General features: G+C 71.9%; 33 protein-coding genes and 1 pseudogene. 21 read left to right on the forward strand and 13 right to left on the reverse strand.

From position 1 onward, the window contains the following. Positions 1–349 precede the first annotated feature (349 nt). From E1286_RS21545 to E1286_RS21570, 6 genes are all read left to right on the forward strand, one after another. Entirely contained in the window at positions 350–1,315 is a 966-nt protein-coding gene (locus tag E1286_RS21545; RefSeq protein ID WP_132615248.1) for a DNA-processing protein DprA, read from the forward strand. 2 nt (positions 1,316–1,317) lie between these two features. Beyond that, positions 1,318–2,049 carry a hypothetical protein gene (locus tag E1286_RS21550; protein ID WP_132615249.1) on the forward strand — a complete coding sequence of 244 codons (732 nt, stop codon included), beginning with the start codon at positions 1,318–1,320 and terminating at the stop codon, positions 2,047–2,049. A gap of 368 nt (positions 2,050–2,417) precedes the next feature. After that, a complete protein-coding gene (locus E1286_RS21555) occupies positions 2,418–3,569 on the forward strand; it encodes a lipase/acyltransferase domain-containing protein (protein ID WP_132615250.1) in 1,152 nt (383 codons plus the stop codon). A 77-nt stretch (positions 3,570–3,646) separates the two neighbouring features. Further along, the gene (locus E1286_RS21560) at positions 3,647–4,423 is read left to right on the forward strand and encodes a glycerophosphodiester phosphodiesterase (RefSeq protein ID WP_132615251.1); all 777 of its coding nucleotides are present in this window, start codon (positions 3,647–3,649) and stop codon (positions 4,421–4,423) included. A 72-nt stretch (positions 4,424–4,495) separates the two neighbouring features. Continuing rightward, a complete protein-coding gene (locus E1286_RS21565) occupies positions 4,496–5,068 on the forward strand; it encodes a TetR/AcrR family transcriptional regulator (RefSeq protein WP_165969835.1) in 573 nt (190 codons plus the stop codon). Positions 5,069–5,397: 329 nt separating this feature from the next. Next, positions 5,398–7,002 (forward strand): ABC-F family ATP-binding cassette domain-containing protein, encoded by a 1,605-nt coding sequence (locus E1286_RS21570; protein ID WP_132615253.1) that lies wholly within the window; start codon positions 5,398–5,400, stop codon positions 7,000–7,002. A 4-nt stretch (positions 7,003–7,006) separates the two neighbouring features. On the opposite strand, the gene E1286_RS21575 is transcribed toward E1286_RS21570, so the two are convergent. The 6 genes from E1286_RS21575 to E1286_RS21600 form a co-directional block, all read right to left on the reverse strand. After that, entirely contained in the window at positions 7,007–7,750 is a 744-nt protein-coding gene (locus E1286_RS21575; protein WP_246075025.1) for a methyltransferase domain-containing protein, read from the reverse strand. A gap of 42 nt (positions 7,751–7,792) precedes the next feature. Further along, complete coding sequence (locus E1286_RS21580) at positions 7,793–9,583, reverse strand: APC family permease (RefSeq protein WP_132615255.1); 1,791 nt, start codon at positions 9,581–9,583, stop codon at positions 7,793–7,795. 146 nt (positions 9,584–9,729) lie between these two features. After that, positions 9,730–10,398: a response regulator gene (locus E1286_RS21585; RefSeq protein WP_111182827.1), complete on the reverse strand. Its 669-nt coding sequence runs from the start codon at positions 10,396–10,398 to the stop codon at positions 9,730–9,732. After that, positions 10,395–12,938 (reverse strand): DUF4118 domain-containing protein, encoded by a 2,544-nt coding sequence (locus E1286_RS21590; protein WP_132615256.1) that lies wholly within the window; start codon positions 12,936–12,938, stop codon positions 10,395–10,397. Before E1286_RS21590 ends, E1286_RS21585 begins: the two co-directional genes overlap by 4 nt. 187 nt (positions 12,939–13,125) lie before the next feature. Beyond that, positions 13,126–15,036: an APC family permease gene (locus tag E1286_RS21595; RefSeq protein ID WP_132615257.1), complete on the reverse strand. Its 1,911-nt coding sequence runs from the start codon at positions 15,034–15,036 to the stop codon at positions 13,126–13,128. Positions 15,037–15,173: 137 nt separating this feature from the next. Then, positions 15,174–15,434 (reverse strand): SAV_915 family protein, encoded by a 261-nt coding sequence (locus tag E1286_RS21600; protein ID WP_132615258.1) that lies wholly within the window; start codon positions 15,432–15,434, stop codon positions 15,174–15,176. A 322-nt stretch (positions 15,435–15,756) separates the two neighbouring features. Between E1286_RS21600 and E1286_RS21605 the strand changes: the two genes are divergently transcribed. The 3 genes from E1286_RS21605 (at position 15,757) to E1286_RS21615 (ending at position 18,019) form a co-directional block, all read left to right on the forward strand. After that, positions 15,757–16,236 (forward strand): hypothetical protein, encoded by a 480-nt coding sequence (locus tag E1286_RS21605; RefSeq protein WP_223190198.1) that lies wholly within the window; start codon positions 15,757–15,759, stop codon positions 16,234–16,236. Positions 16,237–16,303: 67 nt separating this feature from the next. Then, positions 16,304–16,777: a pyridoxamine 5'-phosphate oxidase family protein gene (locus E1286_RS21610; protein WP_132615259.1), complete on the forward strand. Its 474-nt coding sequence runs from the start codon at positions 16,304–16,306 to the stop codon at positions 16,775–16,777. A gap of 78 nt (positions 16,778–16,855) precedes the next feature. Beyond that, positions 16,856–18,019: an MFS transporter gene (locus E1286_RS21615; RefSeq protein WP_132615260.1), complete on the forward strand. Its 1,164-nt coding sequence runs from the start codon at positions 16,856–16,858 to the stop codon at positions 18,017–18,019. A 132-nt stretch (positions 18,020–18,151) separates the two neighbouring features. Here E1286_RS21615 and E1286_RS21620 read toward each other — a convergent pair whose 3' ends face one another. Continuing rightward, positions 18,152–18,679, reverse strand: coding sequence for a DoxX family membrane protein (locus E1286_RS21620; RefSeq protein WP_132615261.1), 528 nt, complete (start codon positions 18,677–18,679; stop codon positions 18,152–18,154). Positions 18,680–18,849: 170 nt separating this feature from the next. Between E1286_RS21620 and E1286_RS21625 the strand changes: the two genes are divergently transcribed. Beyond that, a complete protein-coding gene (locus E1286_RS21625; protein WP_246075026.1) occupies positions 18,850–19,527 on the forward strand; it encodes a helix-turn-helix domain-containing protein in 678 nt (225 codons plus the stop codon). A 51-nt stretch (positions 19,528–19,578) separates the two neighbouring features. On the opposite strand, the gene E1286_RS21630 is transcribed toward E1286_RS21625, so the two are convergent. Both E1286_RS21630 and E1286_RS21635 read right to left on the reverse strand, forming a co-directional pair. Further along, positions 19,579–20,382, reverse strand: coding sequence for a hypothetical protein (locus E1286_RS21630; protein WP_132615262.1), 804 nt, complete (start codon positions 20,380–20,382; stop codon positions 19,579–19,581). Between the two features lie 53 nt (positions 20,383–20,435). Next, positions 20,436–20,885 carry a pyridoxamine 5'-phosphate oxidase family protein gene (locus E1286_RS21635; protein ID WP_132615263.1) on the reverse strand — a complete coding sequence of 150 codons (450 nt, stop codon included), beginning with the start codon at positions 20,883–20,885 and terminating at the stop codon, positions 20,436–20,438. Between the two features lie 386 nt (positions 20,886–21,271). On the opposite strand from E1286_RS21635, the gene E1286_RS21640 reads away from it, so the two are divergent. Then, entirely contained in the window at positions 21,272–22,000 is a 729-nt protein-coding gene (locus E1286_RS21640) for a nitroreductase family protein (RefSeq protein WP_132615264.1), read from the forward strand. Positions 22,001–22,051: 51 nt separating this feature from the next. On the opposite strand, the gene E1286_RS21645 is transcribed toward E1286_RS21640, so the two are convergent. Next, positions 22,052–23,929 carry a calcineurin-like phosphoesterase C-terminal domain-containing protein gene (locus E1286_RS21645; protein ID WP_132615265.1) on the reverse strand — a complete coding sequence of 626 codons (1,878 nt, stop codon included), beginning with the start codon at positions 23,927–23,929 and terminating at the stop codon, positions 22,052–22,054. A gap of 262 nt (positions 23,930–24,191) precedes the next feature. Here E1286_RS21645 and E1286_RS21650 point away from each other — a divergent pair, with 262 nt between their 5' ends. Further along, entirely contained in the window at positions 24,192–25,526 is a 1,335-nt protein-coding gene (locus tag E1286_RS21650; protein WP_132615266.1) for a hypothetical protein, read from the forward strand. Between the two features lies 1 nt (position 25,527). On the opposite strand, the gene E1286_RS21655 is transcribed toward E1286_RS21650, so the two are convergent. Continuing rightward, positions 25,528–26,154, reverse strand: a complete 627-nt coding sequence (locus tag E1286_RS21655; RefSeq protein ID WP_246075027.1) for a FadR/GntR family transcriptional regulator — start codon at positions 26,152–26,154, stop codon at positions 25,528–25,530. A 100-nt stretch (positions 26,155–26,254) separates the two neighbouring features. On the opposite strand from E1286_RS21655, the gene E1286_RS21660 reads away from it, so the two are divergent. The 8 genes from E1286_RS21660 to E1286_RS51760 all read left to right on the forward strand — a co-directional run bounded on the left by E1286_RS21660 (position 26,255) and on the right by E1286_RS51760 (position 37,580). Continuing rightward, complete coding sequence (locus E1286_RS21660) at positions 26,255–27,598, forward strand: SLC13 family permease (protein WP_132615267.1); 1,344 nt, start codon at positions 26,255–26,257, stop codon at positions 27,596–27,598. Next, on the forward strand, positions 27,595–28,761 hold the full coding sequence (locus E1286_RS21665; RefSeq protein ID WP_132615268.1) for a CaiB/BaiF CoA transferase family protein: 1,167 nt from the start codon (positions 27,595–27,597) through the stop codon (positions 28,759–28,761). Before E1286_RS21660 ends, E1286_RS21665 begins: the two co-directional genes overlap by 4 nt. After that, positions 28,746–30,245, forward strand: a complete 1,500-nt coding sequence (locus E1286_RS21670) for a carboxyl transferase domain-containing protein (RefSeq protein WP_132615269.1) — start codon at positions 28,746–28,748, stop codon at positions 30,243–30,245. Before E1286_RS21665 ends, E1286_RS21670 begins: the two co-directional genes overlap by 16 nt. A 977-nt stretch (positions 30,246–31,222) precedes the next feature. Further along, entirely contained in the window at positions 31,223–32,962 is a 1,740-nt protein-coding gene (locus E1286_RS21675) for an ABC transporter family substrate-binding protein (protein WP_132615270.1), read from the forward strand. Positions 32,963–33,060: 98 nt separating this feature from the next. Beyond that, the gene (locus tag E1286_RS21680) at positions 33,061–34,569 is read left to right on the forward strand and encodes an ABC transporter permease (RefSeq protein ID WP_132615271.1); all 1,509 of its coding nucleotides are present in this window, start codon (positions 33,061–33,063) and stop codon (positions 34,567–34,569) included. Positions 34,570–34,582: 13 nt separating this feature from the next. Beyond that, the gene (locus E1286_RS21685; RefSeq protein ID WP_132615272.1) at positions 34,583–35,551 is read left to right on the forward strand and encodes an ABC transporter permease; all 969 of its coding nucleotides are present in this window, start codon (positions 34,583–34,585) and stop codon (positions 35,549–35,551) included. Then, positions 35,551–36,582 (forward strand): ABC transporter ATP-binding protein, encoded by a 1,032-nt coding sequence (locus E1286_RS51755; RefSeq protein WP_132615273.1) that lies wholly within the window; start codon positions 35,551–35,553, stop codon positions 36,580–36,582. The genes E1286_RS21685 and E1286_RS51755 overlap by 1 nt, the downstream gene beginning before the upstream one ends. After that, positions 36,582–37,580 (forward strand): ABC transporter ATP-binding protein, encoded by a 999-nt coding sequence (locus E1286_RS51760; RefSeq protein WP_132615274.1) that lies wholly within the window; start codon positions 36,582–36,584, stop codon positions 37,578–37,580. Before E1286_RS51755 ends, E1286_RS51760 begins: the two co-directional genes overlap by 1 nt. A gap of 27 nt (positions 37,581–37,607) precedes the next feature. On the opposite strand, the pseudogene E1286_RS21700 reads toward E1286_RS51760, so the two are convergent. Further along, a pseudogene (locus E1286_RS21700) lies at positions 37,608–38,668 on the reverse strand (alkene reductase). Between the two features lie 177 nt (positions 38,669–38,845). Beyond that, positions 38,846–39,088: a hypothetical protein gene (locus E1286_RS49315; RefSeq protein ID WP_223190208.1), complete on the reverse strand. Its 243-nt coding sequence runs from the start codon at positions 39,086–39,088 to the stop codon at positions 38,846–38,848. Positions 39,089–39,343: 255 nt separating this feature from the next. Between E1286_RS49315 and E1286_RS21710 the strand changes: the two genes are divergently transcribed. Next, the coding region (locus E1286_RS21710; RefSeq protein ID WP_132615275.1) for a P1 family peptidase at positions 39,344–40,575 on the forward strand (1,232 nt) is incomplete at its 3' end.

Raw genomic sequence — 40,575 nt, forward strand, 5'->3', positions numbered from 1 at the left:
GGGCCAGTACGGGGTTCGGACCCGTTTCGATGAGGTGGAGGAGGGACCAGCCGAAGCGCGCGGCCGGCGCCTTCGTCTCCTCCCCCGGTCACCGGCGGGGAGATCGCCCTGAGCCGGGTGTCGCACGAGGCGATCTCGGCTTCTTCGGCGTCCTCGGCGGGGAGCGGTCCTTCGGCGACGAACGCCCGCACTTGTGGTCTCATACCGTCCGTGATCGCCGGGCTGTCAAAGTCCGAAGCGGCATGACGACCACGGCGTGCCGTCCGGCCGATCCCGGCACGATGGGCGGATCGTCGCCGAGTTCGTCAGTGGCGGCGCGTACGTTCGGAGCGAACCGGAGGTGGTGAGCATGACCACGACCGACGAGCGAGCCGCCGTCCTCGCCCTCACCAGGGCCACCCGCGACCGGCCCTGGTTCCACACCGCGCGGGTCGTCCTCGACGCCGGCGGCGCTCTTGCGCTGCTGCGGGGCGGCGGCACGAGCCGCGACGCCGCCGACCGGGCGCACGCCGCCGCACTCGCCGCCCGAATCCAGCCGGCCGATCTCGCCTGGGGGCGTGAGCTCATCGCCGCCATGCTCGCCGCCGGCGTGCGGCTCGTCACCGTGCTCGACGACGCCTACCCCGGCAACCTGGCCTGGGCTTACGACCGCCGGCCGTTCCTGTGGTTCCGTGGCGAGCTGCGGCGCGAGGACCAACGGGCGGTCGCCGTGGTCGGCGAGCGCGACGTGGCGGGGGCGGCCGAGGCCGCGCGGGCGCTGGCCGAGGCGGGGCTGACGGTCGTGGCGCCGCTGCGCACCCGCCTCGACGCCGCCGTCCACGAGGCCGCGCTCGCCGCGGGCGGCCGTACGCTCGCGGTGCTCGACGGCGGCATCGCCGAGCCGTCCACGGCAGGAGCGCACGGCGCTCTGGCCGCGCTGATCGCCGACATGGGCGCGGTGATATCGCCGTTCTGGCCCGACGCCGTCCCTGCCTCCCGCACAGTGACCCGCGGGCCGGCCGACACCCCGGGCGGGCCGGCCGACCCGCTCCGCGTTCTCGGCGACGCCTCGGGCGGGCCCGCCGCCGTACACGCGGTGACCTGCGGGTTGGCCGACTCGCTCTACGTTGCCGACGGTGACCCTGACGGGGTCGCCGCGGCTCACGTGGCGCGGGCGCTGGCGACCGGCAAGCAGGTGTTCACGCCCGGGCGGGTGCCGGAGTGGGCCGCGGCGATGGGGGCGCGGGGAGGCATGACTGCCGTCGAGGACACTGACGACCTGGCCAAGCGGGCGGTCACTCTCGTAGATGTGCCTCCTCCTGCTCACAACCGCTGATCATGGGTGACGCCGAGGCGCTCACCCGAGAGTTCCTGCCGCTGTACGTCCGGGTGCCGGCGGCGCGGCCGGGCATGTGCACGATCTGCCGCACCGGCGCGGCCGACCCGCCGCACGAGACCTGCGCCGGCTGCCGGCGCGCCGCGCACGGCCTGTACGCCTCCACCGAGCACGTCGTGCCGATCTCGCTGACGGCACGCGACACCCAGCTGTACGACGTCCTCGTCCGCGAGCGCGATCCGTCCGGCGCCGGTGGCCGGCGCAGCCGGGCGGGGTTCCTGGCCGCCACAGTCGCGCGCTTCCTCCGCGCGCACGCCGCCTGCCTCGAAGAGCGCGCCGGCGGCCCGTTCACCGTGGTCGCCACGATCCCCGACACCCGCGCCGAGCGGCCGATCGAGGCGTTCGACCTGATGCAGCGGGTGGTTGGCCAGGTGGGCGCGCTCGTCCCCCGGTACCGGCCGCTGCTGCTGGAGCCCGTCGCCCGTGCCGCCTTCCGGGTGCGCGGCCGGGTGGACGACGAGCGGGTGCTGCTGGTGGACGACCTGTTCGGATCGGGGGTGCGCGTGCGGGGCGCCGCGTCGGCGTTGTACGGCAGAGGCGCGGCGACGGTGGTTGCGCTGGTGGTCGCCCGTTTCGTCGACATCAACGACCCGCACGGCGCCCGGATCTGGCGGGAGGCGCACGACCGGCCGTTCGGCTTCGACCGCTGCTGCCTGTGTGATCCTGGAGATTGACGCGCCCCGGCCGCCGGGGGCGTGCGGCCGAGGCGCGACGTTTTGGCGCTCCAGGTGGCCCCCACTGGAGCGATGCCCAGATTAGAGGCTTTCGTCCGGTTTGTATAGATTTTTGGTGACATTTCGCCGGGAGCTGCGACACGCCGGGTAGTTGACCGGGCCTGAGGGGGTTTCTCATGCCTGCACAGAGCCGGATCCGGCGCACGCTCGCGGCGCTGCTGCCGTTCCCACTGGCCGTGACGCTGTCCCCGACACCACCGTCCCCGGCACAGGCGCAATCACAGGCGCAATCACAGGCACAATCACAGGCACAGGTGCAGTCGCCGGCGCCGCCCCCGAGCCCATCGGGGCAACCCCGCACCCCGGTCGTGCTCTTTCCGGCCTTCCACCTGACCAAGCTGCGGGTGACCGTACGCGACCAGACGGCGTTCCCGAGGTGCCCGCGGTCGGGCACCTTCGAGGACTGGTACCGCAACGACCGGCCGAGCGCCGTCTTCAGCCAGGTCTGCCAGGACCGGCTCATGACGCTGCGCTACGACGCCGGATCGTCGCTGCCCATGCGGGGCCGCTTCTCCGAGCAGGAAGGCGTCGACGTCCGGATCATGGCGTACGGTCGCACCGCGAGCGCGCCGTTCTACGAGCCGATGTACCGCCGGCTGGAGGCCGCCGGATACCTCCGCGACAAGGACATCCGGGTCGCCGGCTACGACTCCAGGCTCACCCCCGACATGGGCGGGTTCCTGCGGCGCACCCGCAAGCTCATCGAGGACACCTACCGCGAGAACGGCGACCGCCCGGTGCATCTGGTCGGCCACTCCAACGGCCCGCTGTACGCGCAGTACCTGCTCACCCATTCCAAGCCGGCGTGGCGCGAGAAGTACATCCACGGCTTCACCCCGATCGCCGGCAACTTCCCCGGCCAGGGCCTGCTCTACCCGGTGCTGTTCACCGGCCTGAACATCCAGGACTTCGGCTACCCCACGACGAGGCGGAACGCCGTCAGCAGCGCGCGGATGTACCAGAGCGCGCCCTCGACGTACATGAGCGCCGCCGACCCGGCGATCTTCGGCGACCGCGAGGTGGTCGTCCGCGACGCCTCGGCGGGCCGCGCCTACACCCCGCGCGACCACCGCCGCCTGCTCGCCGACGCGAACCTGCCGGCCGCCCGGCAGATCGCCGCCCACTACGTCGGCTTCGTGAAGTTCGCCGGCAAGGAGGCGTTCCCGGGCGTGGACGTGTACGCCGAGAAGGGCTCCGGCCTGCCGACGCCCGTCGGGGCGCGGCTGCGCGACCTGACCACCGGCCAGGTCGTCGGCAAGGGCGCGTTCGTCACCCGCGACGGCGACGGCAACCAGGAGGACGTCACCAACGACGCCGTCCAGGTCTGGCGCGCGATGCCCTGCCACCGCTTCTCGCTCACCGACAACCCGGGCGTCGACCACTTCTCGCTTCCCTCCGACCGTGCGGTCCTCGACCGCCTGGTCACCCATCTGTCCCGGCCGCGCAGCCAGTGCCCGTGACGCGAACCAATTGATCACCATCGGGAGTCCGCCTACGCTGATCACGCATCGTCGCCTGATCAGGACGGGGTCCCGCGATGACCGTCAAGCTGCTTCTCGTGTCGGTGACCACGGCGGTCGCCATCGCGCCGGCCGGTACGACCGCCCGGCTGGCCGCCTGTCCCCTGGTCTTCGGGCACGGCGGCTATCCCACCGGCGCGAACCCCTGGACCAGGGACCAGATCCGCCAGCCCAACCATCCGCGCGGCGTGAACGACCAGCAGGCGTGGGGCGCCGACGGGGTGGAGGGCGACGTCCAGCTGACCAGGGAGGGCACCAAGGCGGTGATGTGGCACAACACCACGACCAACGGCCTGACGGGGGTGAACCGCGCGATCACCGACCTGTGGTGGGCCGCCGGGTCCGACAACCTGCGGGACCGGAGCGTCGCGCGGGGCCCGTACCAGGGTGAAGGGGTCTACACGCTGCGGCAGTGGCTCGACCACGTGCGCTCGCGCGGGCTGGTCGCCCTGCTGGAGATCAAGCCGGAGGCCAAGAACGTCCTGTCGGACTCGGCGCACGCGGCGAGCGGCTGGCGGGAGATCTCCGACCCGATCAAGGAACGCCAGGGCGCGCAGCGGATCCTGCTCTACTCCAAGGACACGTGGATCCAGGGCGAGCTCGCCAAGCGCCACCCGGGGCTGCTGAAGGGATCGGCCGCCCGCTGGACCGACAGCGTGGCCTGGGAGGAGCCGCCTCCGTCGTGGACCGGCAACACGGCCCAGTGGCAGTCCGTGCTCGGCCAGACCCCGGCGAGCGTCATGACGAACTACACGAAGGACTACCGCGCCTGGCTGTCCGGCAGGTGCGCGTAGGGGTCGCCTCCCCGTACGCGCCAGGTAGTCTCATCAAGTAAGACGTCCGGTCATATTGAACGGGGAGGCGACGTGCCCAAGGCGTCCAAGCGTGAGGACCTGCTCGCGTCCGCGCTGGAGGTGTTCCACACCCGCGGGTTCCACGGGACCGGCATCCAGGAGATCGCCGACGCGGCCGGGGCCCCGAAAGGCTCCTTCTACAACCATTTCGCCAGCAAGGAGGAGGCCGCCGTCGAGGCGCTGCGGCGCTACGGCGCCGGGCGGCGCTTCGACATCCTCGGCGACACCTCCCTGCCGCCGCTCGACCGGATCCGCCGGCACTTCGAGTTCCTGCGCGACGAGAACGTCGAGCGCGGATTCACGCGCGGCTGCCTGGTGGGCAACTTCGCCACCGGCGTGGCCGACCACAGCGAGGCGATCCGCGCCGCGGTGCTCGAAGGGCTCCGCACCTGGTCGGAGGCGATCGCCGCGGCGCTGGCGGAGGCCCGCCGCGACGGCTCCGTACGCCCCGGCCTCGACCCGGACGAGACCGCCCGGTTCCTGCTGAACGCGTGGGAGGGCACCCTGATCGAGGCGCGCGCCGGCAGGTCGCAGGCCGCCTTCGACACGTTCTTCACCATGGCCTTCGACGTGGTGCTGCGCTGACGCCCGTCACGTCCCCGGCCTTCAACGTCCGGCCCGGCATCGTGCCGATGATCGAGCGCATGCTGTCGGGGCAGGCCCGCTTCCGGGCGGCCCTGGAGACAGCCTGACTCCAGGGGTGCTAAAGTATCGGGGCAATTTGTGACCTGAGTTCCAGGGAGACCAGACGTGGCAGGTGACGACGACATCTCCGGGTGATACCGGAGCCTGACCGGCCGTCGGCGAGCGCATCGGAGCGCCGCCGCCCGAGGCCGTGTCGTCGTCGTTCTCATGCCTGTCCACCCGCCGGGCGCCCGCGGCGCGCCCGCGCTTTTCCGTACGAGGTCTCTCCCATGTCCGACGCGTCCATCGTCTGCTCCGCCCTGTCCTTCTCCTGGCCCGACGACACCCCCGTCTTCGGCGACCTGTCCTTCACCGCCGGCCCCGGCCGTACCGGGCTCGTCGCCCCCAACGGCACGGGCAAGAGCACGCTGCTCCGGCTGATCGCCGGCGAGCTCACCCCCACCGGCGGGAGCGTCACCGTCGGCGGCGTGCTCGGCTACCTGCCGCAGACCCTGCCGCTCACCGGCGATCTGACCGTGGCCGAGGTGCTCGGGATCGCCCCCGTGATCGCCGCGCTGGACGCCATCGAGTCCGGCGACGCGAGCGAGGAGCACTTCGCCGTGATCGGCAACGACTGGGACATCGAGGAGCGCACCAAGGCCCAGCTCGACCGGCTCGGTCTCGGCGACGTGGCGTTCGAGCGCCGCCTCGGCACGCTGAGCGGCGGCCAGGTCGTCTCACTCGGGCTGGCCGCGCAGCTGCTCAAGCGGCCCGACGTGCTGCTGCTCGACGAGCCCACCAACAACCTCGACCTCGACGCGCGCCGCAGACTCTACGCCGTGCTCGGCGACTGGAACGGCTGCCTGCTGCTGGTCAGCCACGACCGGGAGCTGCTCGACCGCATGGACCGCATCGCCGAGCTGCACCAGGGCGAGCTGCGCTGGTACGGCGGCAACTTCACCGCGTACGAGGAGGCCGTGCGCGCCGAGCAGGAGGCCGCCGAGCGCAACGTGCGCAGCGCCGAGCAGGAGCTCAAGCGCGAGAAGCGGGAGATGCAGCAGGCCCGCGAGCGCGCCGAGCGCCGGGCCGGCAACGCGGCCCGCAACCTCAAGAACGCCGGGCTGGCCCGGATCGTCGCCGGGGGCCTGAAGCGCAGCGCCCAGGAGTCGGCGGGCCGGGCCGGGCAGATGCACGCCTCCCGGGTGGGCGACGCGCAGGCGCGCCTCGACGAGGCCGGGCGCGCGCTGCGCGACGACCAGAAGCTCGTGCTGGAGCTGCCCGGCACCGGCGTCCCGGCCGGGCGCACGCTCTTCGACGGCGAGGGCCTGCGGGCGCGCGGCCTGTTCGCCGAGCCGGGCCTCGACCTGACGATCCGCGGCCCCGAGCGGATCGCGCTGACCGGGCCCAACGGCGCCGGCAAGTCCACCCTGCTGCGCCTGGTCAGCGGCGACCTGGAGCCGGAGGGCGGCCTGGTCAGGCGGGCCGAGGGCCGCGTGGCGTACCTGTCGCAACGGCTCGACCTGCTCGACCCCGACCGCACGGTGGCGGAGAACTTCGCCGCGTTCGCCCCCGGGATGCTCCAGGCCGACCGGATGAACCTGCTCGCCCGTTTCCTGTTCCGCGGCTCGCGCGCCCACCTGCCGGTGGGGGTGCTGTCCGGCGGCGAGCTGCTGCGGGCCACGCTCGCCTGCGTCCTGTGCGCCGAGCCCGCCCCGCAGCTCCTGCTGCTGGACGAGCCCACGAACAATCTCGACCTGGTCAGCGTCGGCCAGTTGGAGAGCGCGCTCGGCGCGTACCGGGGGGCGTTCGTGGTGGTCAGCCACGACGAGCGGTTCCTGACCGAGATCGGGGTGGAGCGCCGGCTGCGGCTGGCGGAAGGCCGCCTGGTGCCCTGACCGCTCAGGGGCGGCGGGCCGCGGCCACGAACATCGGCAGGGCCAGGAACGCGCGGCCGGTGCGGGCGCGTTCGCGCTGCTCGGCGGTCCACGCGGCCTCCTGCTCGGGGGAGATCGCGCCGGCCGCGCGGGCGCCGGCCGCGAGGCCGGTGAGCATGGGCAGCACCACCCCGCCGGTGAGCACTCCGGTGTGCGCCTCCACCGTGACGTTCGTGAACCCCGTGTCGAGCAGCAGGTTGCGGAAGCGGCGGGCGGCCCACGGGTTGGTGACGGCGTCCGCGCGGGCGTGCACGATCGCCCGGGTGAGCGCCGGGTCGGCGGAGTCGACGATGAAACCGTCCCAGTCCTGGCCGAGCAGGACGATCCGGCCGTCGGGGGCGAGCACTCGCCGGGCCTCCTCCAGGGGCTCGGCGGGGTCGGGCAGTTCATGGAACACCTTGTCGGCGCGGTAGCCGGCGACCTCCCCGTCGGCGAGCGGCAGGGCGCGGGCGTCGCCGATCCGCAGGTCGCTCTCCGGGCCGCGGCTCCGGGCGAGGGCGATCATCTCGGCGCTGACGTCCACGCCGATCGCGCGGGCGCCGCGTGCGGCCAGCTCGCCGACCGCGCGGCCCGCGCCGCAGCCGACGTCCACGACGGCCGCGCCGTCCGGAAGGGCGAGCAGGTCGTACGAACGGGCGCGCAGCGCGGTGGCCTCGGGCGTGGCGTCGACGTCGTCGAGCAGCCGGGCAAGTGATTCTTTCGCGGACATACGAGCCAGCATGCGACCTCATGTCGACATGAGGTCAAGCCGTCAGACCCGGAACCGCATCCGGCACACCACCGCGTCGGCGCCCCGGCGCAGCGCCCTGGCCAGCACGGCGCCGCGGTGGTTCTGCAACATCCGCTGCCAGGCGTGCTCCGGCTCGACCTCCGCGATGAGCACGAACACGTGCGGTTCCGGCACCCCGCGCAGGTAGGTGAGCAGCGGCCGGTCCAGCCGCCGGTGGGCGTCGAAGAGCCGTACGAGCTCCACGCCGGGATCCCAGCGGTCCCAGTCCTCGGCGAACGCGCGCGCCTGCCGTTCGTCGCCCGCGTGGGTCACGTTGACGGCCACCACCCGGTCCCCCAGCGACAGCGCGGCGGACAGGGCCTCGCGGGTCAGCCGGGTGACCGTCTGCACGGGCACCACCACCAGGGAGCGGCGCGGCTTGGGCGGCATGGGTGTCCTGCCGATCTCGAGCCGCCGGCCGATGCGCGCGTACTGGCGGTTGACCCACTCCATGGCCGCCACCAGCAGCGGCAGAGCCACCGCGATCAGCCAGCCGCCCTCGCCGAACTTCGTCACCGTCACCACGATCGCGGCCATGAACGTGAGCAGCGCGCCGATGCCGTTCAGCACCGCCCGCCACCGCCAGCCGGCGGGCCGGTCCGTCAGCCAGTGCCGGACCATGCCCGCCTGCGACAGGGTGAAGCCGACGAACACCCCGATCGCGAAGAGCGGCACCAGCAGGTTCATCTCGCCCCTCGACACGACGAGCAGCAGGCCGCTGGTGACGGCGAGGAACGCGATGCCGTAGCGATGCACCTGCCGGTCGGCGCGCAGCGCGAACAGGTGCGGCAGGTTGTTGTCGCGGGCCAGCAGCCGGGCCAGCACCGGCAGGCCGCCGAAGGAGGTGTTGGCGGCCAGCCCCAGCAGCACCACGGTGGCGAACTGGACCAGGTAGAACAGCGGCCCGTCGCCCAGCGAGGCCAGCGTGACCTGGGCGAGCACGGTCACCCCGTCGGCCGGGGCGATGGCGAACTTCTCGATCAGCGCGGCGATGCCCAGCAGCATGACGGCCAGCAGCGCGCCCAGCGCCACCTCGGCCCGCTGCGCCCGCCGGACGCGGGGCCGTTTGAACGACGGCACCGCGTTGGCGATCGCCTCCACGCCGGTCAGCGCGGCGCAGCCGTTCGCGAAGGCCTTGAGCAGCAGCAGGACGCCGACCGTCTGCAGACCTGCCACCTGGTGGCCGACGCTGACGGCGGGTTCGGAGCGGAACAGCCCGGCCACGACGACGAGCAGGATCGCGGCCACGTAGACGACGGTGGGCCCGATGAACGCGCGGGCGCTGTGCGCGATGCCCTTGAGGTTGACGCCCGTCACGAGCGCCAGCACGCCCAGGCAGAGCCACACGGTGTACGGCAGCAGCTCCGGGAAGGCGGAGGTGAGCGCCGCGACCCCGGCGGCCACGGAGACGGCGACGTTGAGGACGTAGTCGATGACGAGCGAGGCGCCCGCGACCAGCCCCGCCCGCCTGCCCAGGTGCTTCGTGGCCACGCCGTACGCGCCGCCGCCTTCGGGGAAGGCGGCGACGACCTGCCGGTACGACACGGTCAGCACCACGAGCAGGCCGGCGATGGCCAGGGTGACCGGGATGGTGAAGCCGAGCCCGGCGCCGCCGGCGAGGGCCAGCACGAGCACGATCGCCTCGGGTCCGTACGCCACGGAGGCCATGGCGTCCAGCGAGAGCGCGGCGAGCCCGCCCGCGACCGAGAGCCTGTGGCGTTCGCCGGTATCAGGGGGTTCCTCGGCCGCGGCGGGGGTTTTCACGATGGTCATGTCCGCATACTCCTGAAGAGAATTTCCGCCCTCATCGTGACGTGCCACAACCACCGAAAACTGGCTTTATATGAATCCCTGACGGATAAAGCGGAAATTACTACGCGAAATATACGGCTCCGCGATTCCATCAACGTTTTTCCTGGTCAAGGCCGGAAACGGTAACCCATGCCCGGTTCGGTGATCAAGTGGACGGGGTGGGCGGGGTCGCGTTCGAGTTTGCGGCGCAGCTGCGCCATGTACTGGCGCAGGTAATGGGTCTCCTTGACGAACTTGGCGCCCCACACCTCGGTGAGGATCTGACGCTGGCTGATCAGCTTGCCGGGGTGGCGCAGCAGCAGCTCCAGGATGTGCCACTCGGTCGGCGTCAGTCGTACGTCGCCGCTGATCGTCTTGTCGGTCAGGTCGACGACATGGTCCCCGATCTTGATGTTCGCCAGCTCGGCCTCGTGGATGGACACGCGCCGCGTCACGGCCCGCACCCTGGCCAGCAGCTCGTCGATGCCGAACGGCTTGGTGACGTAGTCGTCGGCGCCGGCGTCCAGGGCCTCGATCTTGTCCTGGTTCCCGGCCCGGCCGGACAGCACGATGATCGGGACGCTGGTCCAGCCGCGCAGGCCGTGGATGACGTCCACCCCGTCCAGGTCGGGCAGCCCCAGATCGAGGATGACCAGGTCGGGTGTGTGGTCGACGGCGGCACGCAGCGCCGCGGCGCCGTCGGCGGCCACGGTCACCTCGTAGTGGCGTGCGGCCAGGTTGATGCGAAGTGCGCGCAGGATCTGGGGTTCGTCGTCCACGACGAGGATGCGGGTCACCGCGTCACCCCGCGCGGGGCGGTGGGCAGTGTCAGGATCATGGTGAGACCTCCCCCTGGTGTGTCTTCCGGGACGAGCGTGCCGCCCATGGCTTCGGTGAGCCCGCGCGAGAGCGCGAGCCCCAGGCCGACTCCCGAGTGGTTGTCGCGGTCGCCGAGCCGCTGGAACGGCTGGAAGACCCGGTCGTGGGCCTCGGGCGGGATGCCGGGGCCGCGGTCGACGACGCGGATCTCCACTTGTTCGCCGTGGCGGCTGGCGGTGAGGAGCACCGGCCGGTCGGGCGGGCTGTAGCGGACGGCGTTCGCCATGAGGTTGACCAGGACGCGTTCGAGCAGGGCCGGGTCGGCGGCGATCTCGGGGAGTTCGACGGAGATGTCGCCCTCGACGCGGTCGCGCAGCGGCCCGAGGTCGTCCACGGCGCGCGGGACGATCTCCTCCAGGGCGATCGGCTGCGGGGTCACGCCGAGCACGCCGGCCTGCAGGCGGCTCATGTCGAGCAGGTTCGCCACCAACCGGTCCAGCTTGTCCAGCGACTCCGCCGCGGTGTCCAGCAGCTCGGCGCGGTCATGGTCGCTCCAGTCGACGCCGGTGGCGGCCAGGCTCTCGACGGCGGCCTTGGCGGAGGCGAGCGGCGTGCGCAGGTCGTGGCTGACGGCGGCGAGCAGCGCGGTACGCATCTTGTCGGCCTCCGCGAGCGGCTGGGCGCGGGCCGCCTCCTGCTGCAGGCGTTCCTGGCGCAGGGCGACGGCGGCCTCGGCGGCGAACGCCTCCAGCACCGCGCGGTCGGCGGCGTCCAGCAGCCGGCCGCGGGCGGCGAGCACGAGGGTGTCGTCGATCTGCACGTCGGTGTCGGACTGGGCCGGGCACGTGGACGGCGTGCCGCCGGAGGTGGCGACGATGCGCCAGGCGTCGGGATCCGACTGGTCGTCGGCGGCGCGGGCGGCCTCGGGCCGGCGTTCGAGCAGGGTGACCGAGGTCAGCCCGAACGTCTCGCGCGTCCGTTCCAGCAGGGACGCCAGGGCGGCCTCGCCGCGCAGCACGTGCCCGGCCAGTGTGGACAGCAGCTCGGCGTCGGCTCCGGCGCGGGCGGCCTCCCGGGTGCGGCGGGCGGCGATGTCCACGATCGTGCTCACCGCGGCGGCGACGAGGACGAACACGATCAGCGCGAACAGGTTCTCCGGATCGTTGATCGTGAACCGGCCGACCGGCGGGGTGAAGAACCAGTTCAGCAACATCGACCCGCCGATGGCGGCGGTGATCGCCGGCCACATCCCGCCCGCCAGCGCGACGCCGACCGTCAGGCAGAGGAAGAACAGGATCTCGCTCGGCAGCGACACCACCTCGCGGAACTGCGCCAGCACGGCGGTCAGCAGCGGCATCCCGGCCACCGCCAGCACCCAGCCGGCCACCCGGCGCTTGCGGGTCAGCGCGGCGCGGGTACGGGCCGGGCGCCGCCGTCCCATCCTGACCTCCTCGTGGGTGATCATGTGGACGTCGATCGAGCCGGAACGGGCGATGGTCTCGACTCCGACGCCGCGCGAGAAGAGCTGCGCGAACCGGCCCCGCCGCGACGCGCCGAGCACCAGCTGGGTGGCGTTCACGCCGCGGGCGAAGTCGAGCAGTGCGCGCGGGATGTCGTCGCCGACGACCTGGTGGTAGGTGCCCCCCAGGCTCTCCACCAGCGCACGCTGACGGGCCAGGCCGGCGGGGTCGGCTCCGGCCAGGCCGTCGGCGCTGGTCACGTGGACGGCCAGCAGGTCGGCGCCCTTGGTGCGGGCCGCGATCCGCGCCGCCCGGCGGACGAGCGTGTCGCCTTCGGGGCCGCCGGTGAGGGCGACGACGACGCGTTCACGGGTCTCCCAGGTCGTCGCGATGCCGTGCTCGGCGCGGTAGCGGTCGAGCTGCTCGTCCACTTTCCCGGCCACCCAGAGCAGGGCGAGCTCGCGCAGAGCGGTGAGGTTGCCGACGCGGAAGTAGTTCGCCAGCGCCGCGTCCACCTTCTCCGGCGCGTAGACGTTGCCGTGCGCGAGGCGGCGGCGCAGCGCCTCCGGCGACATGTCCACCAGCTCCACCTGGTCGGCCCGCCGCACCACCTCGTCCGGCACCGTCTCGCGCTGGGGCACGCCGGTGATCTCCTGCACGACGTCGTTGACCGACTCCAGGTGCTGGATGTTGACGGTGGAGACCACGTCGATGCCCGCGTCGAGGATGTCGTCGATGTCCTGCCAGCGCTTGACGTGCTCGGAGCCGGGCACGTTGGTGTGGGCCAGCTCGTCGATCAGCGCCACCGCGGGCCGGCGCCCGATGACCGCCTCGACGTCGAGCTCGGTGAACGTGACCCCGCGGTGCACGAGCGTCTTGCGCGGAATGATCTCCATGCCCTCCAGCAGGGCTTCCGTGCGCGGGCGGCCGTGCGTCTCGACGAGGCCCACGACCACGTCCCGGCCGCGGCCACAGGCGCGGCGGGCCTCGTCCAGCATCGCGTACGTCTTGCCCACGCCGGGTGCAGCGCCGAGGTACACCCGTAGCCGTCCCCGCACCTCAGGCCCCGTCCAGCCGTACGACGGTCAGGGCGGCGAAGACGTCGGCCATCTCCACTCCTCGATTCGGTCGGCCCCCCGGGACGAGCGGCACCAGACCCAGGAAAACGCCGAAATACTGGCCATTTTCCGTTCTTGACGCCATTCCTACGGCCGGGCGCCGATTCTTGACGCGATCCGTACGCCGTCAGCCGACGTGGACGTGCGGCCGGCGTTCGAGGTCGGGCTCCGCCTGGCGCAGCACCTCCCGGGTCAGCGGCGGCACGTCGCCGCCGCCGAAGACCAGGTAGCGCAGCATCGCGACGACCGGGTTGCCCTCGGTCCAGTGGAAGTAGATGTGCGGCACCGAGCCGGTGCGGTCGCGCAGGAAGAGCAGCAGAGCGGCCAGCGAGTTCGGCACGGCGGAGCTCTCGATGGTCAGGATCCGGTGGCCGAAGCGCTCCTCCGCCTTGACGTGCAGCTCCGTCTCGAACTCCGAGGCGTCCGGCACCGACACCTCGACGAACAGCACGGGCTCCGTGGTGCGCAGCCGGTGGTTGATCCACTGCTCGCGCAGCTTGTCGGTGTACTCGGCCTGGTCGCGCTGGTGGGGCTCGTTGGCGATCAGGTGGATCTCGCCGCACGTGTCGTTGACGAACCGCTCGGCGAGCGGGTCGAGCGTCACGTCGGTGACCCGCAGCTCCGTCGAGCGGGTGGCGCGCGACAGCAACGAGGTGACGACGATCGCCACGATGAAGAACGAGGCGATCTTCACGCCGTCCGGCCGCTCGATCACGTTGTCCACCAGCGTGTACGCCAGCACCGCCGAGATCAGCGCGAACCCGGCCGCCGCCCGGTTCTGCCCCTTCTTCCTGGCCGACAGCGTCACCGCGACCGCGGCCGAGAGCATGAGGACGAGCACGCCGGTGGCGTACGCGCCGCCCTGGGCGTCCACGTCGGCGCCGAAGATGACCGTGATGGCGAACGCGATCGCCGAGAACACCAGCACCAGCGGCCGTACGGCGCCCGTCCACTCCGGCGCCATGCCGTACCGGGGCAGGTAGCGGGGCACCAGGTTGATCAGCCCGGCCATCGCCGAGGCGCCGGCGAACCAGAGGATCGCGATCGTCGAGACGTCGTAGACGGTGCCGAACCAGTCCCCCAGGTAGCCGTGCGCCAGATACGCCAGCGCCCGCCCGCTCGCCTTCCCGCCCTCCTCGAACTCCGCGTGCGGGATGAGCACGGTCGTGACGAGGCTGGAGAAGATCAGGAACACGCTCATGATGACCGCGGCGACGGTCAGCAGCCGTTTGGTGCCCTCGATCCGCCGCCGTATGTCGCCCTTGACCACCGGCATCACCGCGACACCGGTCTCGAACCCGGACATGCCGAGCGCCAGCTTCGGCATGACGAGCAGCGACAGGCCGACCATGGCGAGCGGGCTGCTGAAGTCGGCCCCCAGCCCGTGCCGCCAGTCCACGACGACCCGCGGGGCCTGGAGCACGTGGACGAAGGCGGTCGCGACGACGACCGCGTTCAGGCCGAGGTAGACGAAGACGAGCAGGACGGCGATGCCGATCGCCTCGGTGAAGCCCATCAGGAACACCCCGCCGAGCGCCGCCAGCAGCACCAGCGTGACGAGCACCCGCTGCCCGGACAGGAATCCGGGCACGAACGGGTTCTCCAGGATGTGCGCGGTCGCGTCCGCCGCCGACAGCGTCATCGTGATGACGAAGTCGGTGGCCGCGAACCCGAGCAGCGCCAGCACGAAGAACTTGCCCCACCACTGGGGGGCGAGCTTCTCCAGCATCGCGATCGACCCCTGCCCGTACGGGCTCTCGGCGGCGATGCGGCGATAAACCGGTAGCGCGCCGAGCAGGGTGAGCGCGACCAGGAAGAGCGTGGCCAGCGGCGCGAGCAGGCCGGCGGCCAGCGCCGCGATGCCGGGCTGGTAGCCGAGCGTGGAGAAGTAGTCCACGCCGGTCAGGCACATCACCCGCCACCACGGGTGCTTGACGTGGGGACCGTGCTCGATCTGCCTACGGTCGGTCTGCAGACCCTGCAGCAGCCACGACCGCAGCGTCCCCTCCGTAGCGGCCGGCCGTTTCGCCAGCACCATCCCGGTCACCCGTCCCCGTCAAGAGCCCGTAAATACGCATCGCACCTTACTGACCGATATACGACGTTCGCGGCGGTGGGGGCGTCAAGAAAGCGTAGTGAGGCGTATGTACGGATTCAGGCGGCCGGGGACGCGGGTCACGCCACCTGCGTCACCGGCCGGGACGTCGTGCCCGCGGGATCGATGATCGTGACGGGGACGTCGAGGTCGGCGACCATCGTCCGCAGGGCAGGGGCGGTGAGCAGCACCCACCGCTGGTCCGGCCCGAGCACCTTGGCGAGCTTGAGCGGCGAGGAGAAGGCCACGGCCGCCCGCTTGCCCGACGCGGTGCGGAACAACCGGAGCGCCAGGGCGCATCCGCCGCCGCGGACGGGGACGAACAATCGAGGCTCGGACATCTGCTTCCTTCCTCCGAAAGGGGTACAAAGCAGACGCTAGACCCGTCTCCGCCGGCTGCCGGGGCATCACTACGCGATCAGGACGCACGCCCCGGAAATCCTGACGCCGCGTTGACGACGTCACCGGGCCCGCGCCCGCGCGCGGGCCCGGTGACCGGCTCAGCGCTTCATGAGCGCGAACACGCCCCAACCGAGCAGTCGTCACGCGAGCGGGCGTGACAGGCTTCGACGGCCTCCTGGCTGGGCGTCCGGCCGTACCACAACCGATTTCCGCGCCCGGAGCGTGCACCACCACAGAAATCGTCAGGATATCCTGACGACTATGACGTTGAAGTCGCCTGACCTCCCCGACCACGAGGGCTTCGTGGCGCCGGTGCTCCCCGGTGGCGAGCTCGCCCCCTCCTCCAGCTCCTTCACCAGGGATTTCGTCGGCTACCAGGCCACGTGCTCCTGCGGCTGGACCGACGGGCGGCGGTACCCGGCCACGCCCGAAGGGACGAAGGAGGCGGAGTACCGGTGGTGGAGCCGGCACGCCGGCCCCCTGTCCATGGCGGCGCCGCCGAGCTGGCTCGTCATCAAGTCGGACCTGCTCTGCCAGCAGATCGTGGGCCTCACCGCCGACCGTCCCCTAGCCGCCCTCACCCTGCTGTCGCAGGTGGAGAGCTGGCAGCGCACCCTGCTCGACCAGGCCGTCGCCGCCGCCCGGCAGAACGGCTCCTCCTGGGCCGAGGTGGGCGAGGCGATGGGCATCTCCAAGCAGTCCGCCCACGAACGGTTCAGGGACCACGCCGATTCGCCCTGACGCCAGCCGTGAGGTAGGGACTTTGGCCCCTACCTGCGAGGACTTCCGCCGCGAGAGGCTCGCTGCCATGACGTACGACATCGACGCGCGCCCCCGCGCGCTCACGGAACTCTCCAGGGAGGAATCCCTGCGGCTGCTCGGCAACGCGGGGCTGGGGCGGATCGTGTTCATCAGCCGCGCCATGCCGGCGATCCGCCTCGTCAGCCATGTCATGCACGACGGCCACATCGTGGCCCGCACCGGGTACGCGCCCGAGATCGAGGCCGTCCTGCGGCCGCGTGGGACGTCCATGGTCGTCTACCAGGCCGACATGGTGGATCCGGCCACCCATCTCGGCTGGAACGTCATGGTGACCGGCACGGCCGCGCTCGTGCCCGACGACGGCGCGTTCGCCGGCCGGCAGAGCTGGACGGGTGACAAGACGGCCCTCGTCCTGCGCATCCGGCCGGAGCTCGTCACCGGGTTCGAGGTCACCGGGTTCGAGGTCACCGGGTTCGAGGTCACCGGGTTCGAGGTCACCGGCGACCCGTCCCCCCGCTGACCCGGCCGGCCGCGGCTGCCGTACGATCGCCTGCGGCTTCCGGGCGGCGGAGGGCCGGCGCGGACGGGAGGGGAAGGCGTGACGGGCGGGCGGGCCTTCTGGCCGCTGCTGGCGATCCACGCGGTCCTGGTGCAGGCGGTCAGTTACGGCATGCGGCCGTCACTGTCGTACGCGGTGCTGGACCTCGGGTACGGGCCCGGGTGGGTGGCCGTGGTGGCGGCGATGTTCGCGGTCCCGCCGCTGGTGCTCGCGGTGGTGACCGGGCGGCTGGTCGACCGGCTCGGCGAACGACCCGGTCTGGTGATCGGCGGGGTCGCGCTGACGGCGTCGGCGGTGGTCGCCTGTCTCGGCTCGCGGAGCCTGGCCATGCTGGTCACGGCGACCGCGCTGCTCGGTGTCGGCATCGTCTTCTCGATGGTGGCCGAGCAGTCGGCGGTGGCCGGGCGGGCGCGCCCCGGCGGCCTGGACGCGGCCTTCGGCGGCTACACGTTCATCACCTCGCTCGGGCAGGGGGTGGGGCCGCTGCTCCTGCTGGTCCCGCCCGCGTCGGGGAGTCAGGCGCCGCCGCTGGTGCCGATCGCCGCCGTGTGCGGGGTGGCGAGCCTGGTGATCCTCGCGGTCTCGTTCGGGTTCGGCAGCCGCCACCGCGCGGCGCGGGCGCCGGACGCCCGCCGGTGGCCGGCGCGGCGGCTGCTCGCCATCCCCGGGATGTACCGGGCGATGCTGGTCGGGGCGCTGATCCTGGCGTCCATCGACGTGACGCTGGCGTACCTGCCGGTGCTGGCGCACGAGCGCGGGATCGCGCCCGGCTGGGTGACGGCGATGCTCGCGGCTCGGGCGGCCACGCAGATGTTGTCGCGCGTCAACCTGGCCCGTCTCGTACGGATGCTCGGCCGCAGGCGGCTCACCGTGGTCGCCTGCGTGGTGTCCGGGCTCGCGCTGCTCGGCCTGACGCCGCCGTCGCCCGTCGCCGTGCTCATCGTCCTGACCTCCGTGTACGGGTTCGCCGCCGGCGTCTGCCAGCCGATCACGATGGGCTGGGTCGCCGCACTGGCGCCCCTGGGCACCCGGGGGACGGTCCTGTCGCTGCGGATAGCGGGCAACCGGCTCGGCCAGTCCCTGATCCCGATCCTGTCGGGAGCCGCCGCCACGGTCGGCGGCGCCTCCGGCGTCCTGGCTCTGACCGGAGCCACCCTCGGCATCGCCGCCTGGTCGGCCACCGCCATCCCCGACAAGGACTGACCCGGCCTTCGCCCCGAGCGGTACGGGGGCACCGGCCACGCGGTCCACACGGTCGGCACCGCTTGCACCACGCCTACGGGACCGCCGAAGCGCCCGCCCCCTCGATGCGGGGGCGGGCGTGTGCGGTGCGGGTCACTTCAGGACCGGGTTGCGCCGCACGATCGCGAGCCTGCCCAGCCCGAGCGTGGCGCCCGCGTCGGCCAGGGCCAGGCCGACGATCACGACCGCGTAGACGAGGTGGTCGTCCATGAACGGGTTGCTGTCCAGCGGCAGCTGGGCCGCCCACATCAGCACCATCATCGCCGGACCCGCCACGGCGGCGATCCGCAGGCCGACGCCCAGCATCAGCGCCAGACCGACGCCCAGCAGGCCCGCCATGAACAACCAGTCCACCCACACCTGACCGGCCAGCGCCCCGAACAGCCCACCCAGCGCGTTCTCCTGCGTGCCCTTCAGGAAACCGGACGTCGGGCTGCCACCCGCGACCCAGGCCCGCTCGGCCGGGGTCGCGAAGCCCCACCCGAACGTCTTGTCGAGGAACGCCCACAGGAAGACCCACCCGAGCGAGATCCTGGCGACCGCCCACACGGGGTCGACCGGGCGGCGCAGGGGGGCGGGGGTGCCGGTCTGGATGACGGGCCTGGTCACGGTGGCGGCCATGACCGCCTCCTTTCGGTGCGTGATTCGCCGTCCTTGTCGCACTCCCAGCACACCGTCCCGGGCCTCGCCGGAGCAGTGCCGTACGGCCCCGGAACACCGGGACCTTCGTCACCGCGCACGCTCTCGAAGGACTCTGTCTTCCGCCCGTGCCCATGGGTAGCTTCACCCTCATGACCAGGGAGGACACGCTCATGTCAGACACCGGCGACTTCGGACGACGCATCCACCATCACCGCGACCGGCTCGGCCTCACCCGCGAGCAGGTGGCCGACCGCGCGGACATGTCGGCCGGCTACATCCAGTACCTGGAGGACCATCCGGCCGTTCCCGACTCCGGCACGGTGCGCCGGTTGGCCGCCGCGCTGGAGACCACCGCGCGCGACCTGCTGGGCAGTGGCCGTGACCGCCCGCCCGGGCCGGGGCCGGCCATGGCGGACCCGGTCCTGGAGACCCTCGACGCCGAGGAATGCCTGCGGCTGATCGCGCCGGGCGGCGTCGGCAGGGTGGCGTTCAACGGCTCGCACGGGCCCACGGTGCTGCCGGTGAACTACCGGCTGCACGAGGGCGCGATCGTCTTCCGCACCGCGTACGGCGGGACGATCGACCAGGATCTGCGCACCGGGGTGAAGGGCGTCGAGCTGCTGATCGGCTTCGAGGTGGACCGGCTGGACGAGGCCATGCGGCAGGGCTGGAGCGTTCTCGTCCAGGGGCCGGCGCAGCACGTGCCGCCTGAGGACGTCGAACGGCTCGCCGACGTGCACGTGAGCCCGTGGGCGGGCGGCGAACGCGCCCTGTACATCCGCATCGTCCCGCAGCAGATCACCGGCCGCCGCATCCACAGCGCTTGACGTCACACTTCGCCCGTCCCGGCTGGAAGGTCCGGCGACCGGAGTGTGACGTCAGGTCGCGACCGGCTCCGCGACGGGCGAGGAGGGCTCGGTGCGCGGGGCAGCGAGGTCGTGGGCCGAGCGGGCCAGCCAGATCATCACCAGGGCGCCGGCGACCACGGAGACGTCGGCGTACAGTTCACCCATCACCAGCCTGCCCACCGGTACGAGCACGAACGGCGCCACCAGGCCGGCGATGCCGTAGCGGACGGTGGCGGTGTGCCAGCGGTCGTCGCGCCGCTGCGCCCGCAGCACCAGCACCGTCCAGAGCAGGCCCGCCACGCCGCAGACCAGCGGCACCCAGTCGGGCAACCGCTCATCGAGGGCGACGAGCACGTCGGCGACGCCCAGGCCGCCGAACCCGAGGACGCCCAGGGCCAGCACGTGGTCGTAGTGCCCGAAGCGCCAGACGGGCTGGATCAGCAGCACGACCGCCCACATCGGCAGGGCGCTGAGCAGCGTCATCCACCAGGGCCAGACCGGCATCAGCGGGAAGAGCAGCATGGACGCCGCCGCGACGTACAGGGCGACGCGCAAGCGCCGCGTGCCGCGGTCCTGCTCCGGCGCCGGCCCCGCCAGCGGCCCGCGCAGGCTCTGCCACAACGCCCAGGCCCACGGCAGGCCGGCGGCGACCAGCCGCAGCACGTTCGGCCACGTCACGGGGGCGCTCTCGTCCGCCTCCGTGAACAGGGTCAGCCGCCACAGCGGGCCGAGGTCGCCGGCCATCACTGCGACCAGCGCGGCGACCGCCAGCGCGGCGAGGTAGAAACCTGTGACGACCAGGGCGAGGACACCCAGACGATGACGACGGAGCACGTGGCACTCCTGGGGCGGAGGATCGGAAGTGCCTCACCCTAGCGCGAAGTCGATCAAGCACGAACCCGGCGCCCGGCGGCTATCAGCATGGAACGTTCCGCGGGGATGCGGCGGCCGGACACCTGCTCGGCGGCGACCACGATGAAGTGGTCGCGGCTGCCCGGCGCCCAGGTCGTCAGCGGCAGGGCGGCCAGCCGGTCGATCTCCGCCGGATCGGTCACCTCGCACGCCTGCCCCACCGCCGTGACGGACCAGCCGGTACGCAGCTCGGTGTCGAACTCGTCGGCCTCGAACGCCACCACGGCGTGCCGGGTCGCGGCGGCCAGCTTCGACCCGGTCGCGGTGCGGATCACGATGGTCTGGCCGTCGAGGTGGAAGTTCACCGGCTGCACGGCGGGCAGGGCGCGATCGGTGAACACGATGCGCCCGATCGGCGCTGCGGCCAGCAGGGCGAAGCACTCTTCACGGGAGAGCACCTGGAGTCCGGACGAATCGAGCTTCATGGCTCTCAGCGTCCCCGGCCGGACACCCGGGGCGGCAGAGGCGAACGTCCCGTCTCCCCCGCCGTTCGTCCCGCGACCTCGAACCGGCCCCACAGCACACCAATCATGCTCCGACGCTATCCACGCCGTGGCCGGGCCGGTAGGGACCAAAGTCCCGACCGGTCGGCCCTGACCCGGGGCGGCGGCCGGTGGTGTGCTGGACCCGTGGAGGTGGATGTCGTGAACACCGCAGAGGCCGTCCGCGCGGCGCTGTTCAAGCCCCGCGCGGCGCCCACGTTCGGCGCCACGGGCGCGGTCCGCCGCCCGCTGCCGGAGATCCTCGAGTAAGCACAGTAGGGACTTTCGGCCCTGCCGCGGTCCCGGGGCGCCGGGACATCCTGGGGGGCATGTCCGATCTTCGTCCTTGGGACGCCGCGATGACCGGCACCGGTGGACCCTTCGCCGGCGGCCCGGACGTGCGCGTCGCGGCGCTCTCGACGGACGGCGCCCAGCCGTACCGTTTCCACCGGGTGGACGAGGCGACCCTGGAGCTGCACGCCGGCGCCGACGTGCAGGGGCGCGGGCTCGGCATCAGCTGCGGGGCGGCGCTGTTCAACGTGCGGCTGGCGATCCGGATGACGGGGCACGAGCCGCGGGTCGTGCCCTTCCCGGATCCCGCCGAACGACCCGGCCTGGTGGCCACCGTCGAGGCGACGCCCGGCCTGCCGCCGGGCCCGCAGGAGCGGCTGCTGCACCACATGATCCCGCCGCGTCGCCGGTTGCCCGTGCACGGTCCGCTGCCCGCGGACGTCCTGGCCGATCTGGTCGCCGCGGCCGACGAGGAGGGCGCCACCTTCGTCCCGGTGACGGAACGGATGGCGTGCCGTGTGCCGGCGTTGGCGGTCCTCGACCTGCCGGCGGAGAACGACGGCGAGGGCTCGCACCTCGCCGCCCTGTTCACGCGAGGTGACGGCCCGCGGGACTGGCTGCTGGCCGGGCAGGCGCTGCAGCGGGTGTTGCTCACCGCCACCGCGCACGGCCTGGCCGCCGCGCCGTTCAGGTGCGCGGACCTGCGCCTCGGCCGGGAGGGGCCGTTCGGACACGTGCAGACGCTGCTCAGCCTCGGCGGCCCGTGAAACGCGGCGGGGCCGCCACCGGTGCGGTGGCGGCCCCTGGGTGGTGCGCGGTCAGCGCTGCTCGACGATCTGGAACTCCAGGACGTCGGTGAACGTGCGTCCGTACGAGTCGGTCGCGGTGACCACGGCGCGGTGCTCACCCGCGGCGAGGTCGGCGGGCAGCTCGTAGCGCCACAGGTGCATCGAGCGGTCGGCGACGCTGCCGCCGTTGACCAGTTGCTGCGCGGCGGCGTGCGGGTCGGACCACTCGGCGCCGATCAGCTGGTCCTCGCCGCGCATCTCCTGGGTGCGGGTGGCCCGCTGCGCCCGGCCGCGGTCGAGCTTGACCGTGACCGTGGAGCCGGTCGAGCCCATCCAGAAGTTGGTGGTGAGCCACGTGCGGCCGGTCAGGTCCTCGCGGTCCAGCACCAGTTGGTCGCCCAGCTGCGGCTCCGGGCCCTCCTGGTCGTCGTTCCAGGACTGCCGCGCGGCGTACCACTCGCGGTACGTCGGGCTGTTGAGGCCCAGCTGCGTCTGCACGTCGTCGTCCTGGCCGGTCACGGTGAACCGCTCCCTGAACGAGTTGCCCCTCACGTCGAGGGTCAGCACGCCGGGCATGCCTCCGTCGCGCCCGACCGCGACGGGGTAGCCCTCGTCGGTGATCGCGCCGGAGTACCAGTCGCCGGAGATAGCGCCGGCGGTGATGTGCGGGAACGGCAGCCCTTCGACGCCGAAGAGGTCCTTCCAGCCCTTGGCGAGGTCGCCGGTCTTCATGTTCTCGATGGAGTGGCTGTGCCCGGAGACCGCGACGGCCTTGCGGCCCTGCAGCAGCTCGTGCACCTTGCGGACCTGGTCCACCTGGTGGATGGGGCTGCCCTCGTCGGCCCAGTTGAGCAGGGAGATGTGGCTGGCGAGCACGACGAGCTTGTCCCGGCCGACCTTGGCGAGGTCGCGCTCCAGCCAGGCGAGCTGGTCGTCGCTGATCCTGCCGTTGTACGCCGGCCGGGTCGACGGGTTGTCGCACTGCGGCCGCAGGCCGTCGGCGTTGTCGACCTCGGGGGTGCACGGGTAGCGGACCGTGTTCAGCGCGATGACGTGCACGTCGCCCACGTCGTAGGAGTAGTACGCGGGGGCGAGCTGCGCGCGGAAGGTGTCGAAGGAGTGCTCGGCGGTCTCGGAGTCGAAGTCGAGGTCGTGGTTGCCGGGCAGGAACCGGGCCGGCCCGTTGGTGAGCTTCGTCAGCTCCCTGACGTCGGGGTAGAGCGACAGGTCGTCGCCGACGACGTCACCGATGAACAGGGTGCCGCAGCCCTGGTAGTCGTCGCGCCGCGACAGGTCGGCGATCGCGCCCTGGCGGGCGTAGCCGACCTCTTCCTTGTCGTACGGCTGCAGGTCACCGGCGATCATGCAGTGCTGCTCGCGCGACTGGGTGTCCCTGCTTTCCGCGAGGGGGAAGTTCACCGCGTCCGGGAGGGGCCCGGTGGGGGCGATGCCGCCGTAGCGCAGCTCCGGCGAGCCTTCCGGCAGGTGGTTGTAGTGGAACTGCGCGACGTTGGACTCGTCCACCGGCACCTGGTAGCCGGACGGCTGAGTGATGAACACCGTCATGTTGTCGTAGGCGGGGAGCCGGTAGCGTCCGCGGGCGTCGGTGGTCACGACGTCGCGACCGTTCGACACCACGACGCCGCGTAAGCCGCGCTCGTGACGGTCGTGGACGCTGTCGCGGTCACGGTCGACGAAGACGGTGCCGGTCAGGACGGAGGGATCGGCCGGGCCGTCCGGGGTGCGGACGACTTCGACGTGGCCGCGGTAGGCGGAGTCGTTCCAGGCGCCCGGCCGCGTGGCGGCGGCGGCGCCGGACGCTGGGACGACCGCCGCGAGCGAACCGGCGACCAGAGTGGTGAGGGCCAGGGCGACGTGGAGCTTGGTGCGTTCTCGGGACGAGGACATCAAATGCTCTCCGTGAGTCGTTCGGACGTCTGCCGTCTTGGCACAGCGAAAACGATCTTTACCGAGAGATCTGAACAGAGCGCTTTACCCGGGGCGAACAGTCGCAGTATGACCGGCGGCCCACAGGTGACCTCGGCAGCGACGCCGGCCATACCGAGCCGGTCTGAGGGTTGCCGCGACTCATGGTCTTTCACCGCGCGGTGATCGGGAGTATGAACGAAGCAGCAGCCGCCTGATCGCGTCTCCCGGGAGGTGACGGCAGATGCGCCGTCGGAGCCTGGTCCTGTCCGTGCTGGCGTTGAGCGCCGTGCTGTTCGGCTCCACCACCGCGGGCGCGGTGGACGCCGGCCCGGTGCGGGGCGACCGGCCGCTGCCCGGCTACACGGTCGACAACCCGCCGCTGGAGCCCGCGCTCGTGGGCGGGCGGTCGAGCCGGGTGCTGCAGGGGGTGCACGAGCACGCCGCGTACGTCATCGAGGTGCCGCCGCGCTGGAACGGCGACCTGCTGATGTGGGCGCACGGGTTCCGCGGCGCGACCCGGGTGCTCACCGTGGACCCGCCCGGGTACGGGCTGCGCCGGCGGCTGCTGGACCAGGGCTACGCGTGGGCCGCGTCGTCCTACTACGCCAACGACTACGACGTGCGGGCCGGCGTGCTGAGCACCCGTGACCTCGCCGACCACTTCAGGCGGGTGGTGGGCAAGCCGCAGCGGACGTACCTGGCGGGGGTGTCGATGGGCGGGCACGTCGCGGTCCGCTCGATCGAGCAGTATCCCGGCCGGTACGACGCCGCCCTGCCGATGTGCGGGGTGCTCGGCGACCATGAGCTGTTCGACTTCTTCCTCGACTTCCACCTCGCCGCCCAGGACCTGGCCGACGTGCCCGCCTACCCGTTCCCCGCCGACTACGCGACCGGCGCGGTGCCGCGGATCCAGCAGCGGCTCGGGCTGAGCGGCACGGGCACGGGCACGGGCAACGAGCTCGGCGCGCAGTTCCGCGACATCGTCGTCAACCTGAGCGGCGGCGAGCGGCCCGGGGCGCAGGCGGCGTTCGCGTACTGGAAGGACTACCTGTTCGGGCTCGCCGGGCCGGACGGCGGGGGCACACTGGCGCAGCAGCCGGGCAGGGTGGCCACGAACGCGGACACGGACTACGAGCCCGACTCCCCCGTCGACGTCGACGCGAGCGTGCGCCGGGTGCCGCCCGTGGATCCGGTGGCGCGCAGGACGCAGCGGCTGACCGAGGTGCCCGCCGTCACCGGCCGGATCAACGTGCCGGTGCTGTCGCTGCACAACCTGGGCGACGCCTTCGTGCCGTTCTCCATGGAGCAGCACTACCGCGCGGACGTGGCCCGGCACGGGCGCGGCGAGCTGCTGGTGCAGCGGGCGATCCGGACGGTCGGCCACTGCGAGTTCAGCGACGCCGAGGTGGCCGCCGCCTGGGACGACCTGGTGCGGTGGGAGCGCGGCGGCCGGCGGCCGGCCGGTGACGACGTGCGCGATCCGGCCACGGTGGCGGACCCGCGCTACGGGTGCCGGTTCACCGACCGGAACGCCTACCCCGAGGGCACCCGCCGGATGTTCGCCGCCTGCCCGTAGGTCACAGGCGGAACAGGCCGGCGCAGGCGGAGGCGGCGGCGTCGGGGTCGCCCACGACGACGGCCCGCGCGAGCAGCGCCAGGCGGTCGGCCGCGACCTGCGTCTCGTCGAAGGGCGCGGCCTCGGCCAGCACGTCGTCGAGCTCGGCCAGCAGGCACGGCCCGGACAGCCGGCGTACGCAGGGCCAGGTCTCGCGGAAGCGGACCGGGGAGCCGTCCGCGTCGAGCAGGGCCAGCCGCAGGCTGCGGTCGGGGTGGGCGGCCGCGCTGCGGGCGAGCCCGGCCATGACGGCCTCGCGGGCGCGGGCGAGCTCGGCGGGGTCGCGCTCGGCCCATAACGCGGCGAGGTCCGGCTTCTCCTCCTCCAGCGTCGGGGCGAGCACCACGGCGCCGTTGCCGTGCTGCACCTCGACCTTGCCCTGGACCTCCAGCGCCACGAGGGCGCGGCTGAGTGAGGCGCGGCTGACGCCGAGCTCGGCGGCCAGGAGACGTTCGGGCGGCAGGCGGTCGCCGGGGGACAGCCCCTGAGCCTCGATGAAGCGGGCGATGTGGTCGGCCAGCTGCACGTACAGGCGCGGCCGTTCCAGGCGCTCAGGAACCGCGGCGGCCTGCGGGCGCTTCTTGGTCACGGCGCACAGTCTATTGACATTCCCTACAAGTGGAGCAGAGGCTAGGCCAATCCGGAAATATGCGTGTAACCGGGCATCCCTTCACCCCCTAGGAGCTGCCATGTCAGCGGAAGTCATCGCGCTGATCGTGCTCGTGCTGGTGTTCCTGATAGCGACCATCCGGTCCATCAACATGGGCGCGCTCGCGCTTGTCGCCGCCTTCGTCGTGGGCACCACCGTGTTCGGAGTGGCTGTCGACGACGTGCTCGACGGCTTCCCGGCCAACCTGTTCGTCATCCTGGTCGGCGTCACGTACCTGTTCGCGCTGGCCAAGACCAACGGCACCGTGGACTGGATCGTGCACCGGGCCGTGGTCGCGGTACGCGGCCGGGTCGCCCTGATGCCGTGGGTGATGTTCGCGGTCTGTGCGGCGATCACCGCGATCGGCGCGGCCAGCCCGGCCGCGGTGGCCATCGTGGCGCCGGTGGCGATGGGCTTCGCGGCCCGCTACCGGATCAACCCCGTGATGATGGGCATGATGGTGGTGCAGGGAGCGACGGGGGGCAGCTTCTCCCCGATCGGCATCTTCGGGGCGATCACCAACGGCGTCGTCGACCAGAGCAACCTGGCCGGCAGCCCGGCCGCGCTGTTCGGCGGCGCGCTCGGCTCGTGCGCCCTCATCAGCCTGATCAGCTTCGTCTCTCTGGGCGGCCGGGAGCTGCTGCGACGCGACCGCGAGTCGGCCAGGGGCGCGGTCGCGAGCCTGGCGACCGCACCCTCCGCGACCGCGGCACCCGCCGCCGCCGGCAGCGGGCCCGGCGGTGCGGCGGGCACCGGCGGCCTGCTGGACGACACCGCGCTGCACCTCGACGCGCAGCGGTCGCTCACGCTGGTCGGCCTGCTGGTGCTGGCGGTCGGCGCGCTCGTCTTCGACCTCGACATCGGCTTCCTCGCCCTGGCGGTGGCGGTCGTCCTGACGCTGATCTTCCCGTCCGCCGCCCGCGGCGCCGTCGACAAGATCAGCTGGGGTACGGTGCTCCTGGTCGGCGGCATCGTCACCTACGTGACCCTGCTGCAGAACCAGGGCACGGTGAAGTGGCTCGGCGACGGCGTGGCCCAGGTGGGCGCCCCGCTGCTGGCCGCGCTCCTGATCTGCCTGATCGGCGCGGTGGTGTCCGCCTTCGCCTCGACGACCGGCATCCTGGGCGCGCTCATCCCCCTCGCGGTGCCGTTCCTGCAGACCGGGCAGGTCGGCGCGGTGGGCCTGATCACGGCGCTGGCCATCGCCTCGTCGGTGGTCGACTGCAGCCCGTTCTCGACCAACGGCGCGCTGATCGTGGCCAACTCCGAGGTGACGATCCGCGACGACGTGTTCAGGCGGCTGATGACCTGGGGCATGACGATCATGATCGCCGCGCCCGTCGTGTGCTGGCTCGTGCTGGTCGTGCCCGGCGGCGTGTCATGAGCGGCCCGCTGGCCGGTTACGTCGTCGTCGACCTGACCAGGGCGCTCGCCGGGCCGCACGCCGGGATGATGCTCGGCGACCTGGGCGCTCGGGTCGTCAAGGTGGAGCAGCCCGGCAAGGGCGACGACACCCGCGGATGGGGGCCGCCGTTCGCCGGGTCGGAGTCGACGTACTTCCTGTCGTGCAACCGCAACAAGCAGTCCATCGCCCTGGATCTGAAGGACGACGACGGCCGCACGGCGTTCGAGGCCCTGATCGCCAAGGCGGACGTGCTGCTGGAGAACTTCCGCGCCGGGGTGCTCGACCGGCTCGGGTACTCCACGGCCCGGCTGATGGAGCTCAACCCTCGGCTGGTGGTGCTGTCCATCACGGGGTTCGGGCACGACGGGCCGGAGGGCGGCCGGGCCGGATACGACCAGATCGCCCAGGGTGAGGCCGGGCTGATGTCGCTGACCGGGTCGGGGCCGGAGGACCCGCAGCGGGTCGGGGTGCCGATCGGCGACCTGCTGGCCGGCATGTACGGCGCGTTCGGCGTGGTGTCGGCGCTGCTGGAGCGCGAGCGGACCGGCCGCGGGCAGGTCGTCCGCACCTCGTTGCTGGCCTCCATCGTCGGGGTGCACGCCTTCCAGGGCACGCGCTGGACGGTGGCCGGCGAGGTCGGCCTGGCGCAGGGCAACCACCACCCGTCCATCGCGCCGTACGGGCTGTTCCGCTGCGAGGACGGGCACGTGCAGATCGCGGTCGGCAGCGAGAGCCTGTGGCAGCGGTTCTGCGCCGGGTTCGGGCTGGACCCGCGGGAGCCCGGTTTCGCGGCGAACGCCGACCGGGTCGCGGCCGGTCCCCGGCTGGTGGAGCGGATCGAGGCCGTCTTCGCCGGTTTCGGCGCCGAGGAGCTGCTGGAGCGGCTGGCGGATCTGGGTGTGCCCGCCGGGCGGGTACGAAACCTGCAGGAGGTGTACGCCTGGCCGCAGGCCCGTGCGCAGGGACTGCTCATCGACGTCGAGCACGAAAGCCTCGGCCGGATCACGCTGCCCGGGCCGCCGCTGCGGTTCTTCGACGCGACCGGGCCGGACGGCGAGGTGGAGACCACCCGCGGCGACCACGCCGCACCTCCCGTGCTGAACGCCGACGAAGAGGAGATCCGCACGTGGCTGGCAGGCTGAGCGCACGCGACCTGATCGAACTCGTGCTGGACGACGGCTCGTACCGCAGCTGGGACGAGCCGCTCGGCCCGGCGAGCGACCCCGACGTGGCCGCCGCCCGGCAGCGCACCGGCCTGGACGAGGCGGTGATCACCGGGGAGGGGCTGCTGCGCGGCCGCCGGGTCGCCGTCGTCGCGTGCGAGTTCGGTTTCCTGGCCGGCTCGATCGGGGTGGACGCCGCCGAACGCCTGGTGAGCGCCGTGGAACGCGCGACCTCGGAACGCCTGCCGCTGCTCGCCGCGCCCGCCTCGGGCGGGACCAGGATGCAGGAGGGCACCGTGGCGTTCCTGCAGATGGTGAAGATCACGGCCGCGGTCGCCCGGCACAAGGCCGCCGGGCTGCCGTACCTGGTCTACCTGCGCCATCCGACCTTCGGCGGCGTGCTGGCCTCGTGGGCCTCGCTCGGTCAGATGACGGCCGCGGAGCCGCGCGCGATGATCGGCTTCCTCGGCCCGCGCGTCTACGAGGCCCTGTACGGCCGGCCGTTCCCCGAGGGCGTGCAGGTCGCCGAGACGCTGCGGCGCCAGGGGCTGATCGACGGAGTGCTGCCGCCCGAGGACCTGGCCGAGGTCGCCGACCGGGCGCTGCGCGTCATGCTGGCGCCGCCGCCGGCCGCTCCCGCGGCCGCGCCGCCGCAGGAGCGGCTGCCGGACGTCCCCGCCTGGGAGTCGATCACCCTCTCACGGCGACCCGACCGGCCCGGCGTGCGGCAGTTGCTGCGCCACGCCGCGTCCGACGTCGTACGGCTGAACGGCACCGGCGCCGGGGAGGCCGACCCTGCGCTGCTGCTGGCGCTGGCCCGCTTCGGCGGCGTGTCATGCGTGCTGCTCGGCCAGGACCGCCGCAACCAGACGGACACCGGGCCGCTGGGGCCTGCGGCGCTGCGCGCGGCCCGGCGCGGCATGCGGCTGGCTCGCGAGCTGCGGCTGCCGCTCGTCACCGTCGTCGACACCCCCGGCGCGGCCCTGTCGCCGGAGGCGGAGAAGGGCGGGCTGGCCGGCGAGATCGCCCGCTGCCTGGCCGAGCTGGTCACCCTGGAGACGCCGACGCTCTCCCTGCTGCTCGGCCAGGGCAGCGGGGGCGGCGCGCTCGCGCTCGTCCCGTGCGACCGGGTGCTCGTCGCCCAGCACGGGTGGTTGTCGCCGCTGCCTCCGGAGGGGGCCAGCGCGATCGTGCACCGGGACGTCGAGCACGCCGCGCAGGTGGCGGAGGCGCAGGGGGTGCGCTCCGCCGACCTGCTCGCCGCCGGCATCGCCGACCGGATCGTCCCCGAGCACCCGGACGCCGCCGCGGAGCCGAAGGCGTTCTGCGTGCGTGCCGGGCGCGAGGTGGAACGCGAACTCGCCGCCCTGCTGCACGCCCCCCGCGCCGGGCTGCTCGACCGGCGGCTGCACCGCTACCGGATCCTCGGCCGTCACCTCCCGGCCGACGACGCCGTGGCCTGACCCGGCCCAGTCCGAGTTGTGCCCGACCGTCCGCTCCCCTCGAAGACGGCGGTGTCGGCAGCGGCGAGCATGCGGGCGTTCAGGTGCGGGATGACGCTCTGCTCGCACGGGTGGGTGATGTTCAGCCCGACGTAGCCGAAGCGGCGGGCGGCGCCGTTGTCCTCCGCGGATATCGCGCACCGATTCTGCGGAATTCGCACGAAGCCCATCACTTACCCGCGGAATCCGGGATGGACGGCGGATGACACGGACGGCCGCTCGACGGCTCCCGTCCCGGTGGCACGCCTTTCGCACGGTACGCGGGACCGGCGTTCACCTCTCCCCCCTCGCAAGGCGGGCGGTGAATTCCGCTCTTGATGGGATACCTGGGGACCCATAGCCTTTCGCTGACCGTTCCCGACTTCACGGGTAAGGAGCGCCATGAGTTACACCCCGGCCCCAGAACCACGGCAGGAGCGGAATCCGGACGAACAGCTCTCCGCCCGGACGGTCGCGCGGCGGGGGTGACGTCGCCCGCCGGCCGCCACGGCGGCGCGAACAGGAGCCCCGCGGGCCCGAACCGGCCGTGGCACGGTCGTTGCGAGCACGTGACGCGGCGGTTTCGAACCGCGCAAAAAAGCGCGCGAATAGCGCAGCAACCGTAAATATTCGATCTTATGGGCACATGGCGCGTTCCACGGGGAAAGAACCCCTACCGGAACTGCGAAAAGTCCCATCGAGGCCGCCGCGCAGCAGCTCGCCCCAGGGATTTCGGTCATCCCATGACTGCCGCAAACCATGGCACAGAACCCCCAGCCCTGTCCATAGGGACACCAGATCAGGTGGATCTTTCCGGAATTCGGTATTACGGATCGGACAGCCGTCGATACCAACTCCGTAACATCGCAGATCAGGCTATTTAATCGAAACATTGATCAATGATCATATTTCGCACTAACTAGCAGCGCCGACGCTAGTTCGGACAAAGGAGACCTGTCGTGTCCCATAGGCGGAGACTTGGGAGATTACTCGCGGCGGTAACAGGAGGCGCGCTTCTGCTGTCTGCCTGCGCACAGGACGGCGGCGGGGCGAGCGACCCCTCGGGCTCCGCCTCTCCTGGCGCCACCACGGCGCAGACGATCACCTACGCCGGCGAGCAGGAGTTCAACTCCTACAACAGCATCACGGTGAACAACCTCGTCAACAGCACGGCCATGCAGCGGGTGCTGCTCGGCTTCTGGTACTACGGCGAGAAGGGCGCCATCACGCCGGACAAGGACTTCGGCACCTACGCCAAGACGTCCGACTCCCCGCTGACCGTCGACTACGAGTTCAACGCCAAGGCGGTCTGGTCGGACGGCACCCCGATCGACTGCGACGACGCCCTGCTGTTCTGGGCCGCCAAGTCGGGCAAGATCAAGGGCTTCCAGGTCGACGGCACCACCGGTGTCGAGCTGGTCAAGGCCCCCGACTGCAACGCGGGTGACAAGAAGTTCACCTTCGAGTACTCCGAGCCGTTCGCCGACTGGGACAGCAACGGGCCCGGCGCCGCCGACGTGCTGCCCGCCCACGTGGCCTACAAGGCCGCCGGCATGAGTGAGGCCGACTTCATCGCCGCGGTCAAGGCGGAGGACGCCGACAAGCTGGCGGAGGTCGCCAAGTTCTTCAACGAGGGCTGGGTCATCGACGGCGGCATCTCCGACATGTCGCTCTTCCCGGCCTCGGGACCGTACAAGATCTCGGCGATGGCGCCCGGCCAGTCGCTGACGCTCGCCGCCAACGACAAGTGGTGGGGCACCCCGGCCGCGACGCCGACCATCGTCATGCGGGTCGTCTCGCAGGAGGAGCAGGCCCAGGCGCTGCAGAACCGCGAGGTCAACCTCATCGAGCCGCAGCCCAACCCCGACCTGCTCGCCCAACTGGAAGGCATGCAGGGCGTCACCGTGAAGACCGGCGACGCCTACACCTACGAGCACCTGGACTTCAACTTCGACTCCAGCGACTTCAAGGACAGGAAGCTGCGCGAGGCGTTCGCCAAGTGCGTCCCCCGTCAGCTCATCGTGGACAACCTGATCAAGCCGCTGGCGCCCGAGGCGCAGGTGCTGCAGGTCCGCAACGCCCTGCCGTTCGAGCCCGACTACACCACCATCGCCCAGGGCAGCGGCAGCGAGAAGTACGCCCAGCCGGACATCGCCGGTGCCAAGGCGCTGCTGGAGGAGGCCGGCAAGGTCGGCATGGAGGTCCGGCTCGGCCACAACGAGCCCAACCCGCGCCGCACCCAGCAGACGCAGCTGATCGCCGACTCCTGCGGCCAGGCCGGCTTCAAGATCGTCGACGCCGGTGACGAGAAGTTCTTCGAGTCCGGTGGCCCCCTCTACACCAACGCCTACGACGTGGCGCTGTTCGCCTGGACCGGCTCCGCCGAGGTCTCCGGGTGGGCCTCGACCTTCACCACGGCCAAGGAGTGCACCGAGGCCGGCAAGGAGAACAACAACGGCTGCTACTCCAACAAGGAGGTCGACGACCTCATCGAGCAGCTCAACGCCGAGGTCGACAAGACCAAGCACGCGCCGCTGATCGCCCAGATCGAGAAGATCCTCTGGGACGACCTGGCCACGATCCCGCTGTTCGCCCACCCGAACCTGCTGGCCTGGGACGAGGAGCTGCAGAACATCGTGCCCAACCCGGCCCAGTCGTCGGTGACCTGGAACATGGACAAGTGGACCCTGGCGCCATAGCCGTCCGATAACTCGAACCATCAGCAATGGGCCGAGGAGCCACCGCTCCTCGGCCCATGCGCAAAGGACTCCTTCGCTATGAACCTAGGGAGTACTGAGTGATCGCCTTCATCGCCCGAAGACTGGTCACCTCCTTCTTCGTCCTGCTGGCCGCCACCATGGTCATCTTCGGGCTGACGTCGATCGCCGGCGACCCGCTGGCCGACCTCAGAGAGCTTCCCGGCCCGGACCGGGAACGCCGCATGGCCGACCGCATCGAACGGATGAACCTCGACAGCCCCGTCTGGGTCAGGTACCTGAGCTGGCTCGGCAACCTGTTCCGCGGCAGCCTCGGCGTCAACCGCGACGGCCAGGACGTGGGCGTCCTGCTCCGCGAGGCGTTGTCGGCGACGCTCCAGCTCGTCGTGGCCGCCACCGTGCTCGCGGTCGTCATCGGCGTGATCGTGGGCATCATCTCGGCGCTGCGGCAGTACAGCACCTTCGACTACGGCGTCACCCTGGCCGCCTTCGTCTGCTTCTCGCTGCCGCTGTTCTGGGTGGCGGTCATGCTCAAGCAGTACATCGCCATCGAGTTCAACGACTGGCTGCGCGATCCCGTCATCCCGCCTCTGATCATCGGCGTGCTGGCCGTGGCCGCCGGGCTGATCTGGGCCGCGATCGCGATCGGCGACCGGCGCACCAAGCTCACCGCGTTCGGCGCGGGGGCCGCCGTCACCGTCGTGACGCTCACGCTGCTGTCGGCGACCCGCTGGTTCGCCGACCCCGGCATCGGCGTCGTCGGCCTGGCGGTGCTCGCGGGCGGCACGGCGATCGGGCTGACCGTGCTGATCTCCGGCCTGCAGTATCGAGGCCCCCTGTACGCGGCACTGGCCGCCGCGGGGATCGGCGTGCTGTTGTCGGAGATCCTCGATCCGGTGCTGGCCGACCCCAGCTGGACGGAGATGTTCGGCCTCGCCCTCGTGACGGCGGCCGTCTGCGCCGGCCTCGGGTACGGGCTCGGCGGCCTGCTCCGCCGCCAGGCCATCACCGGCGCCGTGGCGACCGGCCTGGTCACCGGCGGCCTGATCTTCCTGGACCGCATGCTGCAGTCCTTCGCCGCCTACAGCGACCGGGTCCGCGGCCGCCCGATCTCCACGATCGGCTCGCGCACGCCGAACTTCACCGGTGACTTCTGGGAGACCAACCTGGACGCGGCCGGCCACCTGCTGCTGCCGACCATGGCGCTGATCCTGATCTCGCTGGCCACCTACACCCGCTACAGCCGCTCCAGCATGCTCGAGGTGATGAACCTCGACTACGTGCGCACCGCGCGGGCCAAGGGCCTGCCGGAACGCACGGTGATCACCAAGCACGCCTTCCGCAACGGGATGATCCCGATCACCACGCTGATGGCCGTCGACTTCGCCTCCGTGATCGGCGGCGCCATCGTGACCGAGAACGTCTTCGGCTGGCAGGGCATGGGCAACCTCTTCATCGAGGGGCTCCAGCAGGTGGACCCCGCCCCCGTCATGGCGTTCTTCATCGTCTCGGGGACGGCGATCGTCGTCTTCAACATGCTGGCCGACATCGTCTACGCCTATCTCGACCCGCGGATCAGGCTGTCTTGAAGGAGAACCACCCATGACGATCAGCGCCCCGGCCTCAGGGGCCGCGCAGGGCATGACCGTCGTCGCACGCACCCAGGGCCAGATGGTCCGCCGGCGCTTCTTCCGGCACCGCGCGGCGCTCGTCGGCATGCTGGCCTTCGGCGGCGTCGTCCTGCTGGCATTCACCTCCATCGGGATCGGGCCCATCCCCGGCTGGTGGGACAAGTCGTACCTCACGACCGGATCGCTGGTGAACCAGGGACGGCCGACGCTCAGCGTGGTGCCGCAGTTCCTCGGCGGGGAGGGCATCCGCTTCGGCGAGCATCCGTTCGGGCAGGACAACATCGGCATCGACTACTTCGCGCTGACCATGCGCGGCGCCCAGCAGTCGATCACCGTGGCGTTCATCGTCGCCATCGTGGCCACGACCGTCGGGACGCTCGCCGGCGCCTTCGCCGGATATTTCAGGAAACTGACGGAGTCGGTCATCATGCGGCTGACCGACGTGATGATCACCATCCCGATCCTCATCATCGCCGCCATCGTCGGGCGCACGTTCGGTGACTCCGGCATCGTGATCCTGGCCGTCTGCATCGGTCTGGTGACCTGGCCGACGCTGGGCCGGCTGGTGCGCGGCGAGTTCCTGTCGCTGCGCGAGAAGGAGTTCGTGGAGGCGGCGCGGGCGGTGGGCAGCTCCGCGGGCCGGATCATCTTCCGGCACGTCCTGCCGAACACGATCGGCGTCATCATCGTCAGCGCCACCCTGGCCGTGGCCAACGCGGTGCTGCTGGAGTCGGCGCTGTCGTTCCTCGGCGTCGGCGTGCAGCCGCCGGACGTCTCCCTCGGCCAGCTGATCGACACCTACCGCAGCGCCATGACCACGCGGCCGTGGCTGTTCTGGTGGCCGGGCGTCTTCATCATCGCGATCGCGCTGTCCATCAACTTCATCGGCGACGGCCTGCGCGACGCCTTCGACCCACGACAGACCCGGGTGCGTGCCTGATGCGGAATTCCCCCAACGAGATCCTCCACGTGGAGGACCTGACCGTCGAGTTCCCCACCGACGACGGCGTCGTCCACGCGGTGCGCGGGGTGTCGTACACGCTGCACGAGGGCGAGGTGCTCGGCATCGTCGGCGAGTCGGGCTCCGGCAAGTCGGTCACCTCGCTCGCCGTCATGGGGCTGCTCCCCCGCGGCGCCCGCGTCCGAGGCAAGATCGTCTACCGCGGCGAGGACGTGCTGAAGCTGTCCGCCCGCAGGCGGCGGGCGCTGCGCGGCGGAAAGATCGGCATGATCTTCCAGGACCCGATGACGGCGCTGAACCCCGTGCACACGATCGGCGACCAGCTCGCCGAGGCGGTGCTGGCGCACGGCCTGGTGCCGTACAAGCAGGCGCTGGCCCGCGCCAAGGAGATGCTCGACCTGGTCGGCATCCCGCAGGCCGAGGCGCGGCTGCGCAGCTACCCGCACGAGTTCTCCGGCGGCATGCGGCAGCGCGCGATGATCGCCATGGCGGTCATCAACAGCCCCGACGTCATCATCGCCGACGAGCCGACCACCGCTCTCGACGTGACCGTGCAGGCGCAGATCCTGGAGAAGCTCCTGGAGGTCAAGGACGCCGTCAACGCCGCGATCGTGCTGATCACGCACGACCTCGGCGTGGTCGCGGGCACCGCGCACCGGGTGCTGGTCATGTACGCCGGCAAGCCGGTCGAGATCGGCGACACCGACACGGTCTTCTACCGGCCTCGGATGCCGTACACGGCCGGGCTGCTCGGCTCGATGCCGTCGCTGGAGACCTCGGGCGGGCGGCTGCGCCCGATCGGCGGCGCCCCGCCGTCCCTGATCAACCTGCCGTCCGGCTGCCCGTTCTCGCCGCGCTGCCCGCTGGCCGACGACACCTGCACGGCCGAGGAGCCCGGCCTGGCGGAGGCCGGTGAGGGTGGCCACCTGGCCGCCTGTCACCACTGGCGCGAGGTCGCCGCGGCGCCCGATCCCACCGCACTGTTCCGTACCGAGAGCGAGGCCGTCTGATGACCGCGCAGGAGCACCTGCTGGAGGTCAAGGACCTGGTGATGAACTTCCCCGTCCGCGGCGCCGGGCTGCTGCGCAAGGTCGTCGGCAGCATCCAGGCGGTCAGCGGGGTGTCCATGCACGTCGACCCGGGCGAGACGCTCGGAGTGGTGGGCGAGTCGGGTTGCGGCAAGTCCACCACCGGCCGGGCCATCCTCCAGCTGCACCGGCCCACGTCGGGCTCGGTCGTGTTCGAGGGTGACGAGCTGACCACGATGGCGCCCCGGCGGCTGCGCGCCGTACGGCGGGACATGCAGATCGTCTTCCAGGACCCGTACGCCTCGCTCAACCCGAAGCTGCCGGTCAACGACATCATCGCCGAGCCGCTGAAGGTGCACGGCAAGTGGAAGGGCGGCGGCACGGACCGGGTGGCCGAGCTGCTGGAGCTGGTCGGGCTCAACCCCGAGCACGGCAACCGGTACCCGCACGAGTTCTCCGGCGGCCAGCGGCAGCGCGTCGGCATCGCCCGCGCGCTGGCTCTGGAGCCCAAGCTGCTCGTCCTCGACGAGCCGGTCTCGGCGCTGGACGTGTCGGTGCAGGCCGGGGTGGTCAACCTGCTGGAGGACCTGCAGGACACGTTCGGGCTGTCGTACATCTTCATCTCGCACGACCTGTCGGTGGTCCGGCACATCTCCGACCGGGTCGCGGTGATGTACCTGGGCAAGATCGTGGAAACCGGTTCGCGCGACGACGTGTACGACCGGCCCGTCCACCCCTACACCCAGGCGCTGCTGTCGGCGGCGCCGACGGCGAATCCGCGCGAGGAACGCCGCCGCCAGCGCATCATCCTCACCGGCGAGGTGCCGACCCCGCTGGACCCGCCGAGCGGCTGCCGGTTCCGCACCCGCTGCTGGAAGGCCCAGGAGATCTGCGCCACGGAGGAGCCGGCGCTGGTCGACCGCGGCGACGGCCACCCGTCCGCCTGCCACTTCCCGGAGGTCAACACCGCGGTCGTCTGAGCCCTGCGGCGCCCTGGCGCCCATCGATCACTCCGGCCTGGCGGAGTGATCGATATACCCGCGGGCGCCGCCGCCGTAGAAGGTGGCGGGATCGGGCTCGGCGATCGGCGCGTGCTCCCGCCAACGGCGCACCAGGTCGGGGTCGGCGATGAACGCGCGGCCGGCGGAGACGAGGTCGGCCAGGCCGCTCGCCACGCGGCGGCGGGCGGTCCGCTCGTCGGTCATGGCGTGCCAGCCGTCGTTGACGATGACGGGGCCGCCGAAGCGCGTGCGCAGCTCCGCGAGCATCGGGCCGGCGGGGTCGCCGATGGTGTGCAGGTAGGCCAGGCCCAGCGGCGCGATGCCGTCGAGGAGCGCCCCGTACATGGCGGCGGTCTCCGCCGGGTCGTCCTCGACCGCCCCGTGCAGGTTCGCCGCCGGTGAGACGCGGATGCCGACCCTTTCGCCGCCGATGGCGGCGGCGATGGCCTCGGTCGCCTCGACGACGAACCGGGCGCGGGCGACGGCCGAGCCGCCGTAGGCGTCGGTGCGCCGGTTGGAGGAGGGTGCGAGGAACTGGTGGGGCAGGTAGCCGTCTCCACTCCGTCCAGCCCGGCTCCGACAGCCGCGCGCGCCGCTCTGGCGAACTCCTCGATCACGGACGGCAGCTCGGCCGTCTCCAGGGCACGCGGCACCGGGTGCGGCTGGAGCCCCCACGCGGTGAAGATCGCGCCGGGTGCGGCGAGAGCGCTGGGGGCGACGGTCTCGTGGCCGTTCTTGTTGTCGGGGTGGGCGACCCGTCCCACGTGCATGAGCTGGGCAACGATGAGGCCGCCTTCGGCGTGCACGGCGTCGGCGACGTTCCGCCACCCTTCGATCTGCTCGGGCGTGTGCAGGCCAGGGGTGTTCAGGTAGCCCTGTCCGGCGGCGCTGGGCTGGACGCCCTCGGTGATGATCAGGCCGGCGGTGGCCCGCTGCCAGTAGTAGGTCGCGGTGATGTCCGGGGGCACGCCGTCGGCGCTCGCGCGGTTGCGCGTCATGGGAGCCATGACGATCCGGTTGGGGAGCGTCCACTTGCCGACGGTGATCGGGTCGAACAGGTCTGGCATGAAGGTCTCTCCTGTCAGGTACGTGAACGGTCGCCGCGACCCCTTGCATGGCAGAAGACCGGTGTCACCTGGGGAGATGCCGCTCGGCCGGACCCGAGACTGGCCCAAGGTCCGGCCGGGCCGCAATTTCAGTTGCCGTTTCGGCAAACGTGCCCAGCTGTGGGAGGGACGCGAGCGTCACCAGGAGCGGGCGGCCCGCAGGAGCACGTCGCGGACGAGGGTGACGGGGCGGCGGGCCGGGGCGCCGGCGCGCTGGGCGAGGAAGCCGGTGTTGATCGGCGGGTCCTCCGGGTCGAGGAGCGTCACGAGGGCGCCTACCGCGAGCAGCTCGATGGCGCGTAGCGCGCGCTGGACAGGGGAGGCGGCACGCCCCTCGCCGTCAGGCAGAGTGTGCGGCTCAAGGTTCTGCTTCGTCACCATGGCAAGGGGCCTGGTCAGCCGGTCAGGCCGAAGAGCCGCTCCACGGCGGAGAGATTCGACTTGAACGACGCTCGCCAGGTGACGGCGTCGCTTCGACGGGACCGCGTACCCCTGCGGACATTCGGCATATTGGGGATCTTTACCTCGCACTGGTCTGACCAGTAGCCTCAGTGCACTCAGCCGACTGACCCTCCTACCTCCACCCCAGCTCGGGGCGCGGCCGTGCCCCGGCACCCCCACCGGAATGAGGGATCCATGAAGTCACGCCTCGTCCCCTTGCTCGCCGCCGCGCTGGCACTGGCCGGCGTGTCCGCGCCCGCGCACGCCGCCGACACCCCCGGTCTGCCCGGCAGGAACAACGCGATCACCGACGTGCCGGGCGTCCAGGTCGGGCAGGTGCAGTCCACTCGCGCTCCGTACCTGACCGGCACCACCGTCGTCTACACCCCGCGGATGTCCGTGACCGGCGTCGACCAGCGCGGCGGCGCGCCCGCCACGAAGGAGACGGACCTGCTCGACCCGCTCAACTCCAACCCCGGCGTGAACGCGGTGATGCTCGGCGGCAGCAGCATGTACGGCCTGTCCGCCGCCGACGGCGTGATCCGCTGGCTGGAGGAGCGCGGGGAGGGCGTCCCGGTCGGGTCCGGGGTCGCGCCGATCGTCCCCGCCGCCGACATCTACGACCTCGGCCGGGGCGGCGACTTCAAGGCCCGTACATCGCCTGCCTGGGGTTACCTGGCCGCCGAGGCCGCCAAGGAGGGGCCGGTACGGCAGGGCGTCGTCGGCGGGGGCGCGGGCGCCCGCGCCGGCGGCATGAAGGGCGGTGTCGGCACCGCCAGCGTCGTGCTCGACGACGGCGTGGTGGTCGGGGCGATCGTGGTGGTGAACGCGGCCGGTTCGCCGGTGGACCCTCGGGACTGCTCGCTGTTCGCCGCCCGGTACGAGCTGGCCGGTGAGTTCCGGGGGCTGCAGACGCCGAAGGCGAAGGAGTGCCGGGCCGAGGCCGGGACGGACGCCCTGCCGATGAACACCACGATCGCCGTGGTGGCCACGAACGCCCCGCTGGAGAAGGCGGCGGCGGCTCGGATGGCGGGCAACTCCCACGACGGGCTGGCCCGCGCGATCAGCCCGATCCACACGCTGGGCGACGGTGACACGATCTTCGCCATGTCGACCGGCACCGGCACCCCGTTGCGGGTGAACAACCCCGCCGATTCCCGCCGGCTCAACCAGGTCTTCAACGCCGCCACCGACACGCTCGCCCGCGCCGTCGGCCACGCGATGCTGAACGCCCGTACCGTCGGCACCGCCACGAGCTACTGCGACCGCTACCCGTCGGCCTGCGCCAAGCTCACTCCGCTGCCGGAGGACAAGCTGGGCGAGGCGCCGGAGGTGACCCAGGCGTCGGTGGACGCCGCCGAGCAGAACCTCGACTCGGCCCCGCCCATCCCGAACGCCTCAGGCCAGGACGCGTCTCCGTCCCCGAC

The sequence above is a fragment of the Nonomuraea terrae genome (assembly GCF_004348995.1).
Classification (GTDB): Bacteria; Actinomycetota; Actinomycetes; order Streptosporangiales; family Streptosporangiaceae; genus Nonomuraea; species Nonomuraea terrae.

What these genes read in the sequence shown, in the direction of transcription:
- E1286_RS21545 (WP_132615248.1), top strand. Translation starts at nt 350, where the DNA reads ATGACCACGACCGACGAGCGAGCCGCCGTCCTCGCCCTCACCAGGGCC.
- E1286_RS21550 (WP_132615249.1), top strand. Translation starts at nt 1,318, where the DNA reads ATGGGTGACGCCGAGGCGCTCACCCGAGAGTTCCTGCCGCTGTACGTC.
- E1286_RS21560 (WP_132615251.1), top strand. Translation starts at nt 3,647, where the DNA reads ATGACCGTCAAGCTGCTTCTCGTGTCGGTGACCACGGCGGTCGCCATC.
- E1286_RS21570 (WP_132615253.1), top strand. Translation starts at nt 5,398, where the DNA reads ATGTCCGACGCGTCCATCGTCTGCTCCGCCCTGTCCTTCTCCTGGCCC.
- E1286_RS21575 (WP_246075025.1), bottom strand. Translation starts at nt 7,750, where the DNA reads ATGTCCGCGAAAGAATCACTTGCCCGGCTGCTCGACGACGTCGACGCC.
- E1286_RS21580 (WP_132615255.1), bottom strand. Translation starts at nt 9,583, where the DNA reads ATGACCATCGTGAAAACCCCCGCCGCGGCCGAGGAACCCCCTGATACC.
- E1286_RS21595 (WP_132615257.1), bottom strand. Translation starts at nt 15,036, where the DNA reads ATGGTGCTGGCGAAACGGCCGGCCGCTACGGAGGGGACGCTGCGGTCG.
- E1286_RS21600 (WP_132615258.1), bottom strand. Translation starts at nt 15,434, where the DNA reads ATGTCCGAGCCTCGATTGTTCGTCCCCGTCCGCGGCGGCGGATGCGCC.
- E1286_RS21605 (WP_223190198.1), top strand. Translation starts at nt 15,757, where the DNA reads ATGACGTTGAAGTCGCCTGACCTCCCCGACCACGAGGGCTTCGTGGCG.
- E1286_RS21610 (WP_132615259.1), top strand. Translation starts at nt 16,304, where the DNA reads ATGACGTACGACATCGACGCGCGCCCCCGCGCGCTCACGGAACTCTCC.
- E1286_RS21620 (WP_132615261.1), bottom strand. Translation starts at nt 18,679, where the DNA reads ATGGCCGCCACCGTGACCAGGCCCGTCATCCAGACCGGCACCCCCGCC.
- E1286_RS21625 (WP_246075026.1), top strand. Translation starts at nt 18,850, where the DNA reads ATGACCAGGGAGGACACGCTCATGTCAGACACCGGCGACTTCGGACGA.
- E1286_RS21635 (WP_132615263.1), bottom strand. Translation starts at nt 20,885, where the DNA reads ATGAAGCTCGATTCGTCCGGACTCCAGGTGCTCTCCCGTGAAGAGTGC.
- E1286_RS21640 (WP_132615264.1), top strand. Translation starts at nt 21,272, where the DNA reads ATGTCCGATCTTCGTCCTTGGGACGCCGCGATGACCGGCACCGGTGGA.
- E1286_RS21645 (WP_132615265.1), bottom strand. Translation starts at nt 23,929, where the DNA reads ATGTCCTCGTCCCGAGAACGCACCAAGCTCCACGTCGCCCTGGCCCTC.
- E1286_RS21650 (WP_132615266.1), top strand. Translation starts at nt 24,192, where the DNA reads ATGCGCCGTCGGAGCCTGGTCCTGTCCGTGCTGGCGTTGAGCGCCGTG.
- E1286_RS21660 (WP_132615267.1), top strand. Translation starts at nt 26,255, where the DNA reads ATGTCAGCGGAAGTCATCGCGCTGATCGTGCTCGTGCTGGTGTTCCTG.
- E1286_RS21665 (WP_132615268.1), top strand. Translation starts at nt 27,595, where the DNA reads ATGAGCGGCCCGCTGGCCGGTTACGTCGTCGTCGACCTGACCAGGGCG.
- E1286_RS21685 (WP_132615272.1), top strand. Translation starts at nt 34,583, where the DNA reads ATGACGATCAGCGCCCCGGCCTCAGGGGCCGCGCAGGGCATGACCGTC.
- E1286_RS51755 (WP_132615273.1), top strand. Translation starts at nt 35,551, where the DNA reads ATGCGGAATTCCCCCAACGAGATCCTCCACGTGGAGGACCTGACCGTC.
- E1286_RS51760 (WP_132615274.1), top strand. Translation starts at nt 36,582, where the DNA reads ATGACCGCGCAGGAGCACCTGCTGGAGGTCAAGGACCTGGTGATGAAC.
- E1286_RS49315 (WP_223190208.1), bottom strand. Translation starts at nt 39,088, where the DNA reads ATGGTGACGAAGCAGAACCTTGAGCCGCACACTCTGCCTGACGGCGAG.